The organism is Clostridia bacterium (genome assembly GCA_017394805.1).
Classification (GTDB): Bacteria; Bacillota; Clostridia; order Christensenellales; family CAG-1252; genus RUG14300.
In genome coordinates this window covers 1-57,671 of sequence record JAFPXC010000029.1, presented here as the reverse complement: position 1 = coordinate 57,671, position 57,671 = coordinate 1, and the positions used below count along the sequence as shown (strand labels likewise).

18 protein-coding genes (1 of these 18 running past the window's edge) are annotated in these 57,671 nt (G+C 59.0%); 7 read left to right on the top strand and 11 right to left on the bottom strand.

Annotated features, from left to right (window positions below; genetic code table 11):
• A protein-coding gene (locus tag II896_07390; GenBank protein MBQ4444459.1) for a hypothetical protein crosses the window boundary here: on the bottom strand, positions 1-602 show its beginning. 1,609 nt of this gene lie to the left of the window's left edge; 602 of the gene's 2,211 nt are visible here — the first part of the coding sequence; its start codon is at positions 600-602; its stop codon lies beyond the left edge, outside the window.
• A gap of 13 nt (positions 603-615) precedes the next feature.
• Positions 616-38,184, bottom strand: a complete 37,569-nt coding sequence (locus II896_07385; protein MBQ4444458.1) for a starch-binding protein — start codon at positions 38,182-38,184, stop codon at positions 616-618.
• A 437-nt stretch (positions 38,185-38,621) separates the two neighbouring features.
• Between II896_07385 and lepB the strand changes: the two genes are divergently transcribed.
• Positions 38,622-39,311: a signal peptidase I gene (gene lepB / locus II896_07380; GenBank protein MBQ4444457.1), complete on the top strand. Its 690-nt coding sequence runs from the start codon at positions 38,622-38,624 to the stop codon at positions 39,309-39,311.
• 176 nt (positions 39,312-39,487) lie between these two features.
• On the opposite strand, the gene II896_07375 is transcribed toward lepB, so the two are convergent.
• The 3 genes from II896_07375 to II896_07365 all read right to left on the bottom strand — a co-directional run bounded on the left by II896_07375 (position 39,488) and on the right by II896_07365 (position 42,122).
• Complete coding sequence (locus II896_07375; GenBank protein MBQ4444456.1) at positions 39,488-40,825, bottom strand: germination protein YpeB; 1,338 nt, start codon at positions 40,823-40,825, stop codon at positions 39,488-39,490.
• 9 nt (positions 40,826-40,834) lie between these two features.
• The gene (gene sleB / locus II896_07370) at positions 40,835-41,512 is read right to left on the bottom strand and encodes a spore cortex-lytic enzyme (GenBank protein MBQ4444455.1); all 678 of its coding nucleotides are present in this window, start codon (positions 41,510-41,512) and stop codon (positions 40,835-40,837) included.
• A gap of 64 nt (positions 41,513-41,576) precedes the next feature.
• Positions 41,577-42,122 (bottom strand): stage II sporulation protein R, encoded by a 546-nt coding sequence (locus tag II896_07365; GenBank protein ID MBQ4444454.1) that lies wholly within the window; start codon positions 42,120-42,122, stop codon positions 41,577-41,579.
• A gap of 95 nt (positions 42,123-42,217) precedes the next feature.
• Between II896_07365 and II896_07360 the strand changes: the two genes are divergently transcribed.
• Genes II896_07360 through II896_07345 form a run of 4 tightly spaced genes read left to right on the top strand, consistent with a single transcriptional unit; the run spans position 42,218 to position 48,246 of the window.
• Entirely contained in the window at positions 42,218-43,057 is an 840-nt protein-coding gene (locus II896_07360) for a hypothetical protein (GenBank protein ID MBQ4444453.1), read from the top strand.
• 4 nt (positions 43,058-43,061) lie between these two features.
• Complete coding sequence (locus tag II896_07355) at positions 43,062-43,967, top strand: hypothetical protein (GenBank protein ID MBQ4444452.1); 906 nt, start codon at positions 43,062-43,064, stop codon at positions 43,965-43,967.
• Positions 43,968-43,971: 4 nt separating this feature from the next.
• A complete protein-coding gene (locus II896_07350; protein MBQ4444451.1) occupies positions 43,972-46,149 on the top strand; it encodes a bifunctional (p)ppGpp synthetase/guanosine-3',5'-bis(diphosphate) 3'-pyrophosphohydrolase in 2,178 nt (725 codons plus the stop codon).
• Positions 46,150-46,164: 15 nt separating this feature from the next.
• Entirely contained in the window at positions 46,165-48,246 is a 2,082-nt protein-coding gene (locus tag II896_07345) for a glutamine synthetase III (protein MBQ4444450.1), read from the top strand.
• Between the two features lie 81 nt (positions 48,247-48,327).
• Here the strand turns inward: II896_07345 and ade are convergent, their stop codons facing one another.
• The 6 genes from ade to iorA form a co-directional block, all read right to left on the bottom strand.
• On the bottom strand, positions 48,328-50,118 hold the full coding sequence (gene ade, locus II896_07340; GenBank protein MBQ4444449.1) for an adenine deaminase: 1,791 nt from the start codon (positions 50,116-50,118) through the stop codon (positions 48,328-48,330).
• 117 nt (positions 50,119-50,235) lie between these two features.
• Complete coding sequence (cadA, locus tag II896_07335; GenBank protein ID MBQ4444448.1) at positions 50,236-52,275, bottom strand: cadmium-translocating P-type ATPase; 2,040 nt, start codon at positions 52,273-52,275, stop codon at positions 50,236-50,238.
• The gene (locus II896_07330) at positions 52,272-52,478 is read right to left on the bottom strand and encodes a heavy-metal-associated domain-containing protein (protein MBQ4444447.1); all 207 of its coding nucleotides are present in this window, start codon (positions 52,476-52,478) and stop codon (positions 52,272-52,274) included. Before II896_07330 ends, cadA begins: the two co-directional genes overlap by 4 nt.
• Before the next feature lie 281 nt (positions 52,479-52,759).
• Positions 52,760-54,142, bottom strand: coding sequence for an asparagine--tRNA ligase (gene asnS, locus II896_07325; GenBank protein ID MBQ4444446.1), 1,383 nt, complete (start codon positions 54,140-54,142; stop codon positions 52,760-52,762).
• 5 nt (positions 54,143-54,147) lie between these two features.
• Entirely contained in the window at positions 54,148-54,738 is a 591-nt protein-coding gene (locus II896_07320; protein MBQ4444445.1) for an indolepyruvate oxidoreductase subunit beta, read from the bottom strand.
• The gene (gene iorA / locus II896_07315) at positions 54,711-56,411 is read right to left on the bottom strand and encodes an indolepyruvate ferredoxin oxidoreductase subunit alpha (GenBank protein ID MBQ4444444.1); all 1,701 of its coding nucleotides are present in this window, start codon (positions 56,409-56,411) and stop codon (positions 54,711-54,713) included. The genes II896_07320 and iorA overlap by 28 nt, the downstream gene beginning before the upstream one ends.
• A gap of 220 nt (positions 56,412-56,631) precedes the next feature.
• Between iorA and II896_07310 the strand changes: the two genes are divergently transcribed.
• Together II896_07310 and II896_07305 are read left to right on the top strand one after the other, a co-directional pair.
• Positions 56,632-56,985, top strand: a complete 354-nt coding sequence (locus II896_07310; GenBank protein ID MBQ4444443.1) for a hypothetical protein — start codon at positions 56,632-56,634, stop codon at positions 56,983-56,985.
• Between the two features lie 2 nt (positions 56,986-56,987).
• Positions 56,988-57,476, top strand: coding sequence for a hypothetical protein (locus II896_07305; GenBank protein MBQ4444442.1), 489 nt, complete (start codon positions 56,988-56,990; stop codon positions 57,474-57,476).
• Positions 57,477-57,671 lie beyond the last annotated feature (195 nt).

The following is a 57,671-nucleotide window of genomic DNA, read 5'->3' as shown; positions in this document are numbered from 1 at the left end:
TTGAGGGAGTACACGTGCTTGCCGGGGGTAAGTTGCAGCAAAGTGCCGTCTCCAACTTTGCGGAAGTATCCGTTTTCGCCGTAATACTCCACGCCGGTGGGGTCGTATATCTCATTATCCTCTTCGTCCAAAACGGGCTCTTCGTTCTCGTCTACGCGCAAAGACAATTCCACCAGATTCATCGTGAAATTATCCCACAAATCGTCCGAGGTGAAAGTGATGGGCGCGCTGCCTTGAATAACACGCTGAATATATGAAGTGTCGGCGTCGAAATAATAGGTAAGGTATTTACCCGCCGAATTCTCGTCCTCTGAATACTCTATGATGACGGGCGTATACTCCACAAGATAAGGAGAGTCCTCTCCGTCGTACTCCGTACCCGTTTCGCCCATATACCGCTCGTATTCGGCGGCAAGATCGGGCACCTCTATCAACATCGCCGCGCTATCCTTGGCGGTGAGCGTCAAGGCATTGGTGGAGACGGTAGCGGAACCCGCGGCGGTGAACCAGGCGATAGACGACGTGATGATGGCTACCAACAGAGCAAGTCCGGTGGTTAAAAACGCTAACATACGAGGATTTTTGATATTCAACTTCTTCATAGTCATATCCTCCTTACTCCGCACTGACCGTCTTGGCGAAGACGTTGGCTTGTCGCCTCGTGCCGTCGAAGCCCTTGATGGACTGTATCGTTATGCGATTGACGCCCTCGCTATAGAGACCATAAGCGGCGGGCGTGACGATGGCGTGCACCGTATACTCGCTGTCGTGTACGCATACGTACGGCAGATAGATGCTGTTGCTCGGCAAGTAGTAGGTAAGCCACGGCATCCAGCGGAAGAGTTGCATTTGCCTGTAATTCGTAACGACATAGTGGTTATCCTCGGTACCGAGCGTATCGCCGAGTCGACCGCTGACGCTATAATTGCCGGCGCCCAAGTACCAGTCGCGCATGAGATAATTCCGTACGCGGGTGGCGACTACGCCGTAGTACGCACTCGACGTATTGGCCTTCATTTGATCGTACGTCGTACCGCCCGAGGTGGTGCTGTCGCTGCCGATACCAAGGGTGCCGAACGCATAGGACACACCGGTGAGCGTCTTGACCGTGGTCGGCGTTTCGTCAACGATCGTCTCCACATTCTCGTATTGCTCGGTAGCGCACGTATTGGCGTCGGCAAGGAAGTCGACGTTGGTAGCCCAAGTGGTGTATGCCAAACCTTTCTCATTGACGAGGCTACCCACGAGGGCACCCGCCACGGCAACGGTGTCATCCGTTCCGCCGGTTACGTGTTCCACTCGAGCCTGCACGGTGGCGAAGGAGTACACGTTGTTGTACAAGTTGGCATCATCCTCGAGGTCTTCGGACAAAGTCATCGTACCCGTGATACCGCCCGCCGTGACGTTGTTCGAGGGCGAATACCCTTTGACTCTGCCCACGAAGCTGACGGTGCCCAACGTGCCGTCGGTGGCCGTGCCGACCACGCCGCCCACGGAGAGGTTCGCACCTCTATCGGCATAGACGTAACCGTTGACCGCCACGTTGAGAATGGTGCCGCCGTTCATCTCGCCGACCAAGATACCCGCGGTGGTGTCGTTGCGGCTGACTTGCACCGCGTTGACGATATTGAGGTTGCGAATAATGCCGCCGCCCGCCGTACCGTCCAACTCGGCGAACAAACCGTTGCACGCGAGCATCAGGTTGCGAATGGTGTGGTTGCCGCCGTCGTAGGTGCCTTCCAAGGCGCCGCCGCGCTCCATAATATAGTAGCCGATATCACCGATGCAATCGATATCGTTCTGCTGGTTGATAGTGGGCAGTTTGCCGACCGGCGCGTACGGATCGTGACGCGCGTCATACAAGCCTTGCAAGTCGTCGCCCATCTTGATAAGATCCATCGCGGTGTATACCTTGAGTACGTAGTTGATGGAGTCTTGTATCTGCAGATAGAGGATTTGCAGTACGGGCATATTGATGGCGTAATTGTAGCGGTTGCGTTGGTTGACGATGTTGACGAACAACGGAGCGGTGGAATCGTCTTCCTCGCCGTCGATACGGTTGTAGGTGCCTACGATACCCATATCGTCCTCCCAGTTGTTGTACACACGGATAACGCTGCTGGGAATATTGCCCGCTACCAGCATACCGTCCGCCGTCAGCAACGCCGTGAATTGCGAAGACGTGAGGTCTTGCGCCGCGGTGCCCGCCAAAGGATCGGACACGCTGTTGACGGTGATATCCTGCGGCGTGGCCTGCCAGCTCTGCAACAGGTTGTTGTAGGTCAACTCGAGCGGACGCTCGTTGATGGTGTAATCGACGTAGTTGGGATTGTAATACTCGTCGTAGCCGTTCATCACGGGCACGTAAACGCCTTGATCGGTGGACGGATCGCTCGAATCGTACTCCTCGGCTCTATACTCGTACGATTCGTCCATCTGGACGTACACCGCATAGTTGCTGTATCCCTCGGCGTCCAACGTACGCAAGTAGATATAGTAGCCGTCCTCGTCCATCAACGGATTGCCCAAAGCGTCCGTCAGACGGCGCAACACGAAGCGGTGCTTGGTGTCGTAGGACGCGTCCTTGACCTTGGCAACGAAGTCGTTTTGATAGTTGTATCCCGCGATGGTCACGACGCCTTCGAAGTAGTTGCCGAAAATCAACGCGGTACGCGGCTCGTCGATGATATTGCCGGCGCTGTCGAACCGTTGCACGACGTTGGCGATACCACCCGTCCAAGCGTCGCTGTCGATGCTGCCATCCACCTCGGGATCCTGCGTGGTACCGTCCGAAGTGTACACGTGATTGGTCGCGTCCATCTCGAACAACACGGTCGTATTGTCGTAATACTGCGTGGTCGTAGGCGTGCCGATGGACACGACGAGCGGCATGGGACGGATGACGGCGGGCACGTTGGTGCTACCCGTGGTACCCGTATGAATATCCGTCTGGATGGTATAGTTGTCGTTGTGGATATCGTTCCAGTTGACGTCGGCGTTGGTGGCCGAGACGTTGGCGGTTTCTATACCGAGGGCGTTCTTGAACGTGATGTTCTGCGGCCGCATATCGATGCTCTCGCCGTCCGCGGTGAAGTTGGACTTGGGCGATATGGCTTCGTCGTGGATAAACGTGCACAATTCGTCGTACTTGTCGACGATGGCCGTGCGCTGCGCCTCGGTGAACAGCGAGGTCTGGTAGACGTAACTTGCGAAGTCTTCGTAGTCGTCGGACATATAGTACATCGCTTCGTAGTAGTTCAAACCGCTACCGGCAATGCGCAGCAAACTCCAAGCCGAAGTAATGGCGGCCTGCGTCAGGAAGGACGCGTCCTCTTCGGCTATCGCCGTATAGTAAGCCAGCGCCCAGGTCGAAGCGGCGGAAGCCATGGCGTCCAATTTGGTCTGATTATCGGACGACAAGGTCACGTTGAACATATCGCAATACACCAGAATGGCGGCGACTTCTTCGTAGAAGTACAAGGGCGAAATCTCCAACAACGTCTCGTATTGGGTGTAGAGGCTGCCGATGGTGCTCGTCACGTCGGACAAGACCAACGTGCCGTCTTTCAGCTCGTTGCTTCTGTTGTCCCACGTATCTTTGACGCCGCTATCGATAACCATATCCTGAACGCCTTCGTTGCTATAGTAGTACCTATCGTAGGCGTATATACCGCGCAGATATGCGCGAATATCGTTCGCTCGGTTGTACATTTGCATACGCAGAATGACGAGGTCGGCCTCCACGCGATAGAGCAGGTTCTGCAAGTAACCGACTTGGGCTTGCGTGCTGGGACTCAACGAATAGAAGGCGGCTTTGGCATTGTCTACCAGCCTCTCCGCATCGGGCGTCGTGCGCACCAAATCAATGCTGTACACGCCAAAGTACCGCAAAACCATGGACAAAACGCTGACGTCAAGTTGCGTCTTCTGGAAGGGAGACGCTTTGTCGTAAGCCTGTTGCAATTCGACGATGTACGTTACGTCGCTGCGGGACAACGACGCCTTGTTGAGCTCGGCTCTGTTGATATAGTATGAGTTGTAAACGTCGAAGTAGCTGTCCTCATAGTCGGTGAAACGAGAGGGTATCGCCGCGGGATCGCCGGGGTTGGCCGCCGTGTAGACGTCGTACACCAAGCGCGCGCCCGTGATGTCGTACAAGCTGCCCATATAACTCTCGAAGTACTCGACGTTGGCAAGCAACTTTTCGACGTTGACTTTGGTGACGGACAAGTCGTCCAAATCCTCGTTGATATCCTCAATGCGCGTGCACAGCGACCCGTCGAACTTCTCGGCGTAGTAGGTACTGTCGTAAGGCTCCAACGCGGCGCACCACGTGAGCATCGTAGCGAGATAACGCGTCTCGACGACCAATTTGAGGAAGGGCGTACGCTTGCTCTTGTCGGCCAGCGTGTACTCCGAAGCGAACATATCGGAGGCTTTGGCCGCCAAGCAAGCGGCGTAACTGGCATAGGTGTCGTCCTCGCCGATATGGTACTCGGCCATCAACGCGTCGTAGCGATCGCCGATGACCTGGTGCATGGCGCGGAGAATATAGGGCGCCATTTCGCTGATGACGTCCAGCCCCGTCTGATGCAACGCGTTGAAGTTGATAAGCGCCGCATAGACGTTCTCCTCGGTCATGCGCATATCGGGATTCTTGTTGGCGTTGAGCATATCCTCGTACATATTGCGGTTGGCGCCTACCTTCTCTACCGAAGGTTGCGACATAAACATATACATATACGAGGACGCCTCTGCGCCGTAGAGTTCGTACATAACCGTATAGTACTTGTCGTAGTAGTAGACGGCCTTGGCCAAATCGTACGCGTTGACTATGGCGTCGAACTTCATCAAGTCGTCGGTGATTTCGATAGCGTCGATCATCTCGCTGATGATGTTGCCCAAGTTGCGGACGCAAGCCGTGACGTAAGGCTCGACGTTACGGATTTCGGGCGAATTCTTTTGCGCCGTGGTCATATTGGTCCAGCGATAGTACAAGGACAGCACGCGGTCGATATCGTTGATGGACGCCGAATAGAGCACGTTGTCCAAGAACCATTGCGTGTCGGCCTCGATCATCTTGGCTTGTCGCAATTCTTCCTTCTCCTCGTTGGTCAAGGCGTCATACTCTGCGCCGGAACCGCCGTGCGTGGAGAAATAACTCGCAAACGCCGTGTTCCAACCGTTGTTCATTTGCGTCAAAATGCCGGCAAGCGAGGTGCCCATGGTGGTAAGGCTGCCGTTGATTTGCTCCCAATCGTAATAGTCGTCGTCATCTATGGTCTTGGTGGCGAAGATAGCGGACACGACTGCCTGCAAATCGCCGATGATGCCCTGCATCTCGTAGTAGCCCGCGATTTCACGATAGAGCATATTCTGCTCGCGAGTTACGTCTTCGCCCAACTCCGCGTCGTAAACGGTCTGTGCCGCTTCGACGGCGGTGCGGAAACGCTCGAGCATGAGGTAGATGGCGCCGTATTCGTCGCACAGGTTGGTATAAATGCGCACTTCGGACGCCTTGCACAGCGCGCGGACGTCCTCGTCCAGCAAGCGATAGATATTGTAAGCGGCCATGGCGAAGACGTATTTCTCTTCGATCTCGGCGTCGCTATTGCCAAGCTCGCTATACGCGTCGACCAACATATCCACGATTTGCGGAGCGCGGATAAAGGCGATATTGGCATCCATCTCGGTATTCTTGTAGCCCAAGTTCTCCAACTGACGAATGAGTGCTTTCGCACGGGCCGCGGATTGCGCCTTACATTGCGGGCACTCGAAGTTGTCGGGCACGTCGCCCCAACCGGTACCGCTGGCGATGATGGCGTTGATAACGTCGTCTCCGGACTCATAGCTGTAGTTGTTGGTGGCGGTGGAGTAGTAGATGAAACCGCACTTGTTGCAATGGAATCTGTTGCCTATATCGTTCTCGAGGATGCCTCGGATAGAATAGGCGATGCTGTTGCTGCCCTCGACGAAACCGCTCACCGTGGCCGTACCGACTTGGTCGTACACGTGAATGACCTGACCGTTACGGCTGATGGTGACGGGCAGATCGTACTCGTCCATTTGTTGCGAGTAATGCGACTCGTTGCTGCCGTCGGACGAACTGAATTCGAAGCGGGACAATCCGTCGTAATACTTGACGAGTTCTTCCACGCTTTCACCGACGTCCACCGACAGTTGACGTTTGGCGATGGACCAAGTGAGCGAACGGTTGGACTCGGACAGCTCGTAGTTGTAGTCGTAGGCGCAGTAGTCGTAGTCCACGTGCGAGCCGTCGGCTCTATAGTAGACGATACGCTCTTTGGACGTGGTGGAGATACCCAAGACGTGGCATTCGTACGCGCCCGCCGCGGCAGCCGACCACACGCCGCCCTGATCTTTATCCGTTTGCAAACCGATATCGCTGTAGGTAAAGGTCTGCACGCCGTTCTTGAAGCCGTTGGCGTAGCGCACGCCACGACCGATGGCGGTGATGTTGTGCGCGATACTGTCGTACACGGGCGGATTGTCGGGGTCGTAGGTGCTGTTGCCGTTGAGGTACCAGGTGACGCTAACCGCGTACTTGTTCATCGTGACTTCGCCCGTGGCGCCCGAAATGCTGTAGTTGCGCGTGATACGGCTGGAACTGCTGATGGAACCTTCCTCGAAGCTGACGCCCAAGTCGTAGTCGCCCGCCAAGCGGAACTCGTTGGCGTTGCCGTTGTTGAGCAAATAACCGGTAGCGTAATACTCCGTCGGCGAAACCAATACGTTCAGACTGACCGTCTCTTCGTCCGCGTCGCGCTCCATCAAACGAATGTTGGCGCGGATATGGTCGGCTTGGTCGATACCGTTGTAGGTATAGGTGACCTGCTCGAGACCTTTCCATTGCGCGGCAAGGATATCGTAGCCCTCCCACAAGACGGACGTGTCGTACTTGACGATGCGCAAGTAGGCGACGCGCGTCCAATCCTCGTAGTTCTGCTCGCCGAGGATAGAAGCGGTGACGCGATAGACGCCCACTTCGTCGTAGCCGGCCGCGTCAATGGCGAACGCGTCGGCACCCGTCAGGAGCACGGGATTGCCCGAGCCGTCCACCACCCAAGTGGCGGTGCCGGCAGTCACGTTGGCGGTGGTGAGGTCGGCCGCGGCCTCTAATTGTTCGAGGCGGTAGGCGATGGCCGCTTGGGTGCTGTCGGGATAGTACACGGCGACGTTCTCGGTGTTGTAGCCCGCGGAGCCTTGCTTGACGTACACGGCGTATTCCTGACCGCTGTAGATCAGGGGGTTGCCCGAGCCGTCCACCAGACGATCCGCGTAGTAGAGGTTGTCGATAACGCCCTTTTCGATGACGACATAGATATCGCCGTGCCACCCGTAGTAGTTCTCTTGTTCGACTACGTTGGCCTCGATATGATAGACGCCCGCGTTGCGCACGCCGTTCTCACCCGTGGCGAAGCCCGTCGCGGACGCGTGGTGACGAATGAACTCGCCGCCGCTGTATTCCACGACGATAGGCGTGGTGACGTCGTAAGGATAATAGAGCGCAAGCTCTTGATCCCACACGCCGTCGTTGACGTAGTGATAGCTCTCCGCCGCGTTACCCGCGACCGCGTAGAAATTGCGATAGAAGCCGGTGTAATAGGTGAAGTGTTGCACGTCGTCCAGCACATAGTAGGTCACGCCCGGCTCGAAGGCGTCGATATCCACCATTTCGTACATTTGCGCCTCGCTGTTGTACACCAAGTAGTATTCGTTGGCGTCGAAGGCGCCCGTCGCCTCGTGCAACACGTTCTCGAACTTGAAGTATTGCGCGATGGGCGCTTTGGCGATATTCTCGATACGCGTCGATGCGCTGAGCGAATAGTTGGCGCCCAAGGTGACGTCGTTGGTGCTGTCGTAGGCGTTGAGCACGACGATGATATTGTAGTTGCCCGCGTTCTCGAAGGAGTACATACGCTCTTCGCCGCGCATCAGCACGACGCCGTTCATCGTATCCGAATCGTCCGTCTCGGTGAGGATCTGGAGGTTGATATAATTGCCCTCGTCCGCGAAGTTGGTGACGTCGTCGCCGACCACCCCAACGCGCAAGGTCAAAGTGAACGGATTGCCGTTGTAGACCATCGAGCCACCGGTCAACTCGCCGGGCGCACCGACAACCTGCCACTCGACGGTGGCGGGTTTGGGATTGATGGTGCAACGCTCGGTGAATTGAGCGAGGGGAATGCGATAGTTGCCGTCCAAGAAGCAGTAGCTGCCGCTCGTGGTGAAGTGCGCGTCTTGTACGCGGATCTCGTAGTTGCCCGCGTTGCGGTAAGGCACCACGGCGCCCACCGAATCGTTGGCAAGCACTTGATAGTACACCAGATCGACGAGGAGCGTGCTGCCGCCGTAGGTGGTGATATCGTCGCCGAGCAAATCCAAAGTGACGTGCGTATTGGCGTTGTCGGAAGTGTTCTCGCGGTTGACGCCGTTGTACTCGATAGTGGTTTGATACCAAACGAGGGACGTGTCGAGCACGCCGATCAGGTTGCTTTGCACGATGTCGTCCATATAGTAGTTGTCGCTACCGATGATGGAGAACACGACTTTGGTGACGTCGTTGACGTTCTTGCTGTCGTAGTTGGCGCCCAAGGTGACTTCGTCGCCCGCGCAAATGGTGTAGCCGCTGACGAGCACGGCGCTCAAATCCACGATGGGCGTACCCGCCAAAGTGGGCACGGCCGTGGTGGTGCCGTCGTACGTCTTCGTCCATACGAGCGACGTGTTGAGCAAGAGGTGTTTGCGGAAGATATAGGCGCCCGTGACGTTGTTCCACGTGTAGTTGTTGACGATGCTGTCGGCAGCGGCCACGCCCTCGCGGTCGGACAACGTGAATTGAATGTTCTTGTTGTTGCCCGCGTTCATATTGAGGTAGGCGGCGGTCATGACGGCCAACGTGTCGTCCGAGCCTTGCCAACCGCTGACGGTAAAGGTGTTGTAGGCGGTGGAGCGGTCATAGATCTTGTTCCAAGATACGTCTGCGCCGCACACGTCGCACACGCCGTCGAAGTTGTCGTCCTTGTGAATGGCGCAAGCGCTTGCGGGAATGGTCTTACCGCACACGTCGCACACGCCGTCAACGTTCAAATCGGTATGCGTACGGCAATCGGTCTCGGTGTTGAGAGTAGGCGTGAGAATGAGTTGACGCTTGTCGATGCGCAAGGTGGCCGTATTGGACCAGGCGTAGTAGTCGTCGACTACGGCGGCGGCGGGCGTAATGGTGGCGCTGATGGTATACGTACCGAAGTTCTTGGCGCCGTTGAGCACGCCCGAGATCAGGGTGCCGTCGGTGGTCGTGATGGTGTACACGACGGTCGCCGTGTCCGTACCGAGCAACGCGATGGTATTGCTCGTCACCGCTTCGTCCAGCCACGCCGCCGTGTCGGATACCTTAACATAGTGACGGTTGGCGTCGTACGTGAGGGTATTGCCGACGAGGTACTTGTCGATGGTGGCCTTGTCGATGGTGATGATCTTCACCAGTTCGTTGCTGTTGGTGACGTCGTAGTTGGTATCGTCGAACAACGCGACGACCACGTAGGTGCCCGCATGATACAACGTGGTAGTGGCCAGACCCGTCAAAGTATCCGTCACCGAACCGTCCACCGTGATGGCGGTCTCGTTGGTGAGGAAGACGTTGGACGCGGTGTAGCCGCTGTAGTCGGTGGACAGTGCGGACGCGAGGAACACGCGCTCGGATAAGGTGACCAAGCCTTCCAACTCGGTCAACTGCATGGTGGCCGTAGCCGCCGCGGTGAAGCCGTTGTAGGTGAGGTGCGTGCTGTTGTTGGGCAAAGACCACACCACCGAGGTGACGAACTTGAGGATCTCCACGCGCTTGGTGAACACCTTGGTCTCATAGTTGCCGTTGGCGTCCGAAATGGTGGCGGTAATGACGTACTTGCCCGCGTTCTTGAAGCCGTTCGCATAGTTGGCCGCCGCGGTGTTGTAGGTCATCGTGTATGTGATGGGTACGACCAGCGTATCCTCTACGCTCAAGGCGTAACTGAGCGAGGTGACGTACTCGTCCGTCCAGCCTGCCGTCTTGCTGACCGCGATATAGTGAGCGACGCTGTCGTACGTGCGGTCGATAAAGCCGTCGCTATCGGTATCGGTGCCCGTCATATCGAAGTACAAAGCACCCAGCTTGCCCTCGGCCAACGTGCCGTCGGCAAAGGTCAGCGCGTTGATAGTAATGGTCGAAGTGCCCGTCCAACCGTAGTAGTTGTCGCCGGCGGCGATGGAGGCCTCGACGTAATACGCGCCGGCATTGAGCGCACCCGTAAAGGCGTTGGGATAGGTGGCGCTCACGCCGTGGCCGGTGGTGTTGTAGTTGTAATTGACGGTGAAGTTGAGGGTGCCGCCCGCCAAGACGACGGACAACTCGGTGACGCTGCTGTCAACCCAAGCGCCCGAAGTGCGGGTGACGCCGACGTAGTGCGTATGCATATCGTAGTAGCGCGTGACGCTGTCCTTGATATACAAAGCGCCCAAGTGTCCCGTCGTATCCGTCCAGGTGAGGCGGTCGATGGTGATGGTGATATCTCTGGTCCAGCCCTCGACGTTGTCGTTGCCCTGCATGGCCACGCGGACGTAATACGTACCGGCGTTGACCGCGGACGTAAACACGTTGGGATAGGTGGCGCTTGCACCGTGACCGGTGGTGTTGTAATACCAAGTGATCGGCAAGGACAAGTTGGAATCCGCCTCGGCGCAGAAGGAACTCGTAGACGCGGCGGCGATATAGAAGTACGCGGTCGCGGTCTGGCTATTGATGGTGCCGAGGAGCGTGTCGTCTTCGTCCAGATAGTTGAAGGCCGCGTAAGAAGCCAACATATCGTACGTCTTGTTGACGTTGATCGCCGCTATCTTGCTGAAGTTGTGGTCGGTGCCGTTCCATTGAATCTTGTTGATGGTGATGACGGCGGTATCCTCGAAGCCCTCGTAGTTGGTGCTCTCGGCGATGGTGGCCTTGATATGATAGACGCCCGCGCTCGTCGCACCCGTGAAGGCGGCGGTGTACTCACCGCTGTCGCCCTTGAAGTAGGTGTACGTTACGGGGATATTGTTGAACTCGGCCGAACCGATGGTGTAGCTGAGCGTGGAGACCGTCGTATCGTTGTAGTTGCCGTCCGTGGACACGCCGATATAGTGCATGGTGGTGTCGTAGGTGAACGTCGCCCCGACCAAGCTCAAATCGTCGAAGTTGCCCGCTTGACCGTTCCATTGAATCTTGTTGATGGTCAGCGTATCCTCTGCCGTCCAGCCGACCCAGTTGGTGGACTCGGCGATGGTGGCCTGCACGTTGTAGATGCCCGCGTTGTAGGCGGACTCGAACGTGGTGGTGTAGGTAGAACTGCCGTACTCGCCCATATAGTACTTGTAGCTGACGGGAACGTCGATATTGCCGCCCGTCAAGGACAATTCGATGGGATTGGTCAAAGCCGTGGCCGAAGCCGTGCTGTCGAAGTCGACGGCGAGATAGTGATAACTGCCGTCAAAGACGATGGTGCCGCCGCCCACCAGATAGAGCGCTCTCGCACCCGTCCAAGTGATCTTGCGGATGGTGATGGTGGCCGTGTCTTCCCAAGCGTCGTAGTTGCCGTTGGCGTCGGCCTCGATAGACGCCTTGATTTGATACGTGCCGGCGTTCTTGGCGGAAGTGAAATCGGCGGAATAACTGCCCGCGCCCAATTCGCCGAGGTAGTACTTGTAACTGACGGTCATTTCGAGCGTTTGTCCCGATGCCAAAGTAACCGTCCAATCTCCCGACGAATTGCTCACGCCGTCGCTGATATAGACGGTGTGGTCGGCGTTGTCGAACGTGATGTCGACGCTACCCAGCAAGTCGAGAGGATTCAAGCAGTCGGTATCTTCCGCCCAAGTAAGCTTATGAATGATGACCGTGGTGGTATCTTCCCAAGCGTCCCAGTTGACGCTGCCCGCGATGGCCGCCTTGACATGGTACTCGCCCGCGTTCTTGGCGCGCACGAAGTTGCCGTCGTCACCGTAGTTGCCGCTGCCCAAAGCACCCGCGTAATAGGTGTACGTCACGTCGAAGACGTGGGTAAGGCCGGTCACGGTGACCGAGGCCAGTTGCGACGTGGGCGTGCCCGTAGACGAACGCGACACCGAAACGTAGTGCCACACCGCGTCGTAGGCGATATCGACGCCGCCCAAGAGATACAGAGCGTTGGCGCCCGTCCACTCGATCTTGTTGATGGTGATGGTGGTCGTGGCTTCCCAAGCGTCCCAGTTGGTCGTGGCCGCGATGGCCGCCTTGATTTGATAGACGCCCGCGTTCTCGGCGTACTCGAAGTTGCCCTCGTCGCCGTAGTTGCCGCTGCCCAAAGCACCCATATAGTAGGTGTAGTCAACGGTGAAGTTCTGCGTGATGCCCGACGTAAGGGTGACGCTCCAATTGGTCTGCGGACTGTTCGAACCGGCGGACGCCGCGACGCCCACGTAGTGACGCGCCTCGTCGTAGGTGATATTCAGGCCGCCGCCCACGAGGTAGATGGGATCCAAGGGGTCGCTGTCGGCCGTCCAAGTCAACTTCTCGATAGTCAACGTGGTCGTGGCTTCCCAAGCGTCCCAATCGTACCCGTCGCCGCCCTCGATATAGGCGCGAATGTTGTAGTTGCCCGCATCGTTGGCCGCGGTGAAGGTGGTGTCGTAGTTGCCGCTACCCGCAACGCCCAAGTAGTACTTGTAGTTGACGGTGAAGGTAAGGGTGACGTGGTTGGGCAACTCTTGGCTGACGGACGTCAGCAAGGAAGTGGCGGTGCCCGAAGACGAACGGCTGGCAGTGACGTAGTGGTTGACCGCGTCGTAGGCGAAGTCCAAACCACCGCCCACGAGATAGAGGTTGCCCAAATGGCCAGTGGTATTGTTCCATTGCAGACGGGTAATCACCAAGACGGCGGTCGCCTCGAACGCGTCGTAGTTGGCGGTGGCCGCGATGGTCGCTTTGACGTAGTAGACGCCCGCGTGCATGGCACCCGTGAACGCGTTGGGATAAGTGCCCTCGGAGGTGCCGTAGGTGTAGCCGATGGTCACGTGCAAGGTGCCGCCCGCCAGCGCGACGTCGTAGCCGTCGAAGATGGCGGCGTCATCCGAATAGGCACCCGTGGTGGTGACGTTCATATAGTGCGTTTCGGTATCGAAAGGCATGGTGGCCGAATGCAAGCCCCAAGCGCCCAACTCGCCCTCGATATACTCGAGTTTTTGGATATAGAGCAGCGCGTCGCGGCTCCAAGCGGCGTAGTTGACGGCGTTGTCGCCCGTCAGGTTGACGGTAGCGCGGAAGTAGTAGGTGCCCGCGTTGGTCATGGAAGGCGTGGCGATGGTGGTCTTGGCGCCGTCCTCGGTGAGGCTGTAGCTGTACACGATATTGGCGGTGCCGTCGCCCGCGAGGAGCGAAACGCTCGTAAAGGCCGTCGTGCTGTACGCGTCGGTCGTGCTGACGTAGATGCTGTGCGCGAGCATATCGTACTTGGTGGTGAGACCGTTGAAGTACAACGCGGGCAAGACGCCGCCGCCGAAGGCGGCCTTGTTGATGGTGAGCAAGACGGTTTGACTATAGGCGGCGTAGTTGCCGTACGCGTCGGAGGCGATGGACGCCGTGACGTAATAGTAACCCGCGTTCTTGACGGGGCTGAACGCCGCGGAAGCGGTGGGCGTATCGGTCAGGTACTCCTGATAGGTGTAGGTGTAGCTGACGGTGAAATTGAGGGTGCCGCCCGCCAAAACCACCGACTTGGTGAGGTTGTCGGCGTTGTTCCACTCGTTGGAACGGCTGAGATAGCAACCGTGCGTGGTGGTGTCGTAGGTGAGCGTATTGCCCACGAAGTACAGAGCGCCCAAGTGCCCTGTCGTATCCGTCCATTGCAGTTGCTGAATGGTGAGCACGGCCGTATCTTCCCAACCGTCATAGTTGGAAGTGCCCGTGATCGAGGCCTTGACGTAGTAGGTGCCCGCGTTGACCGCACCCGTGAATGCGGTCGCGTAGGGATCGGAGGCCGACGTGGTGTTGTAGGTGTAGTTGACCGTGAGCACGATATTGCCGCCCAAGAAGGTCAGGGTGGGCACGTCGTTGTCGTTGGCCTGCGTGGAGTTCTTGACGCCGACGTAGTGCGTGCGCATATCGTAGAGCGCCGTGACGTCGGCCAGGTAGTGCGCGCCGAAGTGACCTTCGCGCGAGGTCCAGGTCAACTTCTCGACCACCAGATTGGCGGTGCCCGTCCAACCCAAGTAGTTGGTGGAAGCGGCGATGGTGGCCGTGATCGCATAGGTACCCGCGTTGATCGCGCCCGTAAAGGCCGCCGAGGAATAGGTGTAGGTGACGGGAATGGTCAAGCCCAGATCCTCGTAGTACAACGTGGATACGAGGTCGTCCACGGCGGTGGCCGTCTTGCTGACGCCCAAGTAGTGCGTCCCGGTGTCGTAAGGAACGCTGTTGGCGATGAGATAGAGCATACCCAGATGTCCCGACTCGTTGATGAACTCGACGGGCAGAATGGTCAACTCGACCGTGCGCGACCACGCGACGTAGTTGGCGGCCAACGTGGAGTCGGCCAAATCGGTGTAGGCGCGGACGTAGTAGGTGCCCGCGTTGACTACGCCGCCGAAGGCGGTGTAGGTGCCATTCTCGGTGGTGCTGTACTCGTATACGATATCCACGTTGCCGTCCGCGGGGAGCAAGGGCGCCGAGGTGACGGCGCTACTGTCCAGATAGCCGGCCACGCCGTTGACCACGACCGCCGCGTAGTGCGACTGCGCGTTGTACAGCACGCTGTCCGAACCCGTCAAGGACAAGGTGGTGAAACCTGCGGGGTGCAAGGTGTCGCCGTTGACGAAGCTAAGCGCGTTGATGGTGAGCGTGTTCTCCAGAGTGACGCTGACGTAGTTGCCGTTGGGATCGGCGATGACCGCGCGCAAGGAGTAGACGCCCGCGTTGCGTGCGCCCGTAAAGGCGGAGCCGGAAGCCGTGTAGGTGACGGTAGCCGTGTCGGACAAGCCCGCCGCGGTGGCCTGGGTGAGAGTCATGCCCTGCGGACGAATGGAGAACGACGAGGCGACCGTATCTTCGCCCACGACGTACTTGAGCAAAGTGCCCGTGGTATCCGCCGCTTTGACGCCTACGTTGACGAAGTAGGTATTGGTATCGTAGAACTGCGTGATGGGGCTCTCGATATAGTAGAACTGCGTCAGGTTCTCGGTGGACAATCTCGCCCACATAACGGCGGGATTGACGGTCAAGGTGGCAGTGGCGGTCAACGTGTTGTAGTCGCGGTGGGTGACCGTGACGCCGATGGAATAACCACCCGCGTTGGTCTTGCCGTTGTTGGTGTACGCGACGGCGGCCGAGTCGGTGAGGCTGAGGCCGGCGGGCGTGACGCTGATGGTGGCGGCGGGCGCCACGCGGCTGATCTTGTTGGCGCTGTCCTCGCACAGGACGAGCCAATAGGCGGAGCCGTCGTAGGTGACGGTGCCGTCCACGAACAAGAGGTTACCGATGGTGGCTTTGCTGATCTCCAACGTGCGCGAGACCGACGCGAAGTCGAGGTAGTTGATATTGTAAGGCACCTCGTTGGACACGCTGTTCTCGTTGACGTAGAGGGTTATATTATAGGTACCCGCGTGCGTAGCGGCCACGCCGGTAAGGCGATTGACCGTGTAGTCACCGGCGGGGTTGGTGGTGGACACCACGTAGCGCAGGTTGATGGCGTCGCCCAACTGCGTGGACGAAGCGCTGGCCGCCACGCGTTTCTCGGTGCCGTCGTACTCGGTGGTAAGCCCCGCGAACGTGATGTTGGTGATGGCCACGCGCGCCACGACGATATTGGCGTTGAGGTTGGCGGTGATATAGTCGTACACCGCGTCGCCCGTCGGGGTGATGGTGGCCGTAACGGCGTAGGTGCCCGCGTTGTAGATGGTGTTGTTGGTGAAGGCGGCCGACGCCGAAGGCGTGTTGGACGTAGGCGCGGTATAGGTGTAGGCATACGCGACCGAAGCCACGTCCGAAGTGCTGACGCCGCCGATGGTCAAGGCCACGGAGTTGACGATAGAGGTCACCGCGGTAGACGCGCTACGGCTGACGCCGATGCTGTAATAGCTGGCGGTGTACTCGTAGTGGTATTGATCGGGCGCGGTACCTTTGAGGTCGGGCGTCACCAAGTAGACGTTCTCGATGGCGACGGCGTTGACCGTCACGGTCTTGGCCGCAATGACCACGTCGTTGTAGTTGCTGTTGGAGATGACGGCCGCTACCGTGTACGTACCGCCATGGCAGATGCTGGACGCGGCGCCGTGCGAATAGGTGTAGGTGTAGGTAACGGTGGCCGTATCGGTGCCGTTGGCGACGCTGTCGGCCAAAGGCGTGACGGATACGGTGTCCAGACGAGCCGCTTGCAGCAAGGTGGCGTCCGTGGTGTTGACGTTGAGGTAATACGTATGCGCGTCGTAATTGCGGGTGGTACCCTTGAGATAGAAGGTGCCGTAGTTGGCGACGTTGTGCATCGTAGCCTTGTTGATGGTAAGGGTGGCGGACAACTCGGCCGTGTCGTAGTTGGTGTTGACGGCACCGCCCGTCTTGGCCGAAATAACGGCCACGATGTTGTAGACGCCCACGTCGGTGGCGCTGTTGCCCGTGACGCCGTTGATGGTGTACACGATGGAGATGGTCGCGCCGTCCAACGCGTAGTATTGCATATGGTCGCCGTCCTCGGCAAGCACGGCGATGGCGTGCGCCAAGCGGTCGTAGGTGACGGTCAGGTTGCTGATGGCCACGGGGTTGCCCGTGCTGTCGAGCAAGGGCGCTTTGGTGATGGTGAGCACCTTGGTATCCGTCCAAGTGTTGTAGTTGGGATTGTCCGCACCGGCCGTGACCGTGATGGTGTAGGTACCCACGACTTTGGCGCCGTTGTTGACGCCGTCCAACAGCACGCCGCCGTTGCTGGCAACGATGGAATAGACCACGTTGACGCTGTCGCCGTATTGGGTGTTGACCGTGCTGCCCGTTTTGGCCTCGCCGCCCTCCAAAACGTAGAGGTATTGGTTGGCCGCGTTGTACACCGTGGTATTGCCCGCGAAGGACAAGGTGGTGATATCGGCCGAGCGAATGGTCAAGGTCGCGTTCTTGCGGCTCGAATTCGCGGCGTTGGATACCAGCAGCGTGTTGTAGTTGGCGTGCGTCAAAGTGGCGGTCACCGTGTAGGTGCCCACGTTGACGGCGCTGTGCGTATCCGTGCCGTCGGGCGTGATGGTGTAGGCCACGTTGAGCAAGATGCCGTGCTGGCTGTACGCCGTATTGACGCTGACGCTGTAGGCCGAGCCGTTGTAGAACTCGTCGACGTCGGCGATGGTGATGCCCGTGATATCGGCCTTGGTGATAGACCAAGGCATCGTGGAGCCCGACGTGATGACGTAGTTGCCGTTGTCGATGGCGTAGGTGGCCACGTACTCGCCCACGTTGGTGGCGCGCACGTCGGTAATGGTGGCGTTGAGGTCGTTCTCGTCCTCACCCGTGGCGATATTGGCCACGTCGTAGGCCACCACGACTTCCACGTTGTCGAACACCTTGGTATAGGTGACGACGGGCGTGCCGCCGATAGACCAAGTGACGGTCAAGGGACGTTGGGCGATGGTCCAATTGTAGGTCGCGCCGCTCGCGATCGAATAGTTGCTATCGGTGATAGTGACGGTGCGGCTGTACGAACCCGCGTTGGTATTGCTGTAGGTGAAGGTGAAGCGGTTGAGGGACAAGCCGCCCGACGTATAGGTCGCGGTGGCGTAGCCCGTCAATCCCAATGTGCTGTCGCCGGCAACTATGTTGCTGATGGTCAGGACGCAGTCGTGCGCCGTGGCGTCGTAGACGTTGTTGACGGTGTCGTACGTCCACACCAACTCCAAGGCACGGGCGTTGATGACGCCGTTGGAGAAGGACATAGAGGATTGACTGAACGCGCCCGCCGTGCCGTCCGCGCCGAACTTGTAGTTGTCGGTATCGGCCGAGGCGCCGACCATCGTGTAGGTGATGGTCTTGCCCGTGCCCACGTTCTTGTTGTCGTAGGTGGCGGTGACGGTGATATTGTCGCCCTCCAGAATGGCCGAGCTCTGGAACACCACGTTGGCGGCGGTGGTGCCGTCGTAGGTCTTGGTGTGGTCGAAGCTGACGACCGCGATGCCTTTCTTGAAGATGGTGGCGGTGAGGGACGTGCGTTGCACGTTGTCGATATACATGACGTAGTTGGCCACGTGCGCGGGGTTGCCGCCCAAGGTGAAGGTGACCGTGCGGTCGCCCACCGAGGCCGAAGCCTGCGTGGAACTGTAGGCGGCGGACAAAGACACGGGCGCTTGCGCCAAACTGCCCGTCCAGGTGTAGGCGGTGAAGGCCGAAACCTTGTCGTACACCTTGTCGACCGCTCCCGTGAGGGTGACGTCCACGCGCTTGGGTTGAATGTAGCCGCTGATGGTGGTGCGCGCCACGCCGTCCACGTAGAGCACGTAGTTGGCGGCGTCGGTACCGCTCAGGGTGAACGTGATGGTCTTGGCAGTTAGAGACGCGTTGACGTCCGCAAAGGCGGCCGACAAAGTGGCGTCCGTACCCGCGACGATGCCCGTATGCACGTCGGGCGAAGTGGTATCCACGGCCGCCGCCACGTCGTAGTAGGTGTATGCGGTGGAGTTGTCGTAGATCTTGGTCCAATCGTCCACGGCGGAGTTGTCGGTAACGTAGACGTTGCGCGTGTTGATGGTGATGGTGGTCGTGTACGTATCGAAGGTATCGTCGGTGAAGTTACACGACTCGTCGCTACCCGTCGCGTTGAGGGTGGCGTACTTGACCTCGTAACTTGCGGCGTTGCGAATGACGGTGTTGACCAGATACTGCGCGTAACTGTACTGCACGCCGTCGATGAGGACGAACACGGCGTCCGCCGTGATGCCCGTAATCACGATGGGCTCACGGTAGTAGGTACCGTCGAAGACCTTGGTGACGGTGCCCGAATTGCTGTCGGCGACGATGCCGCCGATGGCTTGGTTGACGGTGTAGGTGACGACGTACATCTTGTTATCGGCCGTGGTGCGCGCCGCCCAAGAGGTGAGCACGTTGCCGCTGACGGGGCTCTTGAGAGAAGCGCCCGCCGTCTTGCTGCCCGAGAAGAAGTTGGTGTCGCCGTAGCCGATATCCGCGCCGTCGAAGACGAAGTTGGCGGCGTCGGTACCCGTGAATTGCAACTCGAGCCAATACTTACCGGCATTGGCGCCGCCGTGGGCGCTGTTGTACTCGGTCGCGGCGCCCGAGAACCATTGGTGATTGGCGTGATAATAGGACGTGCGCGAAGACCACGTACCGTTGTCGTAGAAGTTGTGCGCTTTGTCAAAGGTCAGGTCGGACGTTTGATTGGAACCGTTGTCGCTGAAGATAACGTTGTCGTAGGTGATATCGATCTCGGCGACGTAGATATCCGTCGTGCCGCTGACCAACGTCATGGCGGTGCCGGGCCAACCGTTGTTGCTCGAGCCATGCCAAGCGTAGACGGTAGGCGTGCTCCAACCGTTGGTGTTCTTGTAGTAGACCTCGACCATATTTTCCTTGTGGCTTAGGCCGCAGGTACACAAGCCGTAGTAGTAGGAGCCGAAGCCCACGGTGGAATTGGCAAACACCGCATTGGTGCTATCCAACGAGGCCGTGAGATTGTGATACAACTCCTGCAAATTGTCGGCGCTGTAGGTGATGGCGTCGCCCCAAGTGTAGGCCGTGCTGCCGAACGCGGTGTACGTGCCCGCATTATACTTGTAGGTGTCGTGCGTCCACGTGAGGTCGCTCATACCCACCACGTAGGGCGTGATGGCGAAGTTGACCGTAGCGGTATCCAGCACGTAGTTGGGCATAGAGGACAAGGTAGCGGTGAAGCTGTAGTTGCCCACGTTGCGCGCGTTGACGGTGGCGAGGTTGGTCGTGAAGTTGACGGTCTCGCCCGCGACCTGATTGCTGAAATACACGTCGAAGTCGCCGACCACCTTGGCCACGCCGCTGTATACCACCGAAGCCTCGCTGATGCAGAGGTCGATATGGCGTTGGTTGATGGTCCAGGAAGACAAGGCGACCGAGGCGGGCAACTTGTAGTCGTTGTTGGACAAAGCGCTCGCATACGCGTTGGTGTAGGTGCCCGCATTGGTGGCCGAATTGTTGATGACCGTGACGGTGCAGGCGTCCGTGCCGATGAGGTTGGTGGGCACGGCGGTAATCGTGTGCGCGTTGCCGTCGTAGGTGGTGCTGAGGGTGGCGGAGCCGTCCAAGTGCCAAGCGAAGGCGATCTCGGTGCGCGTGATCTTGTAGCGCGCGCTGAGGCCGAACGAAGGCAAGGTGTAGTTGTCGTTGGAGAGCGCCGTGATGGCGGCCGTGTACCAATTCTCGTTGTTGAGAACGTGGACGGAGTTGAAGCCCAAGGTGTTGAAGAGCAAGGTGGACGAAGCCGTCATCGACCAAGTCGTACCCGAAGGCACCGCGCCGTTGGTGGCCACGGTGAAGGTGATGCTGTCGCCCTGCACCACGTTGTTGACGTGCACGGTGACGCCGTGCGAAGTGGCGTCGTACTCGGAGACCGCGTCGTTATCGGTCCAAGCCACGTTCAATACGCGTTGGGCGATGGACCAGCTGCCCGACAAGCCCTCGGTAGGCAACTTGTAGTTGCTGTTGGGGTTGGCGCTGATGGCGGTGATGAGCGCGGTGTAGGCCACCGAACGGTAGTTGGTGGAGCGGAAGATATAACTGCAGGATTGCAGATCCAACCCGCCCTCGGTGTAGTAGTCACCCAAGACCTTGGCGGAAGCGTCCGTGCCGTCGTTGGTGTAGCCGAACAAGATGGCGGCCATATCGCTTTGGAGGATATTGCCGATGGTCACGGCTATGCCGTGCTTGTTGCCGTTATAGACGTAGGCGGTGGACATAGAGGCCGTGATGGTGGGATTGTAGTTGGACCAAGTGGCCGTGGTGCTGCCGACCGAGCAGGACGTGCAATAGGCGTTGGCCTTGTTGAAGACCAAGTCGCCCGTTTGCTCGTCCGAGCCGTTGTTGAAGATGACTCTGTCGTAACGAGCGGGAATGGTGGCCTTGTAGATATCGGTCTCGCCGTCGACCAAGGTCATGGCGACGCCGTGCCACACGGTGCTGTCGCTACTGTTGCTGCTGAGCCAAGCGTGGACGTAGGGCGTATCCCAATCGTTGACGTTCTTGTAGTAGATGGTCAGGGAGTTGGCGTCGGCAGGTTGCTCGCACGACCAAACGCCCTTGCAATAATAGGCGCGGGCTTGGTCAAAGACCAAATCTCCCGTCTTGATGCCATTGTTGCCGCTCTCGCTGAAGACCACGCGGTTGGCCATACTGCTGACCTGCGCGCTGTACCAGCCGCCGCCCAAATCGGTCATCATGACGCCGGGCCAAGTGACGGGCGACCAAGTGCGCTCGGTACCCGATACGTTGGCGGTGCACCAAGCGTGCGCGTAGGGCATCGTCCAACCGTTCTCGTTGTAGTAGTACACGGTGGTATAGTCGGGGATCTGCGGCAGGGCCACGCCGTAGAAGAAGGTGGGCGTAGCGGGATCGAAGGCCCAATCGCCCGTCTTGCGGACGTCACTGCCGTTGTCGCTGAAGACGATATGCGTAGCCGCGCTGTCGACATAGGCCGAATACCAACCGGGCGAGCCGGCGACGGGCTCCATCGCCACGCCGGGCCAACCATTGTCGACCACGGGAGAAGTGCCGCTGATGTAGTAGTAGGCCTTGGGCGCTACCCACGCGCCCGCTTGGTCCCACTCGGCGTCATAGAAGTACACGACGGTGGGCACGCCCCACGTGAGGCTGACGGTACGCTGTGCGATGGAGTACGAAGTGGTACCCGAGGTGGCCAACGTATAGTTGGCGGCGGCGGCGTAGGCGCTGTTGGCGTGCGTGGCCGTGACGGACGAAATGCCCGACACGTTGACGTCGTAACTGCCGTAGTTGACGGACGTAAAGTCGTAGGTGGTGTTGGACACGGCAGTCGTGCCGCCCACGATGCCCTTGTTGACGTAGGTGTTGGTGGACGTGGTGAGTACTACGGTCTCGTTGGCGACGATATTGGTGACGGTCAAGCGCACGCCCTGCGTGGTGCCGTCGTAGACGCCTGTATTGCCGGCCAAAGGCGCGAATGCCAGATGAATGGTACGCGCGGCGATAGACCAACTGCCCGAAGTAGACGCGGGCAGGCTGTAGTTGGCGCCGTCGCCCGTATTGGCGATGGAAGCCACGTTGCCGCTGTAACTACCCGCGGCGATACCCGTAAAGGTGCGCGAGATCGTACCGTCGCCCACACCCGAATAGGTGGCGCTGACGTTGCCCTCGATGCCCGAAGAAGTGAGGTTGAGGGTGATGGTATCGGTCTCGATGATGCCGCTGACGGTCACGGTGATGCCGTGGGCGGTGGCGTCATAGGTGTAGGCGCCCGCCGTCCAAGCCACGGTGAGAACCTTGGGCGTGATACGCCACGTGGTCTCAAGTTGTCCCGCCGACGTGTCGATGACGTAGTTGGCGTTGGACAAGGCCGAGATACGCGCGGTGTAGGTGCCCACTTGGTCGGCGTGGTTGACCACCGTGCCCGAATTGACGTAGGTGATGGTGATGGTGTCGCCCGTACAGCGGTTGTTGATGGTGGCGGTGACCGTCTGGTCGTTGCCCGTGCCGATGTAGGGCAAGGTAGTGGTGCTCCAGCTGAGGTCGGTCGCCTTGACGGGACGACGGTTGATCGTCCAGGACTGCGTGGCCTCTTGCACGCCGCCCGCGAAGGCGTAGTTGGCAAAGGAAGCCGCGGTAAGGCGCACCTTGGCGGTGTAGGTGCCGGCCGCTACGGCGCTATTGCGAATGCCGTTGCCGACGTCGGTGACGTAGTCAAAGGCCACGTTGGCGGTGACGGTAGCGCCCGTGGAGCCGTTGACGGTGTAGCCCGTCACGACGGCGGTGACCGTTTGGGTAGCGGCGTTGTACACGATATTGGCCGAGGCCAAAGGCGTTTCGCCATATTTCCACGAAGGCGCGGCGATGGTTTGTTTGGTGATAGACCAAGCCTTGCTGATGGTCTCGGGCAACTTGTAGTCGGCGTAGCCCCTGTCGTCGGTGACCGCGCTGACGGTGACGGTGTAACTGCCTACGTTGGTGCCCGTGGCGCCCGTATAGGCGAAGGACACGTGCGAGCGGTCGGCGGTCAATACGCCGTTGTTGCCCGCGACGGCGGCGGCGGTGGGCACGACGGAGCGTTGCAATCCGCTATAGGTGGTGGAATAGGACGTCCAGGCCAAGGCCGCGTTGCCGAGAGAAGTCGCCAAACTGTCGGGCGTCCAAGTGATGGTGGCCTCGCGTTGGGCGATGGTGTAGTTCTTGCTGCCGCTGATTTGATAGTTGGCACTCTCGGTGTGCGTGCCGTCCATACCCGTGAGCGCGGTAGTATATGTACCCGCGTGCGCGGTAGCGGTGAAGTTGTAGACGTAGGTGGCGATGCCCGCCGACGTGGACGACGAAGTATTGACGAAGTTGACGTTGGTCACACTGCTGTCCAAGGTGTTGGTGATGGTAGAGGTGAAGCCCACGTCGTCGCCCGCGATGATATTGCCGATGGTGACGGTGAGACCTTGGCCGTTGCCGTTGTAGACCAAGGTGGGATCGTTCCAACTGACGGTAAGGGTGCGCTTTTGAATCTCCCACGCCAAGGTGCGCGTGGAAGCGGCGCCCAAAATGTAGTTGAGGTAATCGGTGCCCGCACTGCTGATGGAGGTGACCACCGTGCTGTAGGTGCCGGCCAGCGTCTTGGAATGGCCCGCGGCCGCCGCCACGACGGGAGATACGCCCGTGGTGGAGTAGGTGTAGGACAAGGTAGTGCCCGCGGCGACGCCCGTAGCGGTGGCGTTGACCGTCTTGGCCGTGGCGTCGTAGGTGAAGGGCGTCGAATAATCCCAAGAGAAGCCGATGACCTTTTGGGCGATGGCAAAACTGCCGCTGTTGCTGGCGGGCAGATTGTAATTGGCGTTGCCGCCGTTGGTGGCGGCGATGGACACGACGGACGTCGTGTAACTGCCGGCGTTGACGCGCGTGACGGGGAAGGTGATGCTGGTGGCCACCGCCGAGGTGGTCACGCTATCGTTGTAGGCGGCGTAGGCGTTGGACGAAACCGCGCCCGCCGTCGTGTAGTAGTACCCGTTGATGACGTAGTTGAGCGTGATGGTGTCCGAAGCGACCAGATTGCCGACCGTCAGGTTGATGCCCTGCGCGTTGCCGTAGATATCGTAGATAAGGCTGGAAGCCGTACTCCAATCTATGGTAAGCGTGCGCTTGCCGATAGACCATGCCAAGGTGAGTTTGGCGTACTCGGTGGCCTCGGTGCCCGAATTGACGGGCAAGCGGTAGTTGACCGAAGGCGAGCAACCGCTGATGACGGCGGTATAATTGCCGACGGCGGTGGCCGATTGCACGCCCGAGCCCGAATAGACGAAGGACACGGGATAGCCCGCAACCGTATTGCCCGCGGTGGCCGCGACGCTATGCGATTCGCCGTCGTAGGTGAAGGGCGCCGAATAGTCCCAAGTGATAGTGAGAGGACGTTGGGAAATGGTGTAGGACGCGCTCGTAGCGGACAACGAGTAGTTGGTGGAGGCGATGCACGCCGTGTTGGCGCTACCCGCGCCGGCCGCCACGCTCGACAGCGTGATGCCGCTGACCGAGTAGCTGCCCGCGGTGACGGACGTGAAGTTGTAGGAGCCGTTGGACACGTTGGTCGTGCCGCTCGTGAAGCCCTTGTTGGTGAAGTTGTTGGTGCCGACGGTGAAGACGATCGTCTCGCTGTTTTGGATGCCGGAGACGGTGGCCGTGACGCCGTGCGTACTGCCGTCGAACACGCTGGAGCCGCCGTTGCTGGCGCCCCAACCCACGGTGACGGTGCGACGCGCGACGGTCATAGACCCGTTCTGCGAGGTCATCTCGTAGTTGTCGTTGGCGGGATAGGTGGTGAGGTCGTCCGAGAGAGAGACCTCGATGGTGTAGGTACCGGCCTTGACCACCGAAATGCCCGCGTTGAAGACGCCGGCCGCCGTGCCCGAAGTGCCGTAGGCGTTGCCGCTGGTGATGGCGGCGCCGCCCGAGGTGAAGCGGGCGCCCAAATTGGTGATGGTGGTCGTGGTGCCCGTGGCCTGCGCCGTGACGGTGATGACGTAGCCGATGGTATCGTAGGTGCCGTACTCGTCGGCGCAAATGCCCGAAATATTGACGGTGGCCACTTGTTGCGCGGCGCCCGTGTAGGTCTTGGTGCTGTCCGTGCTGATGCTGAGGCTAAGAGGACGCGCCGTGATGGACCAGTCGAAGTACAACGTGGCGTCGGAAGGCAGGGCGTAGTCGCTGTTGGGGTTGGCGCTGAAGCCCGTGACGGTGGCGCGATACTGTCCTTTGAGCACGGCCTGGTTGCCCGTCAAAGTGAGGGTGACCACGTCCGAGCCGACCGCGTTGCCGACGGAGGCGAACACCTCACGCACGATGCCGAGGTAGGGCGAATAGGGCGTGGCGTGTTGACCGTCCCAATCGTCGTAGTCGTCGGTCGTCCACACGATGGTGACCGTGCGTTGGCCGATGGTGAAACTTTCGTCGGTAGAGGCGGGATAGGTGTAGTTGCGGTTGACGCTACCGCCCGTCTTGATGTTGGAATAGAAGTCGCCCGTCTTGGTCTTGTCGAAGGTGACGGTGTAGGTGCCGTAGTGCGTGGCGCCGAAGGTCTGCGTGGCGCTTGTGGTGACGGACAAGGTCTTGCCCGAACCGGCGGCGGGGCTGACGCCCGTCGTGTTGCCGCAGGTGTAGGCGTAGCCCAAGGTGACGGTCTGACCGCTGACGAGACCGCTGACCGACAGGCTGAGACCTGTCTGCACGCTGCCGTTGTAGGCAAGTCCCGTGTAGACGGTGTAGTTCATCGTGAGGGCCTTGGGATTGATGGTGTAGGACGTCTTGGCGGTGGGAATGGCGGTTTGTCTGCCCGAAACCGCGCCGTCCATATCCAACTGATAGTTGGCCGAGGTGGCCGTGCCGCCCGAGGCGATGGTGATGGCCGTCACCGCGTAGGCGGCGATGGCGTTGCTGACCGCGCGCACGTTGGTAGCGCGGAAGATGTAACCCGTGTTGTTGGCGACGCCCGACGCGTTGTACAAGGTGTTGGAATCGTAATCGGACGTGACGGACAAGACGACTTTTTGACCGCCCTGCAAGCCCGAGACCTGTACGTTGACGCCGTGCGTATTGCCGTCGTAATCGGTGCTGCCCGCGCCCGTCCAAGTGAGCACGATGGTGGCCTTGCCGATGACCTTTTGACAGTTGGCGGTCGACACGTTGTTGGTCAACGAGTAGTTGGTGGCGTAGCCGCCCACCACCGAAGACAGGGTGAGCGCGGTCACGTCGTAGGTGCCCACGTTGGTGCACGAGAAGGTGTAGCTACCGTCCGCCACGCCCGACGCGTTGACCAAGGTGTTGGAAGCGTAGGTATTCGTGGCGGCGAAGACCGCCTTTTCGGTGCCGATGAGGCCGGACACGGTGGCGGTAAGCGTTTGCGCCGCGGCCGTGTAGGTGGAATCACCCGCGCCCGACCAAGTGACGGTGAGCGTGGTGGGATTGATGGTGTAGGACGTCTTGGCGGTGGGAATGCTCGTCTGCACGCCCGAGACCGCGCCGTCCATATCCAACTGGTAGTTGGTCGCGGTGGCGGTGCCTCCCGCGGCGATGGAGATGGCCGAGACCGAGTAGGCCGCGACGGCCGAATCGACCACGCGCACGTGAGTGGCACGGAAAGTATAGCCCGTGCCGTTGGCTACGCCCGCGGCGTTATATAAGGTATTGGAAGCGTAGGTCGACGTGACCGAGAAAATGACCTTTTCGTTGTTTTGCAAGCCCGAAACCTGCACGTCCACACCGTGCGTATTGCCGTCGTAGGCGTGACTGCCCGTACCCGACCAAGTGAGCACGATGGTGGCTTTGCCTATGACTCTCTTGCAGTTGGCGTCACTGATGTTCGCCGTGATGGGCGTATTGTAGTTGGCGGTAGAGGCCTGCCCGCCCTTGATGGAAGACAACGACACCGCCGTCACGTTATAGGTGCCCGCGTTGGTGCACGAGAAGGTGTAACTGCCGTTGGCCACGCCCGAAGTCGTATCCACCAAGGTGTTGGTGGCATAGGTGTCGGTGACGGTGAAGACGGCCTTCTCGCCGTTCTGCAAGCCCGACACGGTGGCGGTGACTTGCTGTACCGTGCCCGTGTAGGTACCGTTGCCCGCGCCGCTCCAAGCGATGGAAATGGTGGCGCGGTTGATGGTGAGGTTGCAGTTGCCCGTAGATACGTTGGACGTAAAGGTATAGTTGTTCTTGACGGCCTGCCCGCCCTTGATGGAAGACAGGGTGATCGAACTCACCGAATAGGCGGCCACGGCGGAATCCACCACGCGCACGTTGATACTGCTGTAGGCGTAGGTGCCGTTGGCGACGCCCGAAGTGGTGTTGACCAAAGTATTGGCCGCATAGTTGTCGGTGGACGCAAAGACGGCCTTTTCGCTGCCGACCAAGCCCGCCACGGTGACGGACACCGATTGCGCCACGCCGTTGTAGGTCGTGGTGCCCGCACCCGACCAGGTGAGGGTAAGCGCCTTCTTGTTGATGACGTACTTGGTATTGACGGCGGAAGAGCCGAGGTTGGGCGTGACGGTGTAGTTGTCCTTGCTGGGAGTCGAACCGCCCTTGACGTCGGACAACGTGACCGTGGTGACGGTGTAGGTGCCCGCGTTGATAGCCGTCAGGTCGTAGCCCGTGGTGGTATCGTTGCCCACGCCGTCGGCCTTGCAGAACGCCGAAGTGGTGGGATAGACCGTGCCCGTGCTACTGACGGCAAAGACCGCCTTTTCGGAGCCGATCAAGCCCGACACTTTGACCTTGACGCCATGCGCCGCGCCGTCGTAGGTGGCGCTACCGTTGCCGCCTACCCAAGTGAGGGTGATGGTGGCCTTGTTGATGATATATTTGCAGTTGGCGTCCGACACGTTGGCCGACAGCGTGTAGTTGGCGGTAGATGCCTGCCCGCCCTTGATGGCGGACAGCGTAACCGCCGTCACGGTGTAGGTGCCCGCGTTGGTGGACTTGAGCGCGTAACTGCCGTTGGCCACGCCGTTGGTGGCGTCGCGCAAGGCGTTGGTGGCGTAGGTGGTGGTGACGGAGAAGACGGCCTTCTCGCCGTTTTGCAAGCCCGCCACGGTGGCGGTGACGCCCTGCGCCGTCGCGTTGTAGGTGCCGCTGCCCGCGCCCGCCCACGTGATGGTGATGGTGGCGGCGGAGATGGTGTACTGGCAGTTGGCGTCCGACACGTTGTTGGTGAAGGTATAGTTGTCTTTGCTGGCCTGACCGCCCTTGATAGAGGACAGGGTGAGCGCGGTCACGTTGTAGGTGCCCACGTTGGTGGCCGTATAGGTGTAGGTGCCGTTGGCCACGCCGTTCGCGTTGACGATGCCGCCGTTGGCCGCGAAGGTGGTGGTGGTGGCGAAGACGGCTTTCTCGCTACCGACCAAACCGGCCACGGTGGCGGTGACGCCCTGGCCTACGCCCGTGTAGGCGTGCGTACCCGAAGCACCCGACCAAGTGACGGTGAGCGCTTTCTTGTTGATGATATACTTGGTGTTGGCGTTGGACGTGCCGAGATTGGCCGTCAAGGTGTAGTTGGCGGGATTGGCGGTGCCCGACACGGCCGAGGACTCGATGCTGACCGCCGTAACAGTGTGCGTGCCCGCGTTGATGGCGCGGAAGGTGTAACCCGAGGCGTTGCCCACGCCCGTGGTGGTATTGCGCAGACTGTTCTCGGCATAGCCGGACGTCGTGACCGCGAAGACGGCCTTTTCACTGCCGACCAAGCCCGCGACCTGCACGTTGACGCCGTGTTTGGCGCCGTCGTAGGTGCAGGAGCCCGTGCCCGACCAAGTGAGGGTGACGGTGGCCTTGTTGATGGTGTAGGTCGTCATGGCCGACAAGGTAGTCTCGGTGAAGTGCGCCGCGTTCCAATCATCGCCCGCCGAATGCGCGGTGGTGCACTTGTAGTACTTACTGCTGTAGTAGACGTACGCGCCTACCGCATAGCCGGTGGACTTGTTGAACACGGGCGCATAGGTGAAGGAGTAGTTGGCCGTCTTGGCCTGCCCACTCGAGATAGAGGACAACGTGAGCGCCGTGACGCTGTAGGTGCCCGCGTTGGCCTTCGTGACGAAGTTGTAGGCCGCATTGGTGACGCCCGCCGACGCACCCAGCGTATTGCTGTCGTAGGATGTGGTCACCGCGAACACGGCCTTTTCGCTATTTTTGAGACCGGCCACGGTGGCGGTGACGGTGGACGTCGAGCCGTTGTAGGTCTTGGAGCCCATGCCCGCCCAAGTAATATACAAGGCGGACTTGTTGATGACGTACTTGGTATTGGCGTTGGACGAGCCGAAATTGGTGGTGATGGCGTAGTTGTTGGCGTTGGCCTTGCCCGACGTGGTGGTGATGGATACCGCCGTGACGGTGTAGGTGCCCGCGTCGGTAGAGCGGAAGGTATAGGAGCCGTCGCCCACGCCCGCCGCGGCGTACATCGTATTCTCGGCATAGCCGCTGGTGATGGCAAACACGGCGTTCTCCAGCAAGCCCGCGACCGTCACGCCTACGCCGTGCTTACTGCCGTCGTAGGTGCAGGAACCCGCACCCGACCAAGTGAGGGTGACGCCCTTTTGGTTGATGGTATAGTTGGTGGCGGCGCCCAAGTTGGCGGTGACGGTGTAGTTGTTGGGATCGGCGGCCAACTGGAAGTGGCTGTCAACCCAATTGCCCGCGCTATGCGCCGCAACGCACACGTAGTAATTGGTATTGTTGTACACGTACGCACCCACGGCATACGCGGTAGCCGTATTGAACGCGGTGGGCGAACCCGTGGCAAGGGTGGCGGCCGTCACAGAGTAGGCGGCCACGGCGCCACCGGAGATACGCACGTTGGTGGAACGGAAGTTATAGGTGCCGTTGGCCACGCCCGCCGCGTTGACCAAGGTGTTGGACGCGTAGGTAGAGGTGACCGCAAAGACGGCTTTTTCGCTGTTCTTGAGCCCGGCCAAGGTGACGTTGACGCCGTGCGCCGTCGCGTCGTAGGTGGTGCTGCCCGTACCCGCCCAAGTGAGCGTCAGGGCGGCCTGACTCATCGTGGCGGCCGCGGTGGCCTGCCCCGAGGAGTAGCCCGTTGAGTCGGACTTGATCGTGTAGTTGCTCATACCGCTGAGGGTAACGGTGAAGGTATAGGTACCGGCCTTGACCACGTTGAAAGACACCTGTCTGGAGGTGTTGTTGGACGTGCTGCCCGTATTGGACGAGGTGAAGGTGACCACGTTGCTGCTGATGCTGGCGCCCGTCTTGGAAGCCATCGCGTAGCCCGAACCCGTGAGGTTGGTGTTGGTGCCGATGATCTTGTCGGTGTGCGCCACGTTGAGGCTCAAGGTCTCGGCGCCCACCATATTGGTGACGTTGATGGTCATGACCGACTGCGCCGCACCCGTGTACGTCCTCGCCGTCGTGGTGAGGGTAATGGTCAACGGCCTTGCGGTGATGGCCCAATTCTTGTGATAGGTACTATGGTAGTCGGTGCCGTCGTAGGACGTAACGGCGCTGTAGGTGCCGTTGTAGGTATTGGTGCCCGAGGTATAACTGCCGGGCAAGCAATAGTTGGCGGCCGACGTGCCCGCGAGCGCGGTGACCCAAGTAACGTAGTTGCCCACGTTGGTGGCGCTGTTGGTGACGGTGCGCCCGTTGGTAGAGGTGCAGGTAGAGCAGGTCTTGCCGCTGGCGGCGGTCAAACTGACCGTGTCGCCCGAGATGGTGCCGCCGAGGGTGGGGTTGAACGACAGCGCGCTACCCGTGTAGGTCTGGCTGGCGTTGCCGTTCCAATCCACGGTGACCTGACGCTTGCGAATGGTGATGGTCTTGGTGACGGCGGTCATCGTGTAGTTGTTGTTGTTGGAACCTACGGTCACCGAATAGGTGCCCGCATTGATGGCGGTGAACTTATGTCCGACGTCGGCGCTGTAGGTCACGTTGCCGTTGCTGTTGGAGAAACGGAAACTTGTGTAGTCAGACGACCATACGTAGTTGACCAACAATTTGCGTTGCGCGCATGCCTCCAACGCGGTCACCGCCGTAAACTTGGACGAAACGGAAGACCATTCGCCCTTGGCATTGGCCGTACAGCGATAGTAATTGCCACTATAAATAACGTATTGGTTGGTGTAATATTGCGTCGTACTGCTGAACGTGGGCACAGCCATAGCATAACCTTGCGAATTAAGGTTGATGGCGAAACCGTAATTGTTTTTGCTGTACACCCCCACGTAGGGGCCGGCGTTATCAGTAGCGCTCCGGCCGCTGATGTTGACCCAGTTGGCGGCTACCCACGTGGCGGAACTATCCGACGTATAGGCTTTGGTGCAACGCCAATGCTGGTTGTTGTACACGCAATAGTTGCCCACCGAATAGGAGTGGCTGGCAGCATAGGCGGCGGAAGTGCACGCCGTCCAGTTGGACGAGTTCCAAGCGCCGGCGGCCAAATTGCTTTTGGCATAATACAACCCGCCGTTATATTGCACGTAGGCACCTTGCTGATAGGCTTTTGTCGTGCTGAAAACGATGTCGTCGTCGTAGGGACGATATGCCGAAACCGTCAACGCGACGGTGTTGATCTTCCAACTTTGCGTTTTGACGTTAAGCGTATAGTTGTGGCTGCCCGTCACCGCCTCGGCGGTGTAGGTGCCCGCGTCTTTCTTTTGGTTGTTGGTGAAGCTGGGCAGAATGTTGGTCCAATGGTCGGCATTCCAAGCCTCGGCGGTAGGAATGGCCGTGGTGCATTTCCACACCTTATTATCATATTTGACGTACGCGCCCAACGCATACGTGCTCGACGCGCTGTAGGCGGTGGAGAAGGTCTCCCAGTTGGCCGCTGTCCAGTTCTGCCCCGAAGCGATGGCGGTCTTGCAACGGTAGAAGGTGCCGTTGTAACTGACGACGTAGCCTACCGAGTAGGCGCGGTGTTTGTAATAGTGGCCGAACACGTCGTCGAACTCGTCCGAATAGTAATCCATCGCGGTGGTGGTGTCGCCCGAAACCTTGTTGGCGCCCAAGGCGAGCAACGTCCAGTTGGCACCCCAATAGTTAACCTCTACGGTGCTGTCCGAGCGGTTGACGCCATAGCCCGCGTAGGCCGCTTGGCTGACCTGCTCCACCGTGCTGCTGTTGCCGATGTTGCCGGGCACCAGGAGCCACTTGGTGACGTTGACCGTCTTGGTGTAGATGGTGAAGTTGAGGGTAGAGGTGGTGAGGGTGTAGTTGGTGTGCGTGCCCAACGAAACGGTACAGGTGTACGTACCCACGTTGGTCATGCGGTAATAACTGCTGTTGGTGACGGAAGTATCGGCGGCGGCGGCCTTTTTGAGCGTGCCGTTGGCCTTGCTGGTGACGCTCATCGTCAAGGCGACGTTGTCCACGGCCTCATTCGCCACGAAACCGCTCACGGTGAGGTTGTAGCCGTAGGCGCTACCCGTGTACTCGTAACTCTGCGCGGTGGTGACCGTGGTGGAGTCGGTGCTCTTCTTCCAAGTGGCGGTCAAGGCCTTCTTGGCGATGGTGTAGTTGGCGGTCTGACTGATGCTGTAGTTGGTGCCCGTGGCGGTGCCGAAAGCGGTCTCGCGATAGTACTTGCTATCCGAGACGTACAGGCTCTGCAAGCCCGTGTTAGTGGTTTGGCCGTCCGAGAAGGTCTGCGCTACGGCGGTAAAGGACACGCCGTAGGTGCCCGCGTTGGTGGACGTGAAGGCGTAGTTGGTGCCCGTCTTGATGACGGTGCTATTGGACACCAACGCCGTATGCGTGGCAAAAGCCGCGTAGGTGGTGCCGCCCGAGGTATAACCGGTGGAATAGGTGATCTTGACCGCCTCGCCCGAGCCGTCGCTGTCGCCCGAGCGCAGGACGAGACCGACGAATTGGACGTTGTAGCCGCGTGCGGCGGCGGCATACGCGGAGCCGGTGGCCGCGCCTACGTTGGAGGTCGATATGGTGAGGGCCTTCTTGTTGATGGTCCAGGATTGCGTGGTGAGATACGCATTGGAAACGGCGTAGTTGGTGAGAGTGCCGACGGACACTTCCTCGAAGTGGGAGGCGGTCCAAGCGCCGGCGGTGTGCGCCGCCTTGCAGCGATAGGCCTTGCCGGCGGTGTTGTCGGTGAGGTCGGTGTCGTAGATGACGTAATCGCCCACGGCGTAGTCGGTCGTGGGATCGAAGAAGCTTTTGTTGACGGGAACGACCAAGGCGTTGGTGCCCTCGGTCACGGCGACGGTGTAGCTGTAGCTGCCCGCGTCCTTCATGCCGACCGTGTAGCTGGCGGCGGCGGACGTGATGTCCTTGTAGTTGACGGTATTGCCGCCGTAGGTCATGGTGCCCGTTCTGCCCGAGGTCAGCACTTTGACCAAGCGCACGTTGCTGCCCGAGACCAAGCCCGTAAAGGCCAAGGTGTAGCCGTGGACGTTGCCGTCGAAAGTACCCTTATTGCTGCTGTCCAAGCCGCTCTTGGTGGCGGAGATGGAGATGGCCTTGGGCTCGATGTCGTACAGGTGGGGAATGGTGTACACGCCGCCCGAAAGCGTGGCGTCGAAGGTGTGCGAATAGTAGGCGTTCTTGACGGCGTTGGCCAGAGTGGCGTACATACACGCGCCCTTGACCGTGATAGCATAGTTGTTGCGCACGTAGGCGTCGATATTGCTCTCCGTCAAGAGCATATCGTAGTTGCCCGCCGCGGTCTTCGAGCCGACGGACAAGGCCGAAGCGATGGCGTTGTAGGTGGAGTTGCCTGCGTCGTTGGCGTGCAAGCCGGCGACGTCAAGGCACAACTTGGTGGGGTCGTAGCTGGGATAGCCGGACGAGGCCTCGTTGTAGAACGTCTTTTTGTTGGTCGTGGTGGTGGTGCCGAAGTCCTTGTAATAGGTGAGCGCGGTGAGGGTAAGCGAAATGGGCAGCACCGTGAATTGGGTACTGCTGTTGGTCACCAACTTGCGCTTGTCGCTGTCGGTCGTGTTGGACCAAATATAGTTGAGGTTTTCGTCCGAAGAGGACGTGCTGCTGCTGTCGGCACTCTTCTTGAGAATATAGTAACTACTCATCGTGTAGGTGCCCGCGTTGCGAATGGAGTTGGCGTAGTAATCCGTACGAGAGTCGGAAAACGCGCTGTTGCGTCTGGTGAAGCTGGTGGCGGGCGTGCCGAGCTGGACGCCGCCGTAATATTTGACGGAAGAAGAGGGCGTCGTGGAGTTGTATCCGTACCAAGTGCAGTCGCGGCTCTTTTCGATGGCGTACGTATTGGCGGGCACGCCGTTGGCGGCCGAGACCGTGATGAGGTCGGCAATGTCGTAGGCGGCGGCCTTGTAATACGCCGAAGTCTGGTTGAACGTCAAGGTCAACGCGATGGGATTGATGACGGGATCCACGCGGTTGGTGCCCGACGTGGAGCTGGTGGCGGAGCAACTGATGAGCCAAGTACCGGCTACGTTGATGACGGAATAACCGATGCAGTAGTAGTAGACCTTGGTGCTGTTGCCGCTATAATAACTGGCGCCGACGTCGTAGATACGATTGTACTTCTCGTCGAAGGTGTACAACTTGGTCGTATCGTTGAACGTGGCGTAACTGCTGCCGTTGAACCAGAAGTTGTTGCTGCCGCTGCTGGGCACCCACACCTTCTCGGTATAGGCGGGGAAAGACGCGCTGTTGTCGCCCATGGACAACGTGATATAACTGTCCAAATCGTGGAAGCCCTCGCCGTAATTGACGGCGGTGGGGCTGGAGACGAGACCGGACAAAGCGGGTGCGTCCAACGTCCACTTGAGGTAGTAGGGGTTGGCCGATTTGGTGAGAGAACTGCCGACCGAACTGCCGGCGGACGAAGAACAACTGTCGTCGGTGTACCAACCCTTTTGGGTGAAGTTGTCGTCCGAATTGGGGTTGTTGATCTCGGCGTCGGTGCCGCCCGAATAGGCGCCCGCCGCTTTTTCGTAAACGCTTGACAAATCGACGTTGGAGCCGTGCGCCGTATAGAGCGGCGCGCGACATATCTTCACTTTGTTGCCGGTGGATATCTTGCTATTGGTGAGATAGGCGCTCTTCTGCGCGGCTGTCAGCGTGCCTTTGACCGTATCGTTGCAGAAATAGACGTCGTAGGTGGGTATGACGTAGTTCTCGGTGGTGAACGACGCGGTGAGCGTGGTATCCGAGGAGACGCTTATCGACTTTTGGTAGGAGCCGCTGGCGTAATTGTACAAGGTGGAACCGTTTTTCCACCCGTCAAACCGCTTGCCCGCCGATATGGTGCCGAATACGGCGGCGGGAACGTACACGGTGTCGCCGCTTTTTACGTACGTATAATAATTAGTGCCGCCGCCGGTGTACGTCACTTTGCGCACGGCGGTCTGACTAGAACGCGACAAACTGATGTCAGCGGTAAAGGTCACAGCCGAGCAACTCTTGATGCAATGATTGACCCAAGTGTAGCCGCCACCATTGCTATATGGACAACTCCAACTAAGCGCAACCGATCTGCCGCTGATACCGGACCAGGACTGTGCGGAAATGCTACTGTAACGCGTCTCATCACAACCGCCGGACCACGGCCAGGCCGAACCACCTTTTTCATAATAAGCGGTACCGGACGCCGTTTTGCTGGTTCCCCCAGCACTCAAAGTCAGCGTGCCACAACTGATAGTATAAGTACTGCTACGAACACCATTATTACGATCTAATCGTACGTAAATGCCATTGGTGACCGCATTGGTGCTCACACTAATTGAATAGGAATAACCATAGCTACCCGAAATATTGCCGCAATAGGAGCCCCAATCCAAAGTAGTACTACCGCTGTATGTACCGGAGCTATTACCATCGACATAACCGCCGGCGGTAGTCCACGTTTTCCTATAATATTCTTGCTTAAAATACAACTCCTTGTTGCCGGTATCGCTCGTCGTGATGCTCATCTTGAGGGTGTTGGTACCCTTGGTATACCAACCGGCAAAGACGTAACCGGACGAAACGTAACCGCTGGGGTAGGGGAACTGGGCGCCCGCGATGCTGGTGCCCGCCAAATAATAAGTAAAATAGCCGCTGACTTCACTACCCGGCTGGCTGATGATGGTCGATTGGTCACTCTTGTACCACTTAATATTATATTGCGTGGGCGAATATTTCCAACTGCTGTATATGTAGTAGTTGCCGCAACAATAGGGCAACTTGTACGTGCGCGTACCGCTGGCTACGTCCAAGGCTATCTCCACGCCGTTGAGGGGGCCGGAAGTGTATTTGGCATACACGCCGTCGATGGTATAGGACACGGTACCCGAACTGTTGACGCCTTTGTAGCCCGAAAACGCATCATAGGTGATGGTAATGGTGCTGTAGTGCGTGCCCGCGAGAGCCTCGTCCGACTTGCCGAACGTAGCGTTGCCCGTAACGTAGTAGGTACGGGCGCTCGTGTCCCACTGGTCGTAGTATTTCTGCCCGGTGGGCGTATTTTGTATGCCGTAAGATGCGAACGACGCCTTGTACTTCATTTCGCCCGTAATCAGGTTGCCGGCGATGGATTGGCCGTCGCCGTAGCTGGCCGCGCCGGGACCGGAAATCTTCACCCACTTGGCGAAACTGCCCACGTTGGAGCCTATCGTGCTGGCGACGGGGATGCTGAAGGTGTTGTCGTGGTAAATCGTATAGGTCTTGTATTTGCCGTAGGTACCGTCCGTACCATTGTACGACGAGAACGTAAATGCGCTACCGCCCGTCACCCCGTTCATATCGTACAAATACAGCGTGTAACTCTTGGGTGTATAGTACGCCGCTATATATCCGTTGTGCTTGTACGTGCTGACCATATTGGACAAGTTGACGGTGCAGCTGGTGCCGCTCATGGCCGTGCCGAACGTAGAGGACAAAGAACCGCTGGTACCGCGGTAGAGGGTGGGCCCGTTGTAGTAGGTATCCGCGGTGGCCGACACGGCGAAGGTGCTATTGTACTTGGTAAAGGTGTAGGTGGACCAGTCGGTCTGGCTGACGGCGGAGCTGTTGACCGTTACCTTTTGGTAGATATTGGCGCGGTTGCCCGCTTGACCGGCCGTGGTGGGCGTGGACAAACCGACTTTGATTTTGGGCTGGGCGATGGTCATGGAAAGGCTGGCGTTCTTGACGTAGGTATTGGCGGCGATCCACCAAGTACCGAAGAGGTTGAAGTAGCCGTCGTGACCGATGGAATAGCACACGTACATATAGGCGCTGCCTTCGCTGAGACCGGACACGGCGGTGGCCACGTCCGAGGCGGAAATCGTCTTGCTGACGCCGGTGGAATCCGAACCGTTGGAACCGCCGTTCGACTGCGCGGTGGAGAAAGAAACGCCCGTACCGTTGTACTGCGAAGAAGAACTCTTCGCCGCGGAGCCGAAGTTGATGGCGGCGGCGGCACAAGCGCACGAAGAGGACGAGCTGGTGCCCACGGTGGCGGCGGTGGAGATAGACACGAGGCCGAGCTTCATCACGCGCAAAAGGTTGTTGGGGATTTTGAAATTGATCCAAGCGCGCATCAAAGTGGCGCCCGAAGTAATGCCTTTGTTGTCGTAATAGAGACCGTCCGAAGCTTGGTTGTACGGATTGGAATTACCGTCGTTGTTATCTTCTTCTTGCCAAGCGGTGAAGTAACTGCCGGCGATGGGAGAAGAGATAGAGAAATTGCCGATATCGGAACTGTCGGCGAAACTCGAAGAAGGATCATAGGTGGAGCCGTCGATATAGTAGTACTTCCAATCCTCGGCGCTGGCCTGGTCGAGGAACGCGCTACCATCCATCACGTTGGCGTCCGACGCGGACGATTGGGCGTAGGCGGCGCCCGAGGCGGCCGCAAGGTCGGCGCTGACCGCATAGAGGGCGATGACGGCCGTGACCGTCAATATCAAAAGCAGCACCGCTACGACGGCGGCTGTGCGAGTTGTCTTCGACTGATTGGATTGGTTGGATTGGACGTTGTGTCTCATATCTACTCCTTCTTATGCGCCAAGGGCGCCCTGGGCGCCTCGGCAGACAAGCTTTTCACGATTTTATCACCGACTTCACACGCAATACACACAATAGTATATATATTATACGCGCAAAGAGAATAGTTCGCCTTATTATGCCATTTTTTTCATTAAGTTGCAAGGTGTATTATGGCTAAGATTTTATTAAGTTTTGCCCCAAATCGCCTATTTTGCGCCGTTTTGCGGTACAATGGGCGCAAAAGGACACAAGATATAGAGTTCGGGGGGCGCGAAGATGCGCCTTCGGCAAGGCAAACCGCCGACGGATGCCCGTCAGGCGCGGACGAGGGGGCGAAACCTCGCTCGAAACGCCCCGTTTACACCTGCGAAACCTATGCGCTCACCGCTCGAAACACGGAGAACCGGCGAGGCGCAAACGCGTCAAAAAAGAGATTATGAAAAAACGTTCGTTACAAATTATCGCCATCGTCGCCTTGTGCGTCGTCACCGTCGCCGTCGTCTTCCTCGGCGTCACGACGGTGCGTTTTATGTGGTTCCGCCCCCTCGTGGTCAGCGGCGGCAGTATGAGCCCCACGCTCAAAGACGGACAACTCATCTACGTCAATACCACCCAAAAACCCCAAGTGGGCGACGTGGCGTGTTTCTTCCTCGTCACCGATCAACTGCGCGAAGACGAGAAACTGCCCTCGGCGGAATACTACGGCGGCAACGGATTTGCGCGCAGTATGCCGATATGGGGATTGAAAATACCCGAAAAATACAGCGGCGGCTACTCCATATTGGTGAAGCGCGTCGTGGCCTTGGGCGGCGACACGGTGGAACTGCGCGCCGAACAGGCGGAGGGCGCCAACCTCGTGCGGCTATACCGCAACGGCACGGCGGTCGAGGAAGATCTGCTGATGCTCAACAAAAACGAATTGGACGACGCCACGACGGCCTACGCACAGGCCTACGCCGAGGCGCATGGTAGCGAAAAGGTATATACCGTATACCCCGTATCCGCTACCAAAGTGGCCGAGGGGCGCGTGTACGTGCTGGGCGACAACCGAGGCAGCAGCACGGACAGCCGCTTCTTCGGCGCGATAGACGCGGGGCTATTCGTGGGCGTGGTGCGCGGGCAATAATCGGAGCAAAAGCACCGTCGCACGCTATCGAACGGCGACTTGCCGCATTCGCCTCGGCGTACCGGACGCCTTTTTGCCGCGATACGACGCCGCGTCTATCCCCTCTTACGGATATAAAACCGCACCTTGCGTAACACGCAAAGTGCGGTTTTTCTTTTTTGAAAGGATTTTGCCGCTTATAGTAGCAGTTGACCTTCGGTGCTGTCGATGACGCGGAGGATCTTGTATTCGCGGCCCGTTTGGGCGTCCACGTAGATGAAATAGCGATTGTCCGAGGTGGTGCCCGACAGTTCGTAGGTGAGGCGCTCGTCGCCGCCTTCGGTCGGAATTAGGGCCATACGTACCCCATCAATTCGTACGTTTTGGCTGACCGCGGCCTCGGCCTCGGCGGCCGTCACGGCGGGCGCGGCGATGGTGCGGGCGCGATGGTTCATCAGGTAGTTGCGCGCCTCTACGCCCACCAAGGTCTTGGTCTCGGCGTTGATTTTGAGCACGACGAGGTCGCTATAACACACCACGTCGCCCTCGGTGTAGGCGTAATTGATATAGTAGACGCTGTTGTAGTTGGACGCCCAAACCGCGTGCATTCCCTCGAGGCCGATGCGTTCGAGATACCCCAAGCCGTAGGCGCTGCATTCCTCGGCGGTGTAGACGGTGTCCTGCGGCTCGGCGTCCGCGGACAGGTTGAGCAAGTGCCCGCCCGTCTTGGTGACGTCGAGGTAGTAACGTCCGTACGCCGTCTCGGCCTCGAAGCGGTAGGCCTCTATCTTGCCGCTCAGGTCGCCCGCGTAGGAAAGGGTATATTCGGTGGGAAGGTACAGGGCCACTTTGGCCTCGGCGTCCTCGCGTGTGATCGCCTCGCCCGTCAAGCCCAGCGGCTCGGCACGGTCCAGCGCGTCCGAGAAGGGACCGTCGTAGATAAGGGCGGGGTACGCCACCGTTTCGGCCTCGAACGAGGCCACCGTGCGGGCGAAAACGTTGTTCTCCTCGGCGCCCACGAAGTCGAAGTTGCCTTGGTCTACCTGCGTTTTGACCTCGTCCAAGCCCGCTTCCATCTGCATAATGACGGTATAGAGCGCCGCCAAGTTCTCCTTTTCCTTTTGTCCGAGCGTGCCGCCCTCGGCCAGAGCGTACTGCAACCGCAGGCAATAGTCGCCCACTTGGTTGATATACTTGGTCGTCTTGCGCGCGTCGTCGTCCACCGAGGTCAACGCCGCCAAGGCCGCGCCTGCCGCCGCCGCTTCCCCGTTGATTTGCCCCAAGAGTTGCATTTGCATGGTCGGCGAGGCCGCCACGGTCAACTTGTTGAGATAGGCCGAGAGGTTGCCCACGTTGTAGCACAGTTGATAGTAGTTTTGTTTGTATCCGTTTTCGAGCCGCGTCGTGAGCCGAGCGGTCTCGGCCTGCGCACGTCTACTCGTCACGCCCCAAGCGACGCCCAAGGCGATAGCGGTCACCGCCAATACGATTGCCAAGCCGATCATCCATTTCGGCGTTCTTTTCGCCACGTCCATACCCACCTCCTATACGCAAAAACTGTGACGGCCGATGGTGAGATGCACCTCGCGCGACCATATCCACTTGCTGGTCGCCGTGGCGGGGTTGTAGTAGTACAAGCACCCGTTGGTGGGATCCCACCCGCTCATCGCGTCGCGCACGGCCTTGAACGCGCTATCGTTAGGCGTAAGGTTGATTTGGCCGTCGGCCACGCACGTAAAGGCGCCGCTTTGGTAGATGACGCCCGAAATGGTGTTGGGGAAACTGCTGCTACGGACGCGGTTGAGAATGACCGCCGCCACCGCCACTTGTCCCACGTAAGGCTCGCCCCGCGCCTCGGCGTACACGCACCGCGCCAACAGATATTCGTCCGAATTGCTGTAACCCGTCGTACCCGAGGACGACAAGGTGACGCCCATCTTGGCCGCCGTGGCGGGACCGACCACGCCGTCCTGCGTGAGGCCGTTTTTGCGCTGAAAATACTTGACGGCCGCCACGGTCTTGGCGCCGTACACGCCGTCTACCGTGCCCGTGTAATAGCCCCAATTTTTGAGTTTGGTCTGCACCGTGCGCACCAACGAGCCGGTGGAACCCTGTTTGAGAGCGGCGGCGTCCGCCGTCTCGGGGGCGGGCACGAACGCCACCAAGGCCACGGCGCACACCCACAACATACACATAACGATCAATGCGTTTCTTCTTCTCATATCTTCCCTTCCTTTATGTATTCGCAGTTTTTCGCCCCGAAGCCGCCCATAAGGGCGACAACCCCTATTTGCAATTTTTGCGAAACCACTCGGCGATGGCCGAACGATACACCACTTCGTCCCCCTCGACGTCTTCGCCCGCCACAAAACACAGCGGGGGAAACGCCACGCACCACCAATTATCGCCCGCACCCGTGCCCAATTCGACGATAAGCGCGTCGTAATAGCCCTTTTCGAGCGTGAGATCCCCGTAGGTTTTGGTGGGAAACTCCTCGTACGAAAAATAGGCGCTGGATGTGTACACGTAACCGTTTTGCCGTAGTACGTCATCGGCAATTCGCGTCACTTCGTCCAATTTATCGGACAATAACCTCTGCATTTCGCGTTTGGTCTTCACCCCCTCTGCAAGGGGCGTGAGATAGGCGACCACGGCGTCGCGCACCTCGAGTTTGACCGCCTGTTCCTCTCGGCTGTTGCCGTTGGCGCGTATATGCAGGCGCAAATATTCGTCGTTCGGGTTGCCGCAACCCACCGCCAATACGGCGATGACCGCGAGCGCGAGGGCCGCCACGAGGGCCGAAATTATGTACTTGATTGCTTTTTTGCTCATATCTGCCTCCCTTTTTTCGCTTCTTTTGCAAAAAAATCATTGACAAAACCCCTCGGGGCTATACATCGGGGCGAAAATTATGCTATACTGTATCTATGAAAAAACTTAATGTACTTGCATACGGAAAAATCAATATCACTTTGTCCATCGGCGAGAGGGACGAGGAACGCGGTCTGCACGAGATAGATTCCCTGATGCAGACCATCGATCTGCACGACACCGTGTACCTCGCGGCGCGGCGCGACAAGGACTGCACCACCAACCTCAAGTGGGAAGAGGGCGTGGAAGACAACGCCTTGCGGGCCGCCAAAGCGTTCGTGGCCGCCTTCGACACCAACGGCGTGGATATCGTGGTCCAAAAAGAGATCCCCGTCGGCAAGGGGCTGGGCGGCTCTGCCGCGGACGCCGCGGCCGTGCTTTTGGGTATGTCCGTGCTGTACGGCGTGGACACGGCGGCGCTAATGCCGTTGGCCGCCGAACTCGGCTCGGACGTGACCTTCCTCTTGTATCGCGGGCTCGCGCGTGTGGGCGGATTCGGCGAGAAAATCCAACTGCTACCTACCCTTCCCTTGATGTACGCCTTGCTGGTGATCCCCGAGGAGAGCGTCTCCACCGTCGAGGCCTACGAGGGATACGACGGCATGGGCAAGAAGCCCAATCCCGTCAACACGGACGAGATACTGTCTTTGCTGCGCGCCGAACGCAACACCAAGATATATCAATGCAACAACTTCTACGGCGTGTGCTCTACGCGTTGCCCCGCCATCGGCGCGGCGACCAAGGCCTTGCAAGACCTACGGTCTTTGCATATCGCCATGACGGGCGCGGGCTCGTGCGTGTACGCCCTCTACAATCGGCTGGACTACGCCGAAGCCAAACGCGACGCCCTACTCGAAGCGGGGTACGACGTGCGCTTATGCCGCTTCGTCGATTAGCGCCATGAAACGCCTCGTCTGTCTGTTGCTCGTAGCGTGCCTGGCACTCGGCGCGGTCGCCTGCGTCAATATGCAAAAAGAGGTGGCCAAGTTGGACCAAGCCGCCGTCCGCGAGAAGACGGCCACCGTCCGCTATATCGCGCACAGAGGCTATTGCTTGGTCGAAGAGAACGGGCAAACCGTGACGGTAGGCGAAAACACCGAAGCCGCTTTCCGGAATGCCGCCAAGCAAGACACCTTTTGGGGGATTGAGACCGACGTGTGGGAGACGAAAGACGGCGTATTGGTGTGTATGCACGACAAAAACGCGGTGAAAGGCATCGCCGACGTGCACGAAGCCGACAGTACGGACGTGCTGTCGCGCCCGCTCCGAAAGGCGCAAGACCAACGCGCCCCCACCTTCGACGCGTACCTTGCGGCGTGCAAAGAGGGCGGCAAGGCGGCCGTGGTGGAGATAAAAGACGCGGCTATGAGCGAGGCCGGTATGCAGAAGTTGCTGTCCGCCATCGAACGCAGCGGGGTGCGTAGCACCATCGTTTCGTTCAACCTGGACAAATTGGAGTACGTGCGCACGCAAAACGCGGATATCGAGTGTATGCTCATCATCGCCGACGGCTGGCGCAAAATCTATCGGCGCATCTACGGCCAATCCATCGGGGAAGACGACCTGATGGACGCGTTAATCCGTGCACGTATAGGGATAACTGCGGACCACAAGTACTTGTATCGGCAGGAAACCAAGGGCAAAAATCGCGTAAAATCCTTCCACGACGCGGGGCTTGCCGTGGGCGTGTGGACGGTGGACGACGCCTATTGCGCCATCTACGACGCGACGGCGTTGGACGTGGACTTCATCACCAGCAATCGCAATATGGCCACCCTCGTGGCCGACGCCTTGCAATCATCTTAGGGCTATGACGAAAAAGAGTTTGACCGAACAAGAATTTTTGGACAAAGTGGACGCCGTATATACGGCGGAAGAAGCCTCGCTCATTCGCAAGGCCTATTTCTTTGCCAAGGAAAAGCACACGGGACAAAAGCGCAAATCGGGCGAGGACTATATCATTCACCCCATGGCGGTGGCCGAAATCGTCATTCAAATGGGTATGGACGTGGCCACGGTGGAAGCGGCCCTATTGCACGACGTCTTGGAAGACACGCCCTGCACGCACGACGAAATGAAAGCCGAGTTCGGCGAGGAAGTTGTGTTTTTGGTGGAAGGAGTGACCAAGTTGGCCAAAATCAACTTTTCGGGCAAACAGCAGGCGCAAGCCGAAAACCTGCGCAAGATGCTGTTGGCCATGTGCCACGACCTGCGCGTCGTCATTCTCAAATTGGCCGACCGACTGCACAATATGCGCACCCTCGCCAACGTGGAGCCCGAGAAGCAGATCGAAACCGCGCAGGAGACCTTGGACGTGTACGCGCCCCTCGCCGCGAGATTGGGCATCATGCAGATCAAGAGCGAACTCGAAGACCTGTGTATGCGCTACCTCTATCCCGTCGAATACAATCGTCTGCGCGAAGTGATCGCGTCCAAAAAGAACGAGCGCGACGCCTTCGTGACCAGAATGATCGCGCAGTTGGACGCGGCGCTCAAAGAGACCGATCTGAAATACGAAATCAACGGCCGCAGCAAGCACTTCTACAGCATTTATCGCAAAATGCAACGGTTGCAATGCGGCATCGACGAGATATACGACTTGGTGGCCCTGCGGGTGATCGTGGACGGCGAGCCGAGCCGTTGCTACGACGTGTTGGGCATCGTGCACAACCTGTGGAAGCCCCTTTTGGGCCGCTTCAAGGACTATATTTCCACCCCCAAACCCAACAACTACCAAAGTCTGCACACCACCGTGCTGGCCCCCGGCGGCGCACCCTTCGAGGTGCAGATCCGCACCAAAGAAATGCACCGCATCGCCGAATACGGCGTGGCCGCGCATTGGAAATACAAGGACGGCAAGACGGACAACACCCTCGATAAAAAAATCGAGTGGATACGCAAGGTGATGGAGGCCGAAGCGGACGTCAAGGACAGCCGCGAGTTGATGGATACCATGAAGTCGGACATCTTCTCGGACGAAGTGTTCGTCTTCACGCCCAAGGGCGACGTCATCGTGCTGCCCGCGGGCAGTACCATCGTGGACTTCGCCTACGCCATTCACTCCAAAGTGGGCGAGCGTTGCTCGGGCGGCAAGGTCAACTCGCGTATGGTGCCTCTGTCTACGCAGTTGCAGACAGGCGACATCGTAGAGGTCATCACCAACGGCAAAGGCCCCTCCAGGGATTGGCTGAAATTTGTCAAGAGCAGTTCTACCCGCAGTCGTATCCGCGGCTATTTCAAGCGCAATATGCGCGAGGAAAATATCGCCATCGGCAAGCAGATGCTCGAGTTGGAGTGCCGCCATCGCGGCTACAATCCCAAAGACCTCTTGGTGCCCGAATGGATGCAGAATATCAGTCGGCGTTTCGCCTTGCAGGACGTGGACGACGTGTACGCCGCCATCGGCTACGGCGAATTGACCAACGGCCAAGTGGTGCAAAAACTCATCGCGATGTACCGCGAGGAGCAAGAGAAAGAAAAGGAGTTGCCGCAAGAAGCCGCCGAGGTCAATCCGCGCTTCACGCAAGCCAAGCCCTCGGACGGAGCCATTCTCATCAACGGCCAGTCGGGTATGCTGGTGCGCTTGGGACGGTGCTGTTCGCCCGTGCCGGGCGACCGTATCGTGGGCTATACGTCCCGCGGCAGGGGCATCAGCGTGCACCGCGTGGATTGCATCAACGTCCGCAGCGTAGAGAAAGAACGCCTTTTGCCCGCCGAATGGGCGGGCGTAGCGGCGGGCAAATTCCAAGTGTCGCTGTGCATCATCGCCGTGGATAGGCCGCAACTCGTGGGGGACGTATGTGGGGTAATCAATACCATGAGCAGCGCCGTCACCCTCACGTCGCTGGGCGCGGGCATCGACAAGCGCAAGGGAAACGCCGTCATCAATTTGACGGTGCAGGTGGACAGCACGGACACTTTGGCGGCCCTCAAAAACAAGTTTTTGCAGGTGCGCGGTGTCATTGGCGTAGATCGCAAGGTAAACTGAGAGAAGGAGAGCGTGATGATAACGACCAAACTATTCGGTAGCAAAGTATTCAACGACGAAGCAATGCGGGCGCGGTTGGACGAAACCGTCTACCGCCGTATGCACGAGTGCAAGGCGATGCACAAGCCCTTGCCCTTGGAAGTGGCCAACGCCGTGGCCGAGGCCATGAAGAATTGGGCCGTCGAACAAGGCGCCACCCACTACACCCATTGGTTCCAACCCATGACGGGCATCACCGCCGAGAAGCACGAAGCCTTCCTCGACCTCGACCCCGACGCGGAAAGCGGCGCCATCTTCGCCTTTTCGGGCAAGGCGCTCATCAAGGGCGAGTCGGACGCGTCCTCTTTCCCTTCGGGCGGCCTGCGCGCCACCTTCGAAGCACGCGGATATACGGCGTGGGATCCCACGTCCTACGCGTTCATCAAGGACAACACCTTGTGCATTCCCACCGCGTTCTGCAGTTTCAACGGGCAGGCGTTGGACAAGAAAACCCCCCTCCTGCGCAGTATGCAGGCGCTCAACAAACAAGGCGTGCGGCTTTTGCACCTCTTGGGCAACACGGCGGTCAAGCAGGTCTATTCGACCGTGGGCGCCGAGCAGGAATATTTTTTGATTGACGAAAAAATGTATCGCGCCCGTCCCGACCTCGTGTACACGGGGCGCACGCTTTTGGGCTCCCGCGCACCCAAGGGGCAGGACTTGGACGACCACTACTACGGCGCCATCAAGCCCCGCGTGGCCGCTTTTATGGCCGAGCTCGACAAGGAATTGTGGGCGTTGGGCGTGCGCGCCAAGACCGAACACAACGAGGTGGCCCCCGCGCAACACGAGTTGGCGCCCATCTTCGACACCGCCAACATCGCCACCGACCACAACCAGCTGACGATGGAGATGATGCGCAAGGTGGCGGGACGCCACGGGTTGGCGTGTCTGTTGCACGAAAAACCCTTCGAGGGCGTCAACGGCAGCGGCAAGCACAACAATTGGTCCTTGATGACGGACACGGGCTGCAATCTCTTCGACCCCGGCAACTGCCCCGAGGACAATTTGCAATTTTTGCTCGCCGTCACCGCCGTCGTCAAAGCCGTGGACAGCAATCAGGACCTACTGCGCATAGCGGCGGCCTCGGCGGGCAACGACCACCGTTTGTCCGCGTCCGAAGCACCCCCCACCGTGGTGAGTATGTATTTGGGCGACGAGTTGACGGGCGTATTGTCCGCCATTGAGGAAAACCGCTCGTACAGCAAGCGCGCGCGTTGCGACGTGGAAATCGGCGTCAAGGTGTTGCCCCGCTTCGCGATGGACACCGCCGACCGCAACCGCACCTCGCCGTTCGCCTTTACGGGCAACAAATTCGAGTTCCGTATGCCGGGCGCGGCGTGCTCCATTGCGGACGCCAATACCGTGCTCAATACCATCGTGGCCGAGGCGATGCGCGACTTCGCCGATCGGTTGGAAGGCGCCGCCGATCCCGTAGAAAAGACCAAAGAGATCATCCGCGAGACCTTGCGCACGCACGGGCGCATCATCTACAACGGCAACAATTACAGCGCCGAATGGTACGCGGAGGCCGACCGTCGCGGCTTGATGCGGTTGGAAAACACGCCCGACGCGTTGTCCCACCTGACCGACGAAAAGAACGTGGAATTGTACGTCAAACACGGCGTGTACAGCCGAGAAGAATTGGAAGCCAGCAAAGAAATCCTCTTGGACAACTACAATAAAACCTTGCACATAGAGGCGGTCACCTTGATCGACATGGTACGCCGCGACGTATTGCCCGCCGTGCTGGACTACGTGGAGCAACTGTCGCGCACCATTCTCAATCTCGACAAACTCGGCCTGTCACCCCACGACGATACGCTCAAACGCGTATATGCGCTCTATCACGCCGAAGAAGAATTGCTCAACGCGCTGTCCGAGGCGGTGAGCGAGGCCACCGCCCACCAAGGCGCTGCGGCCGCCGACGTGTACGCGCATCGCGTCATTCCCGCCATGCGCAAAGTGCGCGACGTGGCCGACGACCTCGAGCGGTTGACGCCCGCCAAATATTGGCGTTTCCCCACCTACGGCGATATTTTGTTCAGCGTGGATTGATAATCCGTACGCGAATCAGCGTATAGCAAAACGGGAAGGGCGTTGCCCTTCCCGTTTTATTTTTCGGTGCGTTTCGCGCCGTTATTCGACGATGGGATCGACGAAGGTGAAGGTGCGGCAATCCACCATGCCGCGATTGGTGAGGCGCACCTCGGGAAGGCAGGCCAAGGGAATGATGGACATCGTCATAAAGGGAGAAGGCAAGGTGCAACCCATCGTGCGCCAAGCGTCCTCGAGCGCCTTGACGGCCTCGTTGGTCTCGGCCAACGGCTTGTCGCTCATTAGCCCCGCGATGGGCAGAGCCACCGCCGCCAGCACTTTGCCGTCGGCCACGGCCACCAAGCCGCCGTTCATATCAATGAGTCGGCTTACCGCAAGCGCCATATCCTCGTCGTTGTCGCCCACCACCAAGAGATTGTGCGCGTCGTGCGCCACCGTCTGCGCCAAAGCGCCGTGGCGAATGCCGAAACCTTTGAGGAAGCCGAAGCCGCGGGTGCCCGTGCCGTGATGCCGCTCGAACACGAAGGCTTTGAGAATATCCTTGTCGGGGGCGGCCGCAATGCCGCCGTCCACCACGGGCAGAGTGTCGAAGCGCTCGATGGTGCTCGTCTTGGCGGGAATGGCCTCGATAACGCGCACCTTGGCCACGGGGCCCGCGTGCGGAATGCGGAATTCGGCGGGCGAAACGGGCGAAAGGTGTACGGAATGGGTGATATTATCGGGATAGGTATAGTCGCCGATGGGTGCGGTAAGGCGGCCGTCCTCGGCCACCAAATCGCCGTCTATCCACACTTTCGCCACTTTGCAAGTGGCGAGGTCGGACAGAAGCACCATATCCGCGCATTTGCCGGGGGCGATGGAGCCCATCTCGTGGTCGAGCTGGAAGCAGGTGGCCACATTGATGGTGGCCATTTGAATGGCCTCTACGGGCGGAATACCCTCCTCGACGGCACGGCGCACGATGTGATCCATGTGCCCTTTGCCGAGCAGGGTGTGCGGGTGGGTGTCGTCCGAAACAAGGCAGGCGAAGCGAGAATCCACCTCGTGTTGGGTGACGGCTTTGGCAACCTCTTGCAGGTCGTGCCAGGCGGAGCCTTCGCGGAACATGGCGTACATACCCAAACGCATCTTGGCCAAGGCGTCCTCCCATCGGGCCGACTCGTGGCAACAGCGCACGCCGGCGGCGACGTAGGCGTTCAAAGCGGCGCCCGTGTCGGGTATGGAGAAGTGCCCCGTGACGATCTTGTCCGCCTTCAATGTCTCGCCGACGATGGCATGCGTGCGAGGATCTCCGTAGATAACGCCGGGGAAGTTCATCATTTCGCCCAACCCCGAGCATTCGTCCCACGTCATACTTTCGCGGACGTCTTCGGGGCCGACGGACGCGCCCGTATCCTCGAAGCCGGGCACGGCGGGCACGCACGACGGCGTGGACAAAATAGACTTGAGCGGCGTGCGCGCGGCGTCGAAAAGCATACAACGTACCCCCTCAAACCCCGCCACGTTGCATATTTCGTGCGGGTCCATAAAGACGGCGGAAGTGCCGTGCGGCACGACGGCTTTGGCGTATTCGCCCGCCGTCAGCATGGACGACTCGATATGGATATGACCGTCCATAAAAGCGGGCGAAAGCCAACGCCCCTCGGCGTCGACGACCACGGTGCCTTCGCCTATACAATGACGGCAATCTCCCACCATGGCGATCCGCCCCTCGGCGACGGCTACGTCCACGTGCGGCAGCAACTCCTTGGTGCACACGTTGACCAACACGGCGTCCGTGACGACCGTATCGGCAGGGCGGCGGCCCATTGCCACGTCCGTCAAGACGCGGCTGACTTCCCACAGCGGTTTTTTGCAAAAATGATTGATCATAAAATACGCACTCCTTTCGCTCGAACGTTCGGCTTTGACGAGGGCGGCGCGTAGCGCGCCCTCTATACGAATTTTATACCACGCGCCGCGCGGATTGACAAGCGAAACGGCGGACGTTTAGTCCAATTTGGTGCGCCTTAGGCGCAACGCGTTGAGGACCACCGTGATATTGCTGAACGCCATACACAACCCCGCAACCAAGGGGGGCAATATGCCCGCGAACGCCAACGGTATGGCCACCAAGTTGTAACTGAACGCCCAGATGAAGTTCTCGATGACGTTGCGATAGACTTTTTGGCTGAGCCGAAGTCCGTGGTAGACCTGCATAAGGCCTTTGCCCACCACCGTGACGTCGGCCAAAGTTTTGGCTACGTCCGCGCCGCCGCCCATCGCAATGGCGAAGTCGGCCTGGGACAAAGCGGGGCTGTCGTTGATGCCATCGCCAACGAAAGCGACCTTTTTGCCCTCGCTTTGCAACGAGGCCAGGACGGCGCACTTATCCTCGGGCTTGACCTCGGAGAAGACTTTATCCTCGTCGACGCCCACCTCGCGGGCCACCCGCTCGGCAACCGAGCGGCTGTCGCCCGTCAGCATATACACGGCCACGCCGCTATTCCGCAACTTGGCGACGGTGGCGGCGGCGTCATCTTTGACCGAATCCGCCAAAACGTACCGCGCAACGACCTGCCCCTCGCGGTGCAGCAACACTGTGTCGCCCGACTTGTCTACGAACCATTCGCCGCAGCGCACGCCGCGACCCACTTCCTCGGTTGGCAGCCAATCGGCCAATACGTGGGCGCCTTTTTGCGCCAAATAGGCGGTGATGGCCTTGGCGATGGGGTGTTGCGAAACGCTCTCCAACGTATAGACCACGTCGTCCGCGTCCGCGGTAGACTCCGCCGATACGACGGCAAATTCGCCCGTGGACAAAGTGCCCGTTTTGTCGAAGCAAACGCAATCCACGTGATGAAACTTCTCGAAAATCTCGCTGTTTTGGTAGAGAATGCCCATGCGCGAGGCACGCGTGGTGCCCACCACGATGGACAAGGGGGCGGCCAACCCCAAAGAACAGGGACACGAGATGACCAATACGGCCACCGCGCGGTTGATAGCCGCGTCAAGCGCTAACTTCAACCCCCAAAATCCCACGACGAAGCACAAAGCGGAGAGCACCAATACCGTGGGTACGAAGACGGTGGCCACGCGGTCGGCGACGCGCTGAACGTGCGGTTTCTCTTGCTGAATCTGATCGACTCTGGCAATGATGCCCGCGAGATAGGTCTCCTTGTCCGCTTTGGTGACTTCAACGGTCAAATTGCCGGCCGTGAGTACGGTGCCCGCGTAGACCTCGTCGCCCGCCTCTTTGGCGACGGGCATAGACTCGCCCGTGAGCATGGATTCGTCCACGTCGGCGACGCCCGACAGCACGCGGCCGTCCAAGGGCACGTTGGCGCCCGATGCGACGACGACCACCTCGCCGACCGCCACCTCGGCGGTATCCACCTCGTGCGTTTGCCCGTCCGACAGCACCAACGCGACGTTGGGGCGCAAGGCCATCAGTTCGCGCAAAGCGGCGGCGCTTTTGACCTTGCTCTTGCCCTCGATATACTTGCCGACCGAGATGATGGTGAGGAGCATAGCGGCCGTGTCGAAATAGAGCATGTGGCGGTGGTAAACAAACAGCAACACCGTAGAATAGACGTAGGCGACCGTAGTGCCCAGCGCAACCAATACGTCCATACCCAAAACACCCTGCCGCAGGTCTCTCGCCGCGCCGCGATAGTAGCGCAAGCCCAGTAGCCCCATGACCACCGTGCACAAACCGAACTGCACGTAGTTGACCCAATGGGGATAGTCCACCTCGGCCATCATCAAAATCATACACACCATCAACGGCAGGGTGAAAACAGCGCCCACGACGAGGCGCACCAACTCGGAGTCCACCTTGGCGTCGCGGTGCAGAGAAAAACCGAGGGACCGCAATTCCTTGGCAATACGCGCGTGATTCCATTGCGTTTCGTCATAGGTAAAAACGCCCGCGTTCTCGGCGAGCAACACTTTGACGTCTATGCCGTCCAAGCGGGCAAACGCACGCTCCACCGACCGCGAACAGTTGGTGCAGTGCATTCCGTCGATGCCAAGTTTCTCCGTCCTCATGCTACGGTGAACCCTGCCTCGACGATGGCGGCCTTCATCTCGTCGAGCGAAACTTTCTTCGCGTCGTAGGTCACGACCACCTCTTTTTTATCCTTGTCGGCTTTGGCCTTGACGCCCAAAGCGGCGAGCGCCTTTTCGACCGAGGCTTCGCAATGCGCGCACATCATATCCGTAACGCCGATAACGGCAGTATCTTTTTTCATATTATTCTACCTCACTATTTTTCTTCTATAATTATACCAAGTCAATAGGCAATTTATCAAGCGTTTTCCCTCTCTTTTTGCGCAAAAACCGAACCGAAATTCACATTTTGGCCGTCCCCCCGTCGAAACCCCGTCCGCAAACGCACCGAAGCAGCGAAAATGGCACGGAATTGCCCATACCGTATAGGGGTATTCCGTGCCATTCGATAGTATCGCCTCAGAAAAATGCGGCCGCGTGCGTAGGCTTCGACGGCGATTTCGCGTCGGGGAAGCGCTTTGGCTTAGCGGAGGTTGCCGACCGTGCGGGGGTAGAGAAGCACGTCGCGGATGTTGGACATACCCGTAACGTACATCACCAGTCGGTCGAAGCCCAAGCCGAAACCGCCGTGGGGGCAAGAGCCGAACTTGCGCAGGTCGAGGTAGTCACGATAGGCGTCCAAATTCATATCGCGCTCGTGCATGGCGGCCAAGAGTTTGTCGAGGTCGGCCTCACGCTCGCTGCCGCCGATGATCTCGCCCACGCCGGGCACCAAGAGGTCGGTAGCGGCGACGGTCTTGCTGTCGGGATTCTGCTTCATATAGAAGGATTTGATGGCCTTGGGATAGTTGATAACGAACACGGGCTTGTTGTAGACGACCTCGGTGATATAGCGCTCGTGTTCGGTCTGCAAATCGCAACCCCAGTCGTGCGGATATTGGAATTGCACGCCCTCTTGGGCCGCTTTGTTCAACAGCTCGATGGCGTCCGTGTAGTCCAGAATGGCAAACTCGTTGTTGACGATATTGTTGAGTTTGTCCAGCAACCCTTTCTCGAAGTGTTGCTCGAAGAACGCGAGCTCGGTGGGGCACTTGGCCATCAAATCGGAAATGACGTATTTGATCATGCTTTCGGCCAACTCGATGACGTCGGGCAACTCGGCGAAAGCCACCTCGGGCTCGAGGTGCCAAAACTCGGCCAAGTGGCGCGGGGTGTTGCTCTTTTCGGCGCGGAACGAAGGGCCGAAGGTGTAGATTTTGCCCATCGCCATGGCGGCGACTTCGCCCTCCAACTGGCCGGACACGCTAAGCCCCGCCTTCTTGCCGAAGAAATCGTTGGCGTAATACTCCTCTTCCGTTTGGTAGGGGGTGGAGAAGGGATGGGTGGTGACACGGAAGACCTCGCCCGCGCCCTCGCAATCGCTACCCGTGATAAGCGGAGTGTGGATATAGCTGAAATGACGCGCCTGGAAGAAGGCGTGCAACGCGCCCGCCAGCACCGAACGCACGCGGAACACGGCGTTGAAGGTATTGGTGCGCAAGCGAAGCTGGGGAATGGTGCGCAGATACTCCAAGGTGTGGCGTTTCTTCTGCAAGGGATAGTCCAAGGGGCACTCGCCCAATACGACCACCTCGTCGGCGTTGACTTCCACGCCGCCTTGGTTGGCCACGGCGTCCACAACCTTGCCCGTCACCTTGACGGCGATGCCCAACCGCAAGAAGGGCGCGACGTCGGCGAATTGCGCTTTGTCCAACACGACCTGCAAATGCGCCAAAGTCGTGCCGTCGTTGAGGCTCAAAAACGCCATATTCTTGCTGTCGCGACCGCTGCGCACCCAGCCGCAAACGTCTACCGTTTGCCCGTTGTATCGTTTTGCCAAAATGTCTGCTATATCAATGTGTTTCATAATCCTTATTCCTGTATATATCCGAGCCTGACGGCTTCCAAATTCATATCCAACGCTTTTTTGACGGTATTGCGGACGGCCGTCTGCATCACGTCGTAATCCAAGCCCAACGCCTTGGCGAGCGCGCCTATCATGACCATATTAACGCATTTGATGCTGCCCGCCGCAAGCGCCAAATCGGTGGCGGGGATATACGTCGTCGCGATGCCCGCCGCCGCCAACTCGGCGGGAACGTCGGGATAGGCGGCCAAACCCGTGGCCACGGACATGGGGGGCAGGGGCGTGCCGTTGGTCAGCACTTTGCCCTCTTTGGTGAGGTAGTGCGCGTAGCGCAAGGCTTCCAGCGGCTCAAAGGCCAGAACGACGTCTGCGCCGCCCTCCCATATAACAGGGGTATGAATCTCCGCGCCGAAGCGCACGTGCGTGACCACGCTGCCGCCGCGCTGCGACATACCGTGCACCTCGCTCAGCTTGACTTCGTAGCCTTGGAGCGCGGCGTATTCGCCCAACACTTTGGCGGCAAGCAGGGTGCCTTGACCGCCGACGCCAACGATTAAAATATTCATATCTATTCTCCTATACAGCCGAAGGGGCATACCTCTTTGCAGAGGTTGCAGCCCAAACATTGCGTGCCGTCGATGACGGCCTTGCCCTCGCGCTTGACGATGGCGGGACAGCCCAACCCCAAGCACTTGCCGCACCCGCGGCAATCCTTGACGGACAACGGCTTGCGCCCTTGGGGACGCTCTTTCATGATGCACGCCCGTCTGGTGATGATGACGCGCTCCTTGGGGTCGGCCAACGCATCTTTGAGGACGGCCTCGAACGCGGGCATATCGTAGGGGTCGACCACGTCCACTTTGGAGACGCCGCAGGCCAAACACAGCCGTTCGAGGTCCAAAACGGGCGCGGGATTGCCCATACAGGTCTTGCCCGTGGCGGGGTGGTCCTGATGACCGGTCATGCCCGTGGTGCGGTTGTCCAGAATGATCAACGTGATGCCGCTTTGGTTGTAGACCGCGTTGATAAGCCCGGTGACGCCGCTGTGCACGAAAGTGCTATCGCCGATGACCGCCACGTTTTTGGCGTCGGGACGGGCATACTTGAAACCGTGCGCCATACCGAGGGAGGCGCCCATACACACCACGCTGTCCACGGCGGACAAAGGCGCCAACGCGCCCAACGAATAGCAACCGATATCGCTATTGACCACGCAACGCAGTTTTTTGAGGACGTAGTACACGCCGCGATGGGGGCAACCGGCGCACAAAAGGGGGGGACGTGCGGGGACTTTGGCCGCCACGGGGGCGTCCTCGCCCAACACTTTCTGCCGAATGGCAGCCACGGTGATCTCGCCCTGCAAGCCGAACAACTCTTTGCCCACGCAGGGGATGCCGTTCGCTTTGAGTTGATTCTCGATAAAGGGCTCCAACTCTTCCACGACCAGCAACTTGTCCACCTTCGCGGCGAACGCGCCGATGGCGGCGATGGGCAAAGGATAGACCATGCCGACCTTGAAGACGGACGCCGTGGGCATAGCCTCGCGGACGTGCTGATAGATAGCGCCCGCACACACGACGCCCACTTGGGTATCGCGCATCTCCACGCGGTTTTGGGGGAACGCAAGGCAATCGGCCTTGAGCCGTTCCTCACGGGCCTCGACGACCAGGTGGCGTTGTTTGGCGTGGCCGGGCACCATCACGTACTTACTCGCGTTCTTGACGTACTCGCGCAAAGGCAACTCCTCGCGCTCGCCTATCTCCACGACCGACTGCGCGTGCGCAATGCGCGTGGTGGTACGCAAAATGACGGGGGTGTCGTATTGCTCGGACAATTCGTACGCCCACTTGACGAAGGCCACGGCCTCGGCACTGTCCGAAGGCTCCACCATAGGCACGTGCGCCGAACGCGCGTAGAAGCGGCTGTCCTGCTCGTTTTGGGAGCTGTGCATACCGGGGTCGTCCGCGACTACCAATACGAGGCCGCCGCCCACGCCCGTGTAGGCCGCCGTAAAGAGAGGATCGGCCGCCACGTTGAGCCCCACGTGTTTCATGCAAACCATGGCGCGGGCACCCGCCAAAGAGGCGCCGATACCCACCTCGAGGGCTACCTTTTCGTTGGGCGCCCATTCGCTGTGTATCTCCTTGTACTTGGCCGTATTTTCGGTAATCTCGGTACTTGGCGTGCCGGGGTAGGAAGACACCACCTTGACGCCCGCTTCCCAAGCGCCCAAAGCGATGGCTTGATTGGTCAACATCAGTTGTTTCATGTTTTCTCCTGCGTTCGCGTGAATTATCAATACGGTTCAAACCGAAAATTGACCGTTATATTATATCAAATAACGCATAGCGTAGCAACTATTTGCATTCGCCTTGGGACATTTTGTCATTTTTTTACTTGCGCCGCCACCGCCGCTCTTTTCGTCAAGGCGTTGACAAAGCGGCAAAATAGACCTATAATAGACGTATCAAAAAACGTGGGAGGCACTTATGCGTAAGTGGTGGCATTTTTTGTGGATATTGTGGTTCGTGCTGGGCGTAGTCAACCTGCTGTTCGTCAACGTGTATATCAATCACTTCGGCGAGGGCGGCACGTTGGGGCTGTATCAGCAACTCGGCTATTTCGGGCTGACGGCGGTTTTGTTCCTTTTGTGCGGGTTGTGGTGGATATTCACCGGCAATTCCGTGGGTAAGAAAGGCCTGACCGTGTTCGGTCTCATCGTGACCATACTGTTCGGCTTCGCCATTGCGGGTATGTTGGTGTACGCCTTGGCGTTCAAGGGCGAATACCTGGGCGTGGGCGTCAATAAACTCGCCGAATGGTTCTCTTTCCTCAAATTCTAACCGTGAAACCCGCCTATTACAAAGAAGTACGCGCGTTTCTCCGCTCGACCGAGGCTACGGCCTCGGCGTTTTCTTCTATCGGCTGGGACGAAGAGAAAGACCACGGCAACCGCGCCTTTCTGTGCTTGGTCAACTACGGCATCCTGGAAGAGATGGAGCTGGATATCATCCTGCACGAAGACGAGACCTTCTTCGTGGAGATGTATGTTCCGCCCGTCTGCGCCCGTTTCCGCGAGGAAGCCGTCGCAATGGCGAACGAACTGCAAACGGATTTCCCGCCCGTGGTCGCCACCTTGGACGAGGACGACTCGATTTTGTTGGGCGTTGTCGGCAAAGGCGACCCCCTACCGACCATCCGCGACCTGTGGCGGGTGTTCGCCGAGGACACGGTGTACCAAGCCGTCTTGCTCTTCGCGGGCATGACCGCCCCCACCGAAGAGGACGTGTTGCCCTACGATATGCCCGCCGACCCCTTCGACGATGGAGAATAAACGACCACATTTGTCACGAATTCCCCCTATACGTATAAGGCATATAAAAAACAGGGCGGTATAATTCCGTCATGAGAAGTGTACGCGCGTGAGCTCGTCGGCGTGAGGCGTGAGCGTTAAACCTCGGGCGGATAATACGCGTTGATTTCGTAGGATTGGATGCGGAAGCCGTCTTCGGACTCGTAATATTCTTTC

Bases quoted from the DNA above. Each gene is read 5' to 3' on its own strand.
- II896_07385 (MBQ4444458.1), bottom strand. From the start codon at position 38,184: ATGAGACACAACGTCCAATCCAACCAATCCAATCAGTCGAAGACAACT.
- lepB (MBQ4444457.1), top strand. From the start codon at position 38,622: ATGAAAAAACGTTCGTTACAAATTATCGCCATCGTCGCCTTGTGCGTC.
- II896_07375 (MBQ4444456.1), bottom strand. From the start codon at position 40,825: ATGGACGTGGCGAAAAGAACGCCGAAATGGATGATCGGCTTGGCAATC.
- sleB (MBQ4444455.1), bottom strand. From the start codon at position 41,512: ATGAGAAGAAGAAACGCATTGATCGTTATGTGTATGTTGTGGGTGTGC.
- II896_07365 (MBQ4444454.1), bottom strand. From the start codon at position 42,122: ATGAGCAAAAAAGCAATCAAGTACATAATTTCGGCCCTCGTGGCGGCC.
- II896_07360 (MBQ4444453.1), top strand. From the start codon at position 42,218: ATGAAAAAACTTAATGTACTTGCATACGGAAAAATCAATATCACTTTG.
- II896_07355 (MBQ4444452.1), top strand. From the start codon at position 43,062: ATGAAACGCCTCGTCTGTCTGTTGCTCGTAGCGTGCCTGGCACTCGGC.
- II896_07350 (MBQ4444451.1), top strand. From the start codon at position 43,972: ATGACGAAAAAGAGTTTGACCGAACAAGAATTTTTGGACAAAGTGGAC.
- II896_07345 (MBQ4444450.1), top strand. From the start codon at position 46,165: ATGATAACGACCAAACTATTCGGTAGCAAAGTATTCAACGACGAAGCA.
- ade (MBQ4444449.1), bottom strand. From the start codon at position 50,118: ATGATCAATCATTTTTGCAAAAAACCGCTGTGGGAAGTCAGCCGCGTC.
- cadA (MBQ4444448.1), bottom strand. From the start codon at position 52,275: ATGAGGACGGAGAAACTTGGCATCGACGGAATGCACTGCACCAACTGT.
- II896_07330 (MBQ4444447.1), bottom strand. From the start codon at position 52,478: ATGAAAAAAGATACTGCCGTTATCGGCGTTACGGATATGATGTGCGCG.
- asnS (MBQ4444446.1), bottom strand. From the start codon at position 54,142: ATGAAACACATTGATATAGCAGACATTTTGGCAAAACGATACAACGGG.
- II896_07320 (MBQ4444445.1), bottom strand. From the start codon at position 54,738: ATGCCCCTTCGGCTGTATAGGAGAATAGATATGAATATTTTAATCGTT.
- iorA (MBQ4444444.1), bottom strand. From the start codon at position 56,411: ATGAAACAACTGATGTTGACCAATCAAGCCATCGCTTTGGGCGCTTGG.
- II896_07310 (MBQ4444443.1), top strand. From the start codon at position 56,632: ATGCGTAAGTGGTGGCATTTTTTGTGGATATTGTGGTTCGTGCTGGGC.